We start from the raw sequence: 57,671 nt of genomic DNA, 5'->3' as shown, positions 1-57,671 counted from the left end.
AAGCTCGTTCATTTGCCGACTGATTTGCGGTTGGTTGGTGTTATGCAGCATGGCGACTTTGCTTAAGCTACCCAGCTCCACCGCGTCTAAAAATATTTTCCATAATTCATAATTCATCGATTCTTCCTAAATCGTAAATAGGCAGCATTTTGAGCCATACATTTTCAGTATAACTGAAATTCAAGAATTGGTAATTCCTACATAGCTCACCTATTTCTATACTCCAATCATGTTCTCTACAACACGATTTAAGTCAGATTAAGAACCAGAGAATATTTAATTACACTGTATAGGAAGTACGATTATGAGTTTAGATTTACGTGGATTAACCCCAGCACCTGTGACTCCTTTTACCCGTGACGGACAAGTAGACCATGATGCAATTCAACGTTTAGGTTCATGGTTAGGCAGTATTGATGGTGTGAAAGGCTTGGTTGTTCTTGGGCATGCAGGTGAAGGAACATTCTTGTCGCAAAAAGAACAAATGCAGGTCATCGAAAGCTTTGTTAAATCGGTAGATGACAAAATTCCGGTAATTGCAGGGATTACACTCGAAGGTACTTCGGTTGCAGCAGAAGAAGCAAAACGTGCAGTCAGCGCAGGTGCTTCGGCAGGTTTGATTTACCCTTCACATGGCTGGTTGCGTTTTGGCTATCAAAAAGGCGCACCACAAGACCGCTATAAAGCGATTTATGAAGAAAGTGGTTTGCCATCTATTTTATTCCAATATCCAGATGCAACGAAGGCCACTTACGACCTAGAAACCCTACTCGATATTTCTGCACAGCCAGGTGTATTTGCCATGAAAAATGGTGTGCGTAACATGCGCCGCTGGGATGTCGAAATTCCAATTATTCGCCGTGAACGCCCAGACTTACAGGTATTGACCTGCCACGATGAATATTTGCTTCACACCATGTTTGATGTAGACGGCGCTTTGGTTGGCTATGGCAACATTGCCCCTGAATTGTTAATTGAAATGATTAAAGCAGGTAAAGCCAAAGATTATGCTAAAGCTCGTGCTATTCACGACCAATTATTACCAGTAACTCGCAATGTCTATCACCGTGGTTCACACATGGAAGGTACGGTCGCGCTGAAACATGCACTGGTTGCTCGCGGAATTTTGGACCATGCCACTGTGCGTTCACCTCTGCTTCCACTGGCAGATGGTGCTGAGCAAGAAATTCATGATGCAATGCGTCAAGCCGGAATTGGCAAGGTCGATTTAACCCAAGCCGTTGCTTAAATTCCATTCGGGCTAGCATATACGCTAGCCTTTTTTTCCTGTACGCTGCCTGAGGCCAAACATCGGGCATGTCTCTTAAAAACAATAATAAAAAGCATGCAAACTGTGGTGAACAGGTAGTGCGAAATAGAACAACAAAACTACGAGGAATGTAGTGATAAGGAGATATAAGATGACAAATCTAGCGGATGTAGAACAAATTAGTCATCATCAAAAAAATGCGGAAATTATTGCAAGGCTCGAACGGCTACCCGTCACCGGACGATTGCAATTTATGCGAATTACCATCGGTATCGCGACCTTTTTTGACGCTTATACTGTTCTTGCGATTGCCTTTGCTTTACCACAACTCATTACCGAATGGCACCTGACGCCTGCCTACGTCGGTGCGATCATTGCCGCGGGCTATGTTGGGCAACTGGTCGGTGCAATCTTCTTTGGTTCTCTTGCCGAAAAAGTCGGTCGTTTAAAAGTGCTGTCTTTTACCATTTTACTGTTTGTGGCAATGGACATTTCTTGTCTGTTTGCGTGGAGCGGAATGTCGCTGTTAATTTTCCGTTTCTTACAAGGTGTTGGAACAGGTGGTGAAGTGCCTGTTGCGAGTGCCTATATTAACGAGTTTATTGGTGCAGAAAAGCGCGGTAAGTTTTTCTTGCTCTATGAAGTTTTATTCCCACTTGGTCTTATGTTTGCTGGCATGGCGGCATTTTTCCTGATGCCAATTTACGGCTGGAAAGTCATGTTTATTGTGGGCTTAATTCCATCTTTACTGGTCATTCCTTTACGGTTTTTCTTGCCTGAGTCACCACGTTGGCTTGCTTCAAAAGGCCGTTTTAAAGAAGCAGATCAAGTCGTTAAAAGCTTTGAAGATGGGGCGATTAAAAGCGGTAAAACTTTGGCTGAACCTGTGGTTAAAGAAATTAACCCGCAAGGCATGGCAAAAACCGACTGGCGCGAGCTGTTCCGTGGCATTTACCGTAAACGTACCTTTACCCTGTGGGGCATGTGGTTTTGCGTGTATATGGTGAACAATGCCATGGTGACTTGGCTGCCATCTCTTTACAAACAACACTTTGGCCTGTCGCTTCAAACCAGTTTAGGTTATGGCTGGATTACTTCGGGCGTGGGTGTGATTGCCTCTATTATCTGTGCGTTAATGATTGATAAAGTCGGCCGCCGTCCTTGGTACAGTGCAGCGTTTTTCTTGGCAATCATTCCACTCATGAGCCTCTCGGTTTTAGGTGCAAAATCGGCGATGCAAGTTGTAATTTTAGCAACGCTGAGCTATGCCATTTTGCAAACTATTTCATTCTCTTTATACCTTTACGCTGCTGAACTTTACCCAACTCGCCTACGTGCGATGGGCATTGGTTTTAGTACCGCTTGGTTACGTGCCGGCTCTGCAATTGGACCTGTTATGGTCGGCCTCGTGGTTGGTGGTTACGGCATTCAATATGTGTTTAGTGTGCTTGCGGTTGTGGCGCTCGTTGGTGGCCTAGTGACCTTCTTGTTTGCCATTGAAACCAAAGGCCAAGTACTCGAAAAACTCTCTCCTTAATTCATCCATTTCATAAAAGCTTGCCTAACCACAGCGTTAGGCAAAGGGCTTATTCATGCTTAAAAAAGGAATTTAAAATGAATAAATATTTGCTATGGGGCTGTATTGGTTTAGGCAGTGTGAGCAATGTATATGCAGAGCTTCCTCAAGAATTTGGCAAGTTAGAATTAAAACTTAACACCCGTTACTGGAACGATGAAGGCACTGCCCACCCCACGCTTGCTAACCCTTCACCTTCATCTAGTGAATATGAACAAAGTGCCTTAGGGCTTGAGTTAAATTATCAGTCACCTTACATGTGGGACTGGCTTGGGGTTGATGGTTCACTCTATGCAGTCACCAAGTTGTTTGACTCTGGCAAACCGAGCGCTCAGCTTTTAGAGGTCGAAAATAACGGCAAGCTCGATCAAAACTTTGCCACTTTAGGTCAGCTCTACTTCAAAGCAAAACTCGGCGACAAAGGCGAAATTAAGTTAGGCCGCCAGTTGCACGACTCACTGTTGCTTAAAAGCACCAATAACCGCGCAGTGCCCGATACTTTTTCAGGGGCAAGTGGTCAGTTTCAATTGAATGATCAGCTACAAACTTACATGGCTTACTATGACCGCTGGAAACCGCGCAGCATGGACTCATTTGAAAAACTGGTGACTGAAAATGACGAGCGTATTGATTATGTCGGTTTACTTGGAGCTAAGTATCAGTACAAAAACTGGAGCGTGAATGCCGAATATTTAAACAGCAAAGATTATTTAAAAAAGTACGGGGCGATTGCTCAATATAAATTGCCTTTGCATGGCCTTATATGGACATTTAACACAGGTGCTTTTTTCTCACGTGACGATGGCAAGCTGTTTAAATGCGGTGCCGAAACCGAGCTGGACTGTGTCAAAGGCCAAGACATTAACAACCGTGGCAATGGTTACTTTGTAGATGTAAATGTAGCCAAAAATAACCTCGAAGGCGGCATTGCCGTTTCAAAGTTTGATGGTTTTTGGATTGAAGATAACTTTGCCGCGCACTCCGCCCGCAACTCGGTTTTAACGCAAGACCATGGCACCAACCCGTTTCCGACCTCTGCGACCATTGGCCCCGACTTTACCAACAACGATGAAACCGCCGTTGCCCTTCGCTTGAAATATAACTGGAAAGACTATGTGAAAGGCTTAAAAACCGAGGCGAAGTATATTTATGGCTTTGGCGCTCACCAAAGTAACATCAGCAGTGATATTGAAGGTAAAGAGCGTTACTTTGACTTTACAGTGAGTTATGCCTTGCCGTGGGTGAAAAACTTAGATGTGCGTTATTCATTTTTGCATTATGAGTCAAAGTTTGAAAATGCAAACCTAGGTGAAAAAATAAATGGCATGTCTCGGAAAGATTGGGACCAGCACCGTGTATTTATTAATTATCGCTATACATTTTAAGCACAGGCTAAACGTTTAGTTTAGCTTTATTATTTTTATTAATTTATAGCTTTAAAGATATTAACTTTTGAGTTTAATTAAAATATAAATTTATATTTAAAATTTTTATAATATTTTATTTAAATTGAATTGACCTGTTAAAAACTTATGATTATTATGGTCCCGCTGGCCTACATTGCCAGTCGGTTTTAGCAGACCGTAGATCCATGGCGGGTTATAGTTCCACTATAAGTCGTTAGACCCTTGCGTCCCTTTTCTTTGCGGTAGGACGGGAGGGGGACGCGCTCGCGCGTGCTGGTTCCTTGGATCCCAGTCTGCTAACCCCCTTTCGTTCTACCACCATAATCAATTGACGGTGATTTTTGGTGGTAGAGCTCCATACATTTTAAGGAGTTGACCATGCCACTATATATACTTATCCCCTCTCCCTTATAAACTTTTTATTTATTTAAAATTTGGGTTTTCTATTATCTAAATTTTCAAATTTATAAATTATTTTTATTTTAAAATTTAAGTCATTTTATTTTATTGCTTTTATATGCGGGTTAACTATTGCCTTTAAAAATGATTTTAAAACTTAAAATATAGCGGTTTATTTTTTCTCATTGAGATATCCCCAAATCATCACGAGAATAATATGAAATTTTATAAAACTATTTTAGTTTTAGGCCTCGTTGTCGGCGATTACAGCGTTTCGGGTTGTGACCTCCGCACGCAGCAGGAATTTGAAAAAATTTGCCTGTCGGGTGGACACACCCAAGCTAGTTGCGACTGTATATACCAACGGCTTGAACAAGTGTATTCGCCTCAGCTTATGCAACGCCTAGAACATGTCAGTTTGCAAAGTCCTGCTCTCCCACAGGACTTTGCCCCTACTTTTTTTAGTGTGATGCGGCGGTGCGATAAAAACGACATGGGCTAAGCATTTGGCTTAGCTCCCTTATCTCTGTGTCGCAATGGTGGATGACTTTAAATCAGCGCAAAAAATTAAAGTTCTGTTGTGGCACGGGGGCCTTGGATAAAATGAATTTAATTATTCATCTATCAGTAATAATACAATTATATTTTTTAAATCTACTTATCAAACTTAATTTAAATCTTTGGGCTTCCATACCTTTAAATTTCTAGGCAATAAAATTAAAGTTAATATATGGTCAAATCTTTCTGATGTAATTTTATACTCTATAACCGAAGCATCTTTATGAGCATATGGAAACCAAATATTAGCTTGTACCTTTTCACCATTTTTTTCTTCTAAAACTAAATTATTACTAGCTAATGATTGCTCAGGTATCTCAATAATATTCTTTTTTGTTTTAAAAAAAGCTCCGTTATTTTTTGCTGACCGGCTCGAAACAGCCCAATTCATAAAACCATCTCTAGAATTAATTAGAATTACGCTTTCTTCTGTAAATTCTAACCACTTTAATATTGCAGCTGTTAAAGAAACCCCATATCTTAATGCACATAAAGATAAGGATTGGATTAACTGTGTTTGATCGATTTGTCTTCTAAAATCATCTATTGGCATAAGCAAATAAGATGAAAATTTATTAGCTTCTGTTTCAATAGAAGCAATATCATAAGTTTGCAAGTCTTCGGCACCACATAAGAACTCATCCTGTATTGTTCTGTGAAGTATGTAATGACCTAACTCATGAGCTTTTGTAAATAAAATTCTTCCTGATGATTCAACTGTTGGATTATATAAAATAGTCCATTGATGGATATTTTTTTTAAATAAGGCGCCATCAAATCTTTTTATTGGGACTTCTTTAATTTCAGTAATAGGATCATTCCACTTAAAAATATTAGCAGCTTCATATGCAAGCATATCAACATTAATCGGAAATTTATCTAAACTTTGCGCCTGAAAAAAAACATCTATAATCTTTAATAATCTATTAGCAGCTTTTGGTGGACTTAATTTGTCATCCATTCTTATTACCTGAAGATGATTTAATTACTGCCATTATATTCCTTATTTGTTCTTTTTCTTGAGAATTTAAATTTTTATATTCACGAAAAAAAGCATTATCAATATGTTTTTCCTCTGGAGTTCTTGAATCCATTTCTAAAAAAAATTCAACGTCAACTTTTAGAGCTTGAGCTATTGATAATAATTTTTCTGCTGAGGGTTTCTGAGATTCTCTATTTTCTAGTTCCCATAAGTAACTCTTACTTAATCCAGCATTATTAGCTAAGGCTTCTAAAGTAAGTTTTTTTTCTTTTCTAAGAAGTCTAATTTTATCACCAAGTGTATTTGCCATCTCATATGTCTCTTGATTGATACTGAGTATATTTTACAAGAAAAAAGTTCGGAGTAGCGTAAAAAAAAGCTTGACTATGTAAAATTTAGTATAAATAATGATCTTAGTTCGGTGCAGCGAACTTTTTATCATGTTTCAGCAACATTGGAGTTTAAACTTTGACTACATTTCTTGATTTTTTTAAGGTACCACCGCCCGAGTCTCTAGACTTTCTTAACTTGCAGTTGGAAAAAGATACAAAGGTATTTCTAGATCCCTACAGTGTTGCAATGACTAACAACGTTCATTGCAGGAATGCGCATAAATGTATTAAGGCATTTATGAAAACTTTATTAACCGCCTTAAAAGATAATAATCAGACTTTGGCAACGGAATTATGTAGTCACTTTCAGGAACCGAAAGGCACAGGGATTGGATGGACAAAGAAAAGTTATAAAGGCAGAGGAGCTGGAGAAATAAAAGCTGCTAAATTGCTGGAAGCATTAACTTCTTCTGAAGCAGTTATGTCTGGTGCAATTGAAGATTTAGAAGAACTAATATTGGTTGTTGAAGGATTAGGTTTAGATACTATCTCTGATATAACAATAAACCTAGGGATGAAACATTTTATAGAGTTTACGCAAGAAAAATGTAATGAGCTAAATATCCCATTAGAGAGAATAAATAAAAAAGTTAATTACTTTTGTCATTTAGATAATGAGTGGAAATCAGATTTTTTTGACTTACCTCATGCTCTTATCGGTGAAGAAAAAGAAAAGGGGCAAATTATTTTATTGCCTATAAACACTTTAGCTAAGCAATCAGCGTATGGAACTTCATATTTCTTTACAAATATCGCAACCCCCTATTTCGTTAATCAAGGTATAGCTGCTGGTGCATCTTTTATCAGAGCTACAAAATCAGGAGGCTATAAAGCGGATCTTAAAAAGATGAGGGAAAATGATCAATATAAAGGTGGAAAAAAAAGAATGGGGAAATTTATAACTGATCACCCAGAAGCTCTAAAGGAATATCGAGAGAAAGTTGCTTTCTATCGATATAAGAAAAATCACAAAAAGGACTAATCACCATAGGAGAATTTATTATGTCTAAAAATACGAAACAAACATCTAAAGCAGTTAGCTCATTAGCATCGGATGTATTACGTAACTCTTCCTCTTCTGCAATACAAAAACAGTTAGCTGCTTCTGCCTTGTCTCAAACACATTCAAGTAAACAAACAGGAAGTGAGATGGAGACAAAAGCATCAAAAGTATTACAAAGTGACAAATATAGTGATACTACAAAATCACTAGCGGCATCACTTCTTTCACAATCTAATAAGCAAAGATAATTACTATCTTTGCTTATTAAATATTTAGTTATCGGTCTTTTCAGTTCGCTCTACAGTAATATATTCATTAGGAATCACAATTTGCTTTTCAATCTCTTTGACCCTGTAAGAAACTAAAGTATTTTTACCAATTCCTTGAAAAGGGACTTCCATACCCCTAAAAATAAAAATTTGGTCTTGGCTTAGTTTTTTAGTGGTCAGTTTTGGTAATTCAATTAGATTGGCATAAGGTTCTTTGATGTATAAATTCGCTTTTTCTATTCTTACACCAGTTTTTTGCATTGTGTAATGTAAAAAAATTTTGCCAACATCTCCAATCAAGAACATGAAGATTAGTGGAGTTAGAATAAGAAATAGAGCTGATTGTATAGAGTTTTTAATCCATATTTCTAATTGCTTTAACTTTGTTTCTGCAAAATTTTTTAGATTTTCACTTGCTTTAGGATCATCAATAATATCTCTTAAATTTTCAAACTTTAAACGATATTCTTTGACTCTCTTCTGATTAACGTAAAAAGCATAATAAAATAAAGAAATTAGACTTACTGTAATACCCATATAGGCATTAATTTTCCAATCTAATAAAAATAAAACACGAATAATATATAGAAGGTAAATAGATACTCCCAATGTGATAATACTAATCTTTGGAAAAGGAAGTTTTTGTCCAATTCTTACGTGAGATGGCAAATACTTATCAACCAAACTTAAGATGAACCAAGTTACTGGCATTAAAGAGGTACCAAAGAAAAATAGCATCATGCAGAACGCAGTATAAACAATAGAAAATGCTGCAAAAATCAGTAAAAAAATAAGTGTATCGCCAAAGCTAATTTCTGAAGGGATATAGCTAATTGTTAAAAGATAAGCAACTAAACACAACACCCCTATTGCAATAATCGCTTTAGTCATTGTCAGCGCAACTTCATGCCACTGCCCCAGATTATTTAAATATCTCGTTATCAAGTCGTTCATTTGATCTAACCAAATTTTATAAATTATTTAGAAAGAGATAATTACCTTTTACATCAACCGCTCCCCAGCGGAGTAATCATCTTTTTAAAACTTCCCCAAATTTCAGAGTATATCCCTGCATACTATTTAGCTAATTGTCTCCTTTTGAATACCTATGTCCCTTGCATATCGCAATATGCTTGTATCATCTTAGTTCAATATAAAAGTAAAGTTCTGTTTGTTAAAAAGGACTGATAATTATAAAAAAATTAATTATTTTTTTCTTTTCTACTCTCTAAACTTATGCACTATCTACTTGTTTCTGTTGCCACTCTGAATAAGTTAAATTTGTGTTTACTTCTCTCCATGCCGTTCTTCCATTAGAAGCTCTCCCAAGTATAACTGCGGATGCAGCAGAAGGACTAGTAAACATATAATCTTGGGTAAAGACAAAATTTTCAGGATCAATAATACCTTTTTCAAATAATCTAGGACGTAAATTCTTCATATATGTATAGTTAGGTTGAGAAACATCTTTTCGAACTTGTGAGCCTTTTAAAACAAAAAACTCTCCATCTATTTCTTGTGCGTTAGCATCTACTTCACGGCTAGTTAAATAAAAGTTTGCTGTTTTATCAACCTCAGGTTCTATAAAACTATAGGTTTTTGATAAGTATTGTTGATAGCTAGGTCTTTTTAAATCCTTGAGAAAATCGTAGCCTAATACAGGCAAAACAATTTGTATTTGCTCTAAGAAAAACTCCATATCAGCAATATCTGATTCAGGTAAGCGACTATAATTATGTGCTGTACCATTTTCGAGCTGACATTGTCCATTTTGTTTAGCAATATCCATCAGACGACTTTCAAGATATTTGATATGAGATTTAGTTAAATTCTGGTCTTTACTTGTAACTAAACAAACCTTTTCCCAGAAATCTTTTCCACCACTTTCTTCTGTTCGGTTATGTTGTTTTAAACGATTAGCAACATCATCCGACTCCCCAATATATACTCTTGGATATAGTGGATTTTCTGGATCATGGCTAATGAGGAAATAGACACCTGTTTTTGTACATTCATCACGCTGAATCAACTCAGCCAATTTACTACGAGGGGCAGAAAGCACATGTCCTGTCCAGTTAATAATTTCAGCTGTTAAAATCCCATTAGGTGTTCCATCAGCCAAAAACAATTTAACACTTTTACCTTGTCCCACTGCTTTCCCCCTTTAAATTTTCCGAGCCTAAACCAATTAAAGCAAAGATATTCTTCTCAGTATTTCAAAAATGAAAAATTATCTTTTAAAATCTTAAAATATCAAGATAATACCTTAGTTCCTAAATTTTAATAATTTTCAGAACTACCATTATCTGATGTTGTATCTTCAGTAGTTAATTCCTCAACAGCTACCTCCTCTTTCTTAGGTTTACTAACTGATCTTGTTTCATTTTCTAAAGTTTCTCCCGCTGCCGCCTCAGCAGCCACACCGGATATTTGTTCTGTTGGAGATGCATCAATTGCTATCTCTTCACTTGTTTCCACTGGAAACTTTGCTAAATAATCTTTATGGCAATATAACTTTACCAAACTATCAAAATAGTAATTATCAGGTTCATCAAAGATTACTTGTTTATCTGATTTAACTATAAATCTGGAAAAACCTGCATAAGCACCCCATGAGTTTTTGGCATTTACCTCACCACAATTTTTAATAACATTTCTAAATTTCGCAGAATCACCATCTTTAAGATAATAACGAACAGCATCCTCAACTTTTTTAAGTTCAGCTTGTTCTTTTAATTTTCTCTCTTGTTCTTGTTTAATTTTAAGTGCCTGTTCTTGAGCCTGCTTTTCTTTTGCAATATCTTCTGCCGATTTACCACAACCAACTAATATCAAGGAAAATAAAAATATTCCTATTATTTTTTTCACAGTTTAACCCCTCTTTATTAGAAGCTAGACTATAACGAGATTACAAAACTTTACGCAAGTAAGAATTTATAAAGAATATATAAAATTCTACTTCTGCTGTGTTTGTTATCTATTAATTGCTTCTTCTTTCTGACTCATTCAAGCTTAATAAAATGAAAATTTAAATACTTCTTTACCAATTAAATTCAAGTTGGTTATATAGCTGAAATGATATTTAATTTCAGCCATATTAAAACTAAGCTTTTGAAAATATTATTTTTTATATTTAATACAATTTGGGTTTAGCTTGTTAATTTTGTTATAGTGAAATTTCAGCATTATCGTGTCACTAGCAGCTTCTTCTAAAACTAGTTGATTATCGGTGATACTTATAATTCTTAATGCTTGCTCGAACTCTCCCTGTTCATTATACAACTCAATTTGATTTTGCTTATTAATTTTAAAGTTCGATTTTTCAATACTATCTACAGTATAAAGACCCGTTTCAAAATCACATTGCACAGGATGTAAAGTAGCTGTATTTCCTGAAAACTCAACTAAGTTGGCAATTCCATTATTAAGCGGATGCATTGCCCATATACCTTGTAAATCTTTGGGAGTGTAGCCAAAGCTATTAGCACTAAACATTGACATGCTGATTAAAAGAAATGAAGTAAGGGATTTTTTTAATAAAGTTAATTTCATATTGATATACCTAATTTAATCATTTTTGCCTAGGAATTTTAGATATTACAAGATATTTATATAATCTTTATTTCGTTAGCTTTTTAAAGTACTGCACTATTCTAACTTCTATAGATCTTTTCTAAAAATAATAGTTTTTGATTTTGCTCTATTTTTTACACAAAACCTTTTCCTAGTTTTAGGAGAAGTTAAAAATTATCTTCTTATATTGCTTATAACTTGAATTATTTAAATCTTAAAAAGAAAAAACCCCAAAACTTTCGTTTCAGGGCTTTTCACGAATCTTGGTGGAGATGGCGGGAGTTGAACCCGCGTCCGCCAGCACTACGCTCGAGAATACTACATGCTTAGATATCGTCTATTGTTTTAACACCAAGTGACCCGACGAACAGGGTACAAGGTGCGATCCTCTAAGTTTGGTATAAAGCCCCGAGGCTTGACTCTATACGGACTTGTGTGCGTGCGCTTCAGTCGGGTTCCCAGACCACAAGTATTCTAGGAAGCGGACAAGCGGCCCTTAGGCAGCTAGAGCGTAAGTTTCGTCGTTTGCGACTATTTAAATGCAAATTTTATTTACGAGAGAAAATGCGCTCTCGGCATGCATCTATGAGTTTCATCACCGGCGTCGAAGCCAATAACATCCCCATGAATGTCTGCACATCATAGCATAACTAAAATAAAATGCTGTGCATTTTATCAACAGTCTGCCACTGATGAACATACTTACATAATTGAGTGCCTTTTGTTTTTTTCAAGGCCCCTCATAAAAAAAGCTGCCAAAAATGACAGCTTTTTTTTTAAAAGTTTGGCCTATAAAGCACCATTGCCTAACACGATCCCTTCACGGCGTGGGTCTACCCCACCTGCGTATTTACTTTGATTATTTATATTTACTTTCATAATCGTTGAAATACCACTGGTTTGCGCAGTGTTCGATATGCCATGCCCTTTTGCTTTTAAGCCTTCAATTAGGTCAACTAAGGAAAGCTGTACATTCGAGCTATCTACATTGGTGTTTTTGCTATTGGTTGCGCCAAAGTTTACAAGCGAAGTGGCCTGCTGTGCATTTAAGTTCCAGTCCAATGCACCCACCAAGGTTTTAACCACATATTGAATGATGGTACCGCCACCTGGTGAACCTGTTGCCATATAAAACTCATCGGGCGTGGTGCCCTTAAACACTAAGGTTGGCGCCATAGTACTACGTGGGCGTTTGCCGCCTTCTACACGGTTGGCAACTGGTGCCCCAGTGCTGTCATAAGGGTTTGCGCTAAAGTCAGTTAACTGATTTGACAGCAAGAAACCATCCACCATGTGGAATGAACCCATGCTCGATTCAACAGTCGATGTCATTGAAACCACATTGCCATAGGCATCTACTATCGTGAACTGAGTTGTGCCATGTTCAACAGTGGTATCTACACCTGCCGCTGTATTGAAATTACCTGCTGGTGCTACGCCCATACTTTGGTTCGGGTTAATCAGTGCTGCACGCTGCTTCAAGTAGTTTTTATCAATAAAACTTGGAATACCCTGTGCCGGCAAACGAACAAAGTCGGTATCTGCGACATATTTGTCACGGTCAGCATAGGCCAAACGCTCTGCTTCAGACACTAAATGCACGCCCATCACATCGGGCACACCACCTTCATTTTCAGAGTTTTTAGGTGGATAAAGCGACATATCAAAGTTTTCTAAAATACCCAACGTCTGTGCAACTGCGATCCCTCCCGAAGATGGAGGTGGCATGGTACATACATAGTAACGGTCACGGTACGTCGTACAAATCGGGTCGCGTTTTTTCACCTGATAGTTCGATAAATCCTGCAAGGTCATCAAACTTGGGGTAATTGGAGTCCGTGCTGGGTCATCACCCACGGTTTGCCCTGCTTTTGCCACAATGGCTTGCGCAATTGGACCAGTGTGCAGTGCGTTTGCCCCTTGTGAAGCGAGTGCTTCAAGTGTCCTGGCATAGGCTTTATTGGTCATAGTCTCGCCGACTTTACGTGGTGATCCATCTGGGTAGAAATAAGTCGCCATTGCATTTGCATCGAGTGCTAAATTGCTTGCATTACTTGCAATGGCATCTGCCAAACGCCCCGGAATGCGAAAACCGTTATCAGCCAAACCAATCGCTTCACCAAAAAGTTGGTTCCACTTAAGTTTGCCATGCTCTTTTTGTGCTTGTTCCAATAAACGCATCACACCCGGCACACCAATCGAACGACCGCTACGGCGGGCACTTGGTACAGGTGCAGGTGAATTTGGGTCATATATATTTTGGCGAATTAAATAAAATTCGTTGGCTGCAGCAGGTGCGGTTTCACGGCCATCATAAGCAGTGACTTGCTTGGTTTTGGCATCGTAATACATCATAAAACCACTACCGGCAATGGTACTCGACTGTGGCTCGACCAAACCAAGTACGGCTTGTACTGCTACGGCTGCATCAACTGCACTACCACCTGCTTTTAAAACATCACACCCTGCTTTTACTGCAAGTGGCGTGTTTGCCACCACCATATATTTATCTGCGTATTTAACCGTGTTACCGAGTCTATAACCCGATGCACCCTCTGGCGCGGCGGGGTCACCATTTTGGTTTGAACCGACCACCACGCTTGAACCGTCTTGTGCCAGTTTGCTACAACTGGTCGGGTCGTTATCTACAATTAAATTGGGCGGGGTTGTATTTGAATCATCCTTGGGCTGATCTGACGAGGAGTCATCTCCACATCCTTGTAATAAACCGACTGCTAATAAACTACTGAACAAAAATGAATATCTTTTATTCACGTGATAACTCCAATATATACGCCTGCCTATCCATGCAATTGCCATGCAAGCTTCTTTGTTTTCAGGTCTTCAGTTTTTTAATCTTTGATAAAAATAAAGTTTTAATAATATTAAATGATTAAGGGTGTTTATTTTATGCTCTGTGTGATGTCTCCTTGTTTGTTATCACACTCTTTTATAACTGATTTGCCCAATTCTGGCATGCTTTATTTCTTTAAATACAGGCAAAATCTGTTATTTATAAACTCGCTCATTTTGTAGTAGGCCTAAAAAAAAAGCACCTCCGAAGAGATGCCTTTTGATATTTAGTGAGAAGGCATGCCGCTGACCTGTTTGGGTTTTGGACACAGCCAAATCACCAGCCCTGCAAAGACAAACACAATCGCAAATAGCAGAAACACATGGTTTGCTGACATGGTAATGGCTTCTTTATCGACTAGATTTGAAATAATTCCGAGCGTTGAGTCAGCCGTAAAACCGTTTTGCAAAAGTGTGTTTTGTACTTCAGTGGTATGTAGGTTTGACACCATTTCACTACGGGCAACTTTGGCGTGGTCATCCCATACTGTGACTGCAATTGAAGCGCCAATCGCCCCTGCCATGGTTCTTAAGAAGTTCATGAGGCCCGCAGCAGATGCAATTTCTTGCTGCAACACCGAACCAAGTGCAATGTTAGACAGTGGAATAAAGAAGAACGGTACTGCAAAACCTTGCAGGATTTGTGGCCAAGCCAGTGCCATAAAGTCGGCATCTGTGGTCCAGAATGCCCGCATTAAAGTCACAATACCCAGCAAAATTAGACCAAAGCTCGCCAGTGCACGCGGGTCATGTTTGGTCGAAAGTTTTGCCACAATTGGTGACATGGTCAAACTACCAAAGCCCATGGTTGCGGTTAAATATCCGGCCCACGTCGCGGTATAAGAAAGGTTCATTTGCAGCCACTGCGGAATCAGTACAATACTGCCAAAGAATGCACCAAAGCCGAGCGACAAGGCCAGTACCGAAATGGCAAAGCCCCTATGCCTAAAGACTTTGACATCTACCACGGGGTGTTTGTCGGTCAGCTCCCATATCAGGAACACCACAAAACCAATGGCGGCAGTTAAAGCTAAAACCACAATGCTTGTGCTATTAAACCAATCGCGTTCATGCCCCAAGTCGAGCATAAGCTGTAACGCACCAATCCACAGAATTAACAGACCTAAACCAACAGTGTCGATTCTTAAAGAAATGGTTTCTGTTTCGGCTACTCTTAACAAGCGCATTGCTGCTAATACACAGACAATACCAACCGGTAAGTTAATAAAGAAAATCCAGTGCCAAGACAGGTTATCACTAATCAGACCACCCAAAATTGGTCCTAAAATTGGCCCGACGACTGTGGTCATTGCCCATAGGCCCATTGCCTGCGCATGCTTTTCTTGAGGGAAAATACGCATAAGCAAGGTTTGGCTGAGTGGCATAAGTGGACCACCACAAAGGCCCTGCCCAATACGGAAAAACACCAACATTTCTAACGATGTTGCCAAACCGCACAGGAAAGAAAAGACCGTAAAGCCAATTAAACCAAAGATAAAGACCCGCACCGTTCCAAAGCGGCCTGCCAACCAACCCGTTAAAGGTACACAAATCGCTTCTGCAACTGCATATGAAGTAACGACCCATGTCCCTTGTGTGCTTGAAACAGCAAGGTTACCGGTAATATGCGGTACAGAGACGTTGGCAATGGTCGTATCAAGTACGACCATAAAGTTCGACAAGGCAATAACAAACGCTGCCAGTAGTAAACGGCCACCGCTTAACTCGGCAAAAGGTGTTTGCGTTTTCATAAGCGTTTACTTCGCAGATAAGTCGACTTTTGCTTCCATCGACAAGCCAACACGTAATGGGTGTTCAGCAAGTTCTTTCGGGTCAAGTGCAATACGAACCGGTAAGCGTTGAACCACTTTAATCCAGTTACCTGTTGCGTTTTGAGCCGGAATTAAGGCAAAGGCAGAGCCTGTACCACCAGAGAAGCCCACCACTTTGCCGTGGTATTCAACATCATCACCATATAAATCTGAGGTTAAGGTGACTGGCTGACCTGGGCGGACTTTTTTCAACTGACTTTCTTTGAAGTTAGCATCTACATATAAATCGTTAAGCGGCACAATCATCATCATGCTTGTACCCGGTGCAACGCGTTGACCAACTTGAATATTACGGCGTGTAATCACACCATCAACTGGTGCACGAATCACGGTACGTTCCAAGTCAAGCTGAGCTTGTTCTACATGCGCTTGTGCAACTTGTACATCCGGAGTCGAGGTTTCGCTTACACCCTGAATTAACGCTTCGTTTGCAGCTAAGGTGCTTTCGGCTGCCTTACGACTAGAAGTCGCTTGTGCAAGGCCAGCTTTAGCAAGCTCTAGTCCGGCTTTAGCAGTTTCAACCGCACTTTGTGCTTTGGTGAGTTCTTCTTTAGACACAGCGCCAGAGGCAGCAAGCTGTGCACGACGGTTCAGTTCTAAAGCAGCTTTGTCATAGTCGGCCTGTGCTTGAGCAACCTGTGCTTTAGCACTGTTAATTTCGTCAGCACGAACCACCACTTGAGAGTTTAAAGAACTACTGTTTGCCGCAGTTTGTTTATATTGGCGTTTTGCTTTGGCAAGCTCTGCCTCGGCTTGTGCCAACGCGATTTTGGCATCACGGTCATCAATACGAACCAGCACATCACCGCGGTGTACTGTTTGAGTATCTTTTACCAAAACCTGAGCGACCTGTCCGCTAACCATTGAGGTAATTTGCGCGGTTTCTGCACCGACATAAGCATTATCCGTACTCACCGAGTGATTTAAAAATAATGCCCAGATTGCATATAAAATAGCGGCGATCAATAAAATCAGCGCAAAGAAACCAAGAAATTTTTTGCGCTTGTTTTGCATGTTGTCATCCGAGGCAGATGTTGTTGGCACTGTTTCTTGTACATTGCTTTGTGCATCAGTCATGGTATGTTCCTAAAGATGAGTTGGCTTTGCCATCAATCTCGCACTACACCTTGTTATAGAGTTTTTATTTTTCTATAAACAAGACATACCGCATTGTCAAAGGAGACAATTTTAACGCTAAAACCTCATAATATGAGAATAAAATTTTATAACTCATGCGTTCGTTCTAATTAAATTAATGTTTATCTCAAAGTTTTTATGAAAATTTTAGCTTTTCAAACACTAAAAAAGCGCACTTGGCGCTTTTAAATGATTTAATTCATTGCTTAATAGGCATATGAAGCAATGCCGGCAGCAATCGCTTTATCTTCATCATTGACCATGGTCATGCGCATGGTACAGCCCTTACGACCTAAACGTAGTACTTCGGCACGTGCAATAAAATATTTACCACGCCCCGGTGCTAAATAATCTACACGCATATCGACAGTTGCCAAACGTGACACTTGCTTAATGGTTTCAGTTAAAGTTTCGGGAGTTGAACGGCGATATAGGTGTTCCATTGCCACAATTCCACCAATACTATCGAGCAAAGTTGCAGCAACACCGCCATGCAAAATCTGAAATGCCAAATTGCCAATTAAATTGGGTTGCATCTCGATATAGCCTTCAATGTGCCCGTCCACCACACGCATAATCATTCCACTATGCTTAAAAAAAGGAGAGCTATTAAATGCCTTACATAATTGGTTGAGAACCACGGTTAAGTCAGTTTTTGCACCTAAATGGATGTTCCCAGTCCAATTTTTCTTTTCTTCACTCATACATTGCCTAAATTTAAAAGCATGATAAACACCCATAATTTTGTACAAATCCAGCATTATGGGGCTACAATACAGCAGTCGGTTGACAGTAATGGAATATCCGCCAACCTATCCTAGTGTAATACCGAACATCGAGATTGTTATGACTTATACGTTCAATCGTCCTGCATTTCCAGCCACTCGCATGCGCCGTATCCGTAAAAATGACCAGTTGCGTGCGATGGTCAGCGAAACACAGCTCACTACCAATCACTTGATTTATCCAGTATTTGTATTACCAGGACAAAATCAAACCCAAGATATTCCAAGTATGCCAAACATTCAGCGTTTGTCGGCAGATTTGTTACTGAAAAAAGCTGAAAGACTTCTGGAATTGGGCGTATCAAAACTGGCTCTTTTTCCAGTTACCCCGCAAGAAGATAAAAGCCTCACCGCAGAAGCTGCATGGCGTGAAGATGGTTTAGTTCAAACCACTTGTCGTTTGCTTAAAAAAGAATTACCAGAAATGGTGTTAATTACTGATGGTGCCCTCGACCCATACACCACGCATGGTCAAGACGGCATTATTGATGAAACTGGCTATGTGCTAAACGATGAGACTGTAGAATGCTTAATTAAACAAGCCTTAAGTCACGCAGAAGCAGGTGCCGAAGTGATTGCACCAAGTGACATGATGGATGGCCGTATTGGCGCGATTCGTCAAGCTTTAGAAGCTAATGGTCACATCTACACCAACATCATGGCCTACTCTGCGAAATATGCGTCTAGCTTCTATGGTCCGTTCCGTGATGCTGTTGGCTCTGCATCCAACCTCAAAGGTGGTAATAAATATAACTACCAGATGGACTTTGCCAACCGTGCCGAAGCGTTACATGAAATCGCGCTTGATATTCAAGAAGGCGCCGACATGGTGATTGTAAAACCGGGCATGCCATATCTGGATGTGGTACGTGAAGTGAAAGATACCTTTGGTATTCCGACATTCATTTACCAAGTGAGTGGCGAATACGCAATGTTGGCGGGTGCAATTCAAAATGGCTGGTTATCAGACTCAGTGATTTTAGAATCGCTCATGTGCTGCCGCCGCGCTGGTGCAGACGGAATCTGGACTTACTTTGCAGAAACCGCTGCTGAAAAACTCAAGGAAATGAACTAAGTTCGCAGAGAAAGGATAACACTGCATGCATATTGCAATCATTGGCGCGGGCATAAGTGGATTAATGTCTGCGCTGGAGTTGGTTGAACAAGGCTGTACCATCAGCATTTTTGATCAACAACAAGCGGGACAAGCAGCCTCTTGGGCTGGCGGAGGCATTCTTTCTCCGATGTACCCGTGGCGCTATGTGCATGCAGTGAACCAACTTGCCCAATTTGGTAAAGCCTCTTATCAAGCATGGAACCAAAAGCTCTACCCTATTACAGGGATTGATTTTGAAATTCATGACACAGGCATGCTGATTTTTGATGAAGAAGATTTTGACATTGGGCTTTCCTACGCTGAGCAACATCAAGAACCGATGCAACGCTGCGAATATTTACAGCGAGATGCGCTAGAACAAGTCAACCCGCATATTTCCGATCAGTTTCAAGAAGCCATTTATTTTCCTGAACTGTCTAATATTCGCAATCCACGCGTATTACAGTCCCTGATTCGCTATTTAAAGCAACATCCAAATGTTGAGTTTTTCGAACACACTCCTGTTAAAAAACTGATTCAACAAGGCGATGTGATACAAGCGCTCCAAACCGAAGATGGTCGCAAACATACAGCAGACCATTTTGTAATAACTTCGGGCGCTTGGAGCCATTACTGGAACTCACAATTACAACTCGAAATTCCAGTCGAACCTGTGCAAGGTCAGATGCTGTTATTTAAAACCCCTGCTCACTGGCTACCGACCATGTGTATGAATCGAGTTATGTACCTGATTCCACGTATGGACGGTCATATCGTGTGCGGGTCTAGTATGGCACATCGTGGTTTTGACACCTCTACCGATGAAACGACTCAGCACAATATTTTAGAAGCGTGTTTAGAAATGGTGCCTGAACTGGCCGATTTCCCGATTGTACATCGATGGGCAGGTCTCAGACCAAGTTCACCAAATGGCGTTCCGTACATTGGCAAAATGCCTGAAATGGATAACCTGTGGGCAAACTTTGGGCACTTTAGAAATGGTTTGTGTATGGGCGCAGGTTCTGCACAATTGCTTCGTCAGCTTATGCTAGGTCAACCAACATTAGTTGATGCCAAAGCATATTCCCCAGAGCGTTTGCAAAATAAAATCTTAGCCTGAGGCGAGTATATTTTTTAAAGCCATTATTAATTGAGGATAAGCAAACTCAAATCCTTCTGCTTGTAAGGCTGCGGGTTTGACGTATTGCCCATTTAAGATCAATTGCGACTGCTCTCCTAACAAACAGCGAAAAACTGTACTAGGCGCCGACAACAGTGGTTTTTTATTCAAAACCTTGGCAGCTTGTTCAACAAATACCTTTTGGGTCACATTTTCTGGCGCCACCACATTATGAATTTGAGCTGATTGAGGATGCTGAAATATAAACTCAATTGCGTTTAATACGTCTTCAATATGTACCCAAACCACAGGTTGACGGCCATGACCGATTTGACCGACTAAATTGAGTCGAATAGGAAGCAACATTTTAGGCAAAATGCCGCCACCCTGCCCAAACACCACACCTAAACGAATAATTTTAGTATTTTGCTGAGGATCTGCTAACGCTGCGCGTTCCCACTCTTGGCAAAGCTGAGACATGAAAATGGGCTGTGGCGAGCTTTGTTCTGTGCACACTTCTGTCCACTTTTCTTGATTATCTATACCGTAATAACCAATTGCAGAACCAGAGACAATCACTTCAGGAAAAATTTGAGATTGCTTGAGCCATGCATACAGTTTTTGGGTCGTATTTACACGGCTTTCAATGAGTTGTTTTTTACGTGACTCAGTCCAGCGTTTATCACCAATATTTGCACCGGCCAAATTCACCACATAATCAATTTGACGAGTCGAAATATCTTCGAACTTTTGTACCCACTGCAAGGCAGGATGGTCAGATTTCTTTCCAGCCTGCCGTGTCACAGCAATCACGTTATAATTTTTTTGTAGCAGGAACCCAATTAAATGCGTTCCAATAAAGCCACTGGCACCTGTGATTAATACATTCTTATTCATATTTCCTCCAAAACCGAGGACAGCAGTTTTTAATTAATATAGTTATAAAATTTAATAACGAACTAATCGTATCAGTTTTTTGTGATGAGTTATGACGCATTAAACATTTTGTTTGCCATACGCTGTGCCTGTTTTCCATAAAACCAGTAGGTAATTAAATAAAGCGGAATAGCTAACATTAAAAGCATAATCACCATAATGCTTAAGAACTGAGGCTGTTTGAGGTAAAGCATAAAGTTTTGCAAAATCTCAGGGTCTTTTCTTGAAAATAAAAACAGACCAAATAAAACACCACACAAGTTATAGCCCCAAAATATGAGGGTAAAACCTAAAGTAAATTTCTTTTTTTCTGGTACTGTCGGTGCACGGCGTTCTTTCTTTAAAAATCTAAATAAGACAAAAATCATTGCGCCTAAATATGGAACGGCTGTTAAAATAGCGCCTACACTCGCTGGTAATAGTGCTGCAATCACACCGACAATTAAAGTGAGCAAGATGCATAAAGCAAAAAACCAGAGAAAGTAAGAACGTAATTTGGTCATATTTTTGCCTAATTTATGGGTTCAAAAAATAATTATAAATTTTTTTCGATTTTTTTTCATTTTTCTGTCAACCAATCCTGATCTCTTGACGTTATATAGGGTAACAAGGTCGCAGCAACCGAATACTTCCTTTGCACGGCATCCGCAAAATTGTTTCGGTGACCTTTCATTACGACTCTTTCTTCCTTCGGATTAGGTTTTGTTAGCAGCCGAAACCCTTGATGAAGTTTTTGACCGACGATTCTCTCATCACTCGAATCGTCGGTTTTTATTTTCTAGTACTTTCATTTATTTTACGCTCACCATACACAATAATGCTTTCGTGGCTATAAAGGCTATGCGTATACTTTTTACACCATAAAAATATGATTTAAATAATATGAACAATATTGCCTATTTTGAAATCCAGTCTTCAAACCCTGCCCGCGATGCGCAGTTTTATCAAGCTGTGTTTGGTTGGCAATTTAAACTCGATGAAAGCTTACCTATTGAATATTACCGCATAGAAACACCTTCAATTATGGGTGGACTATTAAAACGCCCTGCTCAAACACCGCCAATGGAATATGGCACCAATGCATTTACTTGTTCGGTTCAGGTGGAAAACTTCGATGAAGTGGCTGCAAAAATTTTAGCGCAAGGTGGCATTGTGGCAATGGATAAATTCGCTATTCCGGGCCGCGCTTGGCATGGTTACTTTGTCGATTTAGACCACAACGTTTTTGGTATTTTTCAAGTCGATGAAAATGCAGCTTAAAGATTTTATTTAGCCTATTTATTTTAATTTATAGCCACCGCTTTTATCGGTGACTATTTCATATGAATTATTCAGCAAAGCTAAAGCTGGCTTCACATGTAATTGGAAAATTTACCGAATTGGCAATCATACATTCATGATGTGCTTCTTCATGCAGTTTTGCTGCAAGCTCTTGGTCAGCACCTTTTTCTAAAACAACCTCGGGCCTTAAAATAATTTGGGTAAAATGACCACGTTTGACCGGATCTGTATCTTCCATAAATCCCAGTGCATGATCGACATAACTCACAACGTGAATATGATTGACTGCACATAGGTGTAAATACCAAAGCTTATGACAAGCTGAAGCTGATGCAACCAATAAATCTTCGGGGTTCCATCTGGTCACATCGCCCAAATAGGCAGGGTCTGATGAACCTTGAATAGTCGTCTTTTGAGGATGTTGAATACTAAAATCACGTTTATAAGAACGATAAGATGAAGTGCCTGTACCCGTATTGCCTTCCCACTGTATTTTTACTTCGTATTCGTGAATGGTCATTTTTTTCTCAAAGTTCATGGTTTGCCTTGATAGTAACAAAGCAGCGTTTAAAGTGAACAATTTAATTCAAGTTTTACTATAGGCTTAAATAACGAGCACTTTAAAATGTCTTGATAAAATCTCCTGCCAATTTATGCTAACGTATCTGTGTTTATTTTGGCTTGATGTCTGTTTCTATGTCCGTACATTTTCTACATACTTCTGACTGGCATTTGGGGCAGTTTTTTTATAATCATTCACGTCACTACGAACACCAACAATTTTTAAGCTGGTTACTCATTCAAATTCAAGAAAAACAACCACATGCCCTGCTTATTGCTGGCGATATTTTTGATGTCATTAACCCGGGTTCACAAGCACAAAAACAACTCTACCAATTTTTAGCAGATGCACATCGCATTGCACCGCACATGCAAACACTCATGATTGCGGGTAATCATGACTCAGGCTATCGTATTGAACAGGTTGAACCGCTTTTAGAAAAATACAATGCAAAAACCGTAGGTGTAGTTCGCTGGAATGAAGATAAAACCCTAGATCTCGATCGACTACTTTTACCTATTTATAATCAAAATCAAGATATTGTGGCGTGGTGCCTTGCCCTGCCTTTTTTACGTTCGGCCGAAATTACCGGCTTTAACGAACATACCACCAATAGCAAAAATGCGATTGCCTATTTGCACCAGCAACTCATTGCCGAAGCCAAACGTCGCAAGACACCAGACCAAGCGCTTATTTTGATGTCGCATGCACATATGCAAGGTGGAGAAACATCCGACTCTGAACGCCCAATTATTATTGGTAATGAAGAGGCACTTTCGACGACTTTATTTGAAGATGCTGTCGACTATGTCGCTTTAGGACATCTACATAAACCACAAAAAGTAGGTCAGCCACACATTCGTTATAGCGGTTCACCCATTCCACTTTCTTTTAGTGAAATTAACTATAAGCACCAAGTGGTTGAAGTCAAAATTGACCCAGCTCAAGACACAGACAGCCGTTTGCAATTTGAAGCTGTCGAAATTCCGCGTTGCATACAATTGCACCGCATTCGTGGTGAGCTAAACGAAGTGCTGCAACAACTCAAAGCCTTGCCTCACGGTGTGATTGAAAATATTGACCACCGTGAATATGTCGATATTGAATATTATAGTTTAACGCCGCCACAGCCAAATTTACGTCAGCAGTTTGAAGCAGCTCTGCCACCTGACCGCTATCGTTTAGTGCGTATTTCACGTCAATATGTAAATAAAGACACGACTAATTCAAATACTACCCAGCACATTGCTCTTGAGCCACCAACACCAGAAAAACTCTTTCAAAATATTTGGGAAAAACAAGGTTACAGCGCCGATGATGCGGTCTTAAAAGATTTTCTGAGTCTGGTACAAGAAGCACAAAAACATCTTGAAAATGATGCAAGCCATTAAGGATATGCCATGAAAATTTTATCCATTCGAATAAAAAATCTGGCATCGCTTGCTGATGAACATTTTATTGACTTTGAAAGCGCACCTCTGGCCCATGCAGGTCTCATTGCAATTGTGGGGAAAACTGGCGCAGGTAAGTCGACTATTCTAGATGCGATGTGTCTGGCCTTATTTAATCGGGTTCCTCGCCTTAAAGACAGCGATGGTAAGTTAAAAGATGTTGATGGCTCTGAGTTGCTGACCAACTCTCCTTTAACTGTTTTACGTCGTGGTACAGGACATGGTTTTGCTGAGCTTTGTTTTATTGCGCAAGATCAAAAGCGCTATTTGGCTCGTTGGGAAATTAAACGTGCACGTGAAAACCCAAATGGTAAATTGCAAAGTGTACAGCGCCACTTAAAATGTTTAACCGATGGTGTGGTACTTGCCGACAAAGCCAAAGCAGTTGATGAAAAAGTTAAGCAAATTACCCAGCTTTCTTTTGAACAGTTTACTCGTGCGGTGCTACTTGCCCAGTCCGAAGTCACTGCATTTTTAAAAGCTCGAGACAGCGAACGCGGTGAATTACTTGAGTACCTAACTAACTCCAGCATTTTCGCCAAAATCGGTGAACTGGCTTTTCGTAAAACAGCCGATATTGCAAAGCAGCGTAAACAACTGGAAGAGTTTTTAGGTCACATTGAAATTTTGTCTGATGAAGAGATTGCTGCATTTACCGAGCAATACCAGCAAGCCCAACAAAACTATCAACAATTAGAACAACAAAAACATGTCTTAGACAAACAGCAACAATGGTTTGAACGTAAAGCAAAACTTGAGCAAGAAGTTCAAACGAAACAGCAACAGTTTCAAACCCAGCAAAATCACCATCAACAACTGGCTAGTGAACGTGAGCAATTAAAACGTCTTGAAGTTTTCTCTGAAATACGCCCACAAGTTTTTCAGCAAGCTCAAAATTTACAAACACTGCAACAACTTGAGCCGCAAATTCAGCAAGCTCAAACCAAGTTTAATGAGTTGGTGCAAATTTTTGAAACGGGACAAAAACAATATCAACTTGCAGAACAACAGCTCAAACAAACACTCGATTTTGAGCAACAGCATCAACATGCTTTAAATCAAGTTCGACAGTCCATTCAAGAACGCGCTTTTATTGCCGATGAATATAAAAAGTGCAAAGAAAAAAGACAGGTACTTGAGCAAAACCTAAGCCCACTACAACAGCAGCAAAACGCTGTACAACAGCAGGTTGCACAGCTTGAGCAAAACAAAATTCATTTACAACAGCAGCTGCTCCAGACTCAGCAATATGCTGTATTAGATAAGGGTCTTTCAGCGCATCTTCATCAACTTGGGCAATTTATTCAAAATTACCAAGCAATTGAAGAACAGCTCGGTAACCCTACCCTTGCTCGCCAAAAGCTATCGGAAGCTAAAAGTGAACTCGAACAACTCACAGCTTCACTAGGCACCGTTGAACAGATTGAGTTAAAGCTTGAACAGCAACGTAAAGACAAAGAACAAAAGCTTGCTCAAGTCACGCAGTTAGATCTGATTCAGCAAAAAATAAAAATTTATCATGAGCTATATGCTGAGCTTCAGCAATTCTCTGAAAAACAAACTCAAGTATCAGCCCAAGAGCAGCAACTTAAAACTGTTTGCCAGTTAGCTGAACAAGACTACCAAAAAGCAAAAGCTGAACGTGAAAAGTTACAGCACATCCTGCAACAGCAACGTTTACTACACACCGAAAATATTGAACAGTTACGTGCCAATCTTAAAGAAGGTGAAGCGTGTTTAGTCTGTGGAAGTACCCACCACCCTTACCGTATTGATGACAGTGCAGTCTCTAAAGCGTTGTTCGATTTGCAGCAACAGCAAGAGCAACAAGCTATTGCACTCGAGCAAACTAAGTTTAATGCATGGCAAACCCAGCAACATGCGCTTACCCAGTGTCATGCTGAGCTTGAGCAAGTTCAGAAATATCTAGCTCAACTGCAAGTAAAACAGACACACTTACAGCAAGAACTTGAGCAAGCGTTTAACCTCAATCAATTACACATTGAGCTTAATCAAGCTCCTGAACAAATCTTACAAACACTTAATGAGCTGAGACAAGCTGCGCAAACTGCCATAAGTTCATTTGACTCAGAAAACTTACGTTTAACCCAAGCCATTAAACAACACAATCAACTTGTTCAAACCATTCAGCGTAATGAAAGTTTGCTTAATACAGCACAGCAATGGCAACAACAAGTTCAACATATTGTCGAGTGTTTATCGGAAACCGAACAGCACGCATGGCAGCAAGCAAGTAGCCAAACAGCTAAGCAGACTTGGGCTATTCTGGATGCACGTGCTAAGCAACTTGAACAACAAGAACAGCTTTCACGGCGTTTTGAACAACAGCAACAAGAACTTAAAATGTTAGCTGCCAACCTTGAGCAAATGACCAAGCAAATTGATGAGATCGATCAAAATCTCCAAGAGATTACGCTTAAAGGCCAACAAAATAATGAAAAAGCGGTATCGCTCATTCAGCAAATGACGGGCCGTTCGGATATTAAGCCGCATGAATGGTTAATTGAGCATGACGCTAAACGTCAGCACCAACAAACGGCGTATCATGAGGCTAAACAACGTTTCGAACAAACCAGACAACACTTTGAGCAGCAAAAACAGGCGCTCGATCAACTTAAACATCAGTATCAACACACAGAACAACATCAACAGCAGCTTGATGGGCAAATTCAAAACTGGTTAAAAGCCCATACTGATTTTCAAGCATCTGATCTTACCGTACTCATACAGATTAATTCAGTTCAAGAGCAAGATATTCGTAACCGTCTTAATCATGCTGAGCGTTTATTAAGTGAAGCCTCTTCTGCCCTTAAAACGATGCAAGAGCAATTAAGCGAGCACTTACAAACTCAGCCAAATATTGAATACGAAAAGCTCGTTACCCTCATTCAAGACAATATTGCAAAGCTCAAAGCACAACTTGAAGTGCGTGACGGGCTAAAGCTGAAGCTTGAATTACATCAGCAAAACCTTGCAAAACAGCAAAAATACGCCGAGCAAATTCAAAATATTCAACAAGAAGAACATCGCTGGAGCAAAATTTCAGGCTTGATTGGTGATGCCAAAGGTAAAGAGTTCCGTGACTATGCTCAGCAATATCACCTAGATATTTTAGTTGAACATGCCAACCAACAACTGGCGATGCTTTCTCAGCGTTATACGCTAAAACGTCTTGATCAGTCATTAAGTCTTGCCATTATTGACCACGACATGGATGGAGAAACCCGCTCAGTTGCCTCTTTATCTGGGGGTGAGTCATTCTTAACTGCCCTTGCCTTGTCTTTAGCGATTGCCAATATGGCATCGGGTTCAATGAAAATTGAATCACTGTTTATTGATGAAGGTTTTGGTACATTAGATGCCTCATCTTTGCATATGGTCATGAATGCTTTGGACCAATTGCAAAATCAGGGACGTCAAGTCATTCTCATCTCACATATTCAAGAAATGCATGAACGCATTCCTGTACAAATTCAAGTGAAACCACTTGGCGCTGGTGCAAGTACCATTGAAATAGTGGGTTAAAAACTAAAAAGCCCCGACATCCTGTCGGGGCTTTTTTAGATTCTGCGTTGGTATGACTCCTGTCGTACCTGTCTGCATCCATTCATGACTTTTTATTGTTATTCTTAGAAACATCCTGTTTCCTAATGAGTTCATAGTACAAAAAAAGCATGGTCTGCCATAGCCGCAAAAGGCCGCAATTTCTGTAAGAAATCGCTTACATCAGCCTTTTTGCGAATAGTCTCTAGCCCCAAATAAAGCTGTGCCTACACGTACCATTGTTGAACCAGCGGCAATTGCGGCTTCTAAATCACTCGACATTCCCATACTCAATGTATCCCAGTCTTCTGGGTGAGCATGTTGGTCTTTTACCGCGTCAAATAATTTTTTGGCATCTGCAAAAGCAGCTGTATTGTCAGGAGCCGGAATCACCATTAAACCACGTAACTTGATTTTCGGTAGTTGACTCATTTGAGCAACCAACTCGGCAACGTCTTCCGGTGCACAACCATCCTTACTCTCTTGCCCATCAATATTGACTTGCAAACAAATATTAAGTGCAGCTTGGTCATCACCACGTTGGTTAGATAGGCGTTCTGCAATAATTAAACGATCTACCCCATGAACCCAATCAAACTTCTCTGCCAAATGCTTAGTTTTATTCCGCTGAACATGACCAATGAAATGCCATTCAATATCCAAATCCTGTAAAGCATCAATTTTATCTAAAGCTTCTTGCAAATAATTTTCGCCGAATGCCCTTTGCCCTGCTGCATACATTTCACGCAATCTTTCACTCGGATGAGTTTTCGATACGGCTAAAAGTTGCACAGTTTCAGGCGCACGCTGAGCAAGTTCACAAGCTGTTCTGATTTGCTGTAATACGTGCTGTCGCGCATCTTGCAGGTAATTCATTGACAAGGTTCTCATTTTCAAAAAACTTTTTTGCTTTTCACCTAAAGCGAGGTGTTGGTAAGCCTCGGTGAAAGCCGTATATTATTCTACAAAATAATGACATATTTTGATTTACTTGGGGAAATTATGGATATTACAGAGCTACTCGCCTTCTCTGTGAAAAATGGCGCGTCCGATTTACATCTTTCTGCTGGCATGCCACCAATGATTCGTGTTGACGGTGAAGTTCGTCGTATTAACTTACCAGCTCTAGAACATAAAGATGTCCACCGTTTGGTCTACGACATCATGAATGATAAACAGCGCCGTGACTATGAAGAAAAACTCGAAACTGACTTTTCTTTTGAAGTACCTAATGTTGCTCGTTTTCGTGTTAACGCATTTAACCAAAACCGTGGTGCTGGTGCAGTATTTCGTACCATTCCGTCTAAAGTCCTCACCATGGAAGATCTAGGTCTAGGACAAATCTTTAAAGATATTTGCGACTATCCTCGCGGCATTGTACTGGTGACGGGGCCAACAGGTTCGGGTAAATCAACTACGCTTGCAGCGATGCTCGATTATATTAACGAAAACCGCTATGACCATATTTTAACGGTCGAAGACCCAATCGAATTTGTACACCAGTCTAAGAAATGTCTCATTAACCAGCGTGAAGTGCATCGTGACACACACGGCTTTAATGAAGCACTTCGCTCAGCACTGCGTGAAGACCCAGATATTATTTTAGTCGGTGAGATGCGTGACCTTGAAACTATTCGCTTGGCATTAACCGCTGCCGAAACAGGTCACTTGGTGTTTGGTACACTCCACACCACGTCGGCAGCAAAAACCATTGACCGTGTGATTGACGTATTCCCTGCCGAAGAAAAAGACATGGTTCGTGCCATGCTGTCAGAATCTTTACAAGCGGTTATTTCACAAACCCTGCTTAAAAAGAATGGTGGTGGCCGTGTCGCGGCACATGAAATTATGATTGGTATTCCGGCTATTCGTAACTTAATTCGTGAAAACAAAGTCGCGCAAATGTACTCAGCCATTCAAACTGGTGCCAATCATGGCATGACCACACTCGACCAAAGCTTAAAAGGCTTAGTCGCTCGCGGTGTGATTAGTCCACAAACGGCTCGTACTGCTGCTAAACAGCCTGAATCATTTTTATAAAAATAATTAGAGAATAAATATGGATTTTAATGACCTGCTCAACCTCATGGTTGAAAAAAAATCATCCGACCTCTTTATTACAGATGGCGTTGCACCATCAATGAAGATTAACGGACAAATTGTTCCCATTTCAAAAAATAGCCTTTCAGGCGAAATTATTGGGCAACTATTACACTCCATCATGAGTGAAAAACAACGCAAAGAATTTGCAGAGACTCGTGAATGTAACTTTGCGATTATGAACCGTGATAAAAGTGCGCGTTTTCGTGTCAGTGCTTTTCAGCAACGCGACATGCCAGGCATGGTACTACGTCGAATTGAAACCAAAATTCCTTCAATTGATGACTTGCAGTTACCACCTGTGCTTAAAGATTTATCTATGACCAAACGCGGCATTATTATTTTCGTAGGCGCGACAGGTACAGGTAAATCCACTTCATTGGCTTCAATGATCAGCCATCGTAACCATAACTCTAAGGGCCATATCATTACCATTGAAGACCCGATTGAGTTTATTCACGAACATGCAGGTTGCATCATTACTCAGCGTGAGGTCGGGATCGATACCGACTCATTTGAAATTGCCTTGAAAAATACATTACGACAAGCGCCGGATGTCATCTTAATTGGTGAGATTCGTTCTCGTGAAGTCATGGACTACGCGATTGGCTTTGCTGAAACAGGCCATCTTGTATTAGCTACCATGCACGCCAACAACGCCAACCAAGCACTCGACCGTATTATTCACTTTTTTGAAAGTGACCGTCATAGCCAGCTTTATATGGACTTGTCACTTAACTTAAAGGCTATGATTGCGCAGCAGCTCATTCCAACACCAGATGGTAATTCACGCCGTGCAGCAATTGAGATTTTAATTAACTCACCATTAATTTCAGACTACATCCGTAAAGGTGAAATTCATGAAATTAAAGATTTGATGAAACGCTCACGTGAACTTGGTATGCAGACCTTTGACCAAGCTTTATTTGATTTATATAAAGCTGGTCAAATTACCTACAAAGATGCACTTAAACATGCTGACTCACCGAACGATTTACGTTTAACCATTAAACTTGCAGATGAAGGTCCTGATCAATTATCAGACGGAAAACAGCATTTAACTTTTGACCGCCAGTAATTTCTTCATAAAAAAAAGGAAGGTTAAACGTAACCTTCCTTTTTTATTTGTTTTCTTTATGTGAAAACGATTATTTCTTGCGCAATGCTTCCTGACATTCAGGTTCATTACAGTAACCATAGAGATTTAATGAGTGACCCGTTAAGGTAAACCCATGTTGTTCTGCTACAGAATGCTGTTCTTTCTCGATAACATCATTAGTAAATTCAATGACTTTGTTACAGTTTTGGCATACTAAGTGATCGTGATGATCTTCTTGCATGATTTCGAAAACAGAATGGTTATTTTCAAAATGATGACGTTGAATAATACCCGCAGCTTCAAATTGTGTTAACACACGGTAAACTGTCGCAAGTCCGACATCTTCCCCTTGCTCTAACAAAGTCTTGTAAATATCTTCGGCGCTAAGATGATGTTGTTTTGAATTTTCTAATAATTCCAAAATCTTAATTCGTGGAAGGGTAACTTTAAGTCCAGCTTTGCGCAAATCTTGATTGGAAATAGGCATGAAAAAAGGTCTCTCAACAAATCTCAAGTTGGAATAGGCAATAGAATTTAGATGAAGTATGATCTATCCTTTGATCAAATGCATCATAATTTATTGGGATAGTGTAGCAAAATGCAAAAACTCGTGCTGACGTTATTCGTCACTTCACTCCTAGCTGGTTGTTCAATCTTTGGTGTATATAAGGTTGATATTCCTCAAGGGACTCCATTGACTAAAGCTCAAGCCTCTCAAGTACAGGTCGGCATGAATTTCCAGCAAGTGCGCTTTTTGCTTGGTAGCCCAACAGTGACTGATCCCCTCAATCCACAACGTTGGGACTATATCTACAACTATATCCCGGGAACATATGCTAAAAAAGCGAAAATCCCCGCAGCACATGGTCAGCATTTAAAAATTTACTTTGATGGAACTGGAACCGTAACTAAAATTGAAGGTTTAGAGACTATTCCAGAATCGCAACCAGGTTTACCTGCTTCCAAAGAAGCAATTTTAACTGCCCCACCACTATAATCGTTTTTTCTAATAAAAAGAAACCCCTCTAGTGAAATACTTGAGGGGTTTTGCTTATTGAGCTGATTGCTTAAAGCGATTGCCTTTAATGTATCTGCCTACAGGGTTTTTCGCAGCACGTTTCCGGCGAATATCTTTTGGATTAATCGTTAATGGTCGATAAACCTCAACTCGATCACCCGCGTGTAATACCGCATCAGTTTCTACTTTTACTCCAAAAATGCCGAGCTGAAGTGGTTCAGGCAAATCAACTTGATTTGATAAACCACTTGCTTGAACTGCCTGTGCAGCAGTCATTCCCTCTTCAAATGGAACAGAAATTAAAAACTGTTGTTCCGGTACCGCAAAAGCGACCCAAACTTGTTGTGTACGTTCCATTAGATACTTTGTCCAATTACAGCAATCATTGCCACAATAATTGAAAGCGGCAATACGATACGTACAGCAATACGCCATAAGTTATAAAAAAGCTCATTGCTGAAATTCATCGATTTACGCAAGTGGCTAATTTTCATAATCCAACCTGCAAAAACTGCATAGATTAGGCAAATAAGTAAGCCCCACAGCATAAGAATAAGCGTGAATAAATTATGAACTTCCGGCACCGCCCAAACTGCAATTGCTACAACAATAATCACCCATTGTAAAACAGGCATAAGCTGTCGCTGAGCAAGTTGTTCTCTAGCCAACTGCACAAATAACGCGGATGTCATTACTCCGGTAAATATCCACGTTAAAACGGGTAATTGAGCCTGAAGCGAGAAAAAGCCAAAAGCAACTACAGCAATGAGCTGAGCTAACCAAATTGGAAGAACAGTTTTCGTTGCGCCTTCTTGCGCCTGAACAGCACCTACACTATTTTGCCAGTAAAGCCCTAAACCTAACCCGCTCGCGACAAGTGCAAGTACAGTTGCATTACCCCACTCCTTAAACTCAACACTGGTCCAATGCCAAGGTTGTAAAGTCGAGCCCATCATATTTGCCAACACAATAGAAGCGATTACTCCTAAGGTCATTAATAGAATAAGTATTTGGCGTGGAATAAAAGATAATACCAAGGCAGCAACTGCAAGGCCTGCAAAAATAATTTGACCGGAAATGCTTGGGGCAAACTGTGCAACTAATATATTGCTCGCAGTACTTAGAACGTTACCCGCTAAGAAAGGAATAAAAACAACAGCAAGCCAGCCAACCACACGCCATTTAGGGGAACTATCAGCTTCACGAGTTAAACTCGATAACGCATTTAAAGCGGTTGTTTTTGATCGTTTTGCTAAAGCAATTTCCAAATAACAAACTGGTAATGCCAATAACAACATAGTGCCAAACCACAATAACCAGAAATCGATTTGACGATCTATCTGGATTCCCATGGTGGGTGCCAAAGTGGCCATGATGACAAAAGATAAGCAAAACGCCATAAGAGGCGATAACCATCGTGACATAGGTATGTCCTGCATTATGCATTCCTTGAAAAAGTCTATAGATATTTTGCCCGTCTCATGCATGAAAATCAAAGTTTGCACAATAAAAAAAGCAAACCACCGAAACGATAGTTTGCCGCGCTAACTGTATATTAGAGTTTTTTTAGTTAAGGTTATGAGAAAAAACGGGCGAACCAGTTCTTTCCTTTCTTCTTTTCTTTTTCTCTAATAATCCCCATCATATTTTCTTTTACTGCCCCCACATAATCGGCATCATCATGTTGAATATGGTTAATTAACCATTTAGCCAAGATCTCTTGTAATTCTGCTTCAATCGTATGGCCCATTTCAAAACGTTCACGATATAACTCTATTTTTTTAATAAACAAGTCATGTACACGTTTATGAGGCACTCTATATTTATAATCCGCTTCCTCTTGTAAACTTTCTTCAAAGGTAAAATGTGATTGCGTATAATCAATAATATTGTCTAAAACATCTTTAATACGACGTCTATCCTCATCATCTTTTACATCATCAATCTCATTAATATAATCCAGTATTCATTTATGCTGCTCATCAATAACGTCAATACCAGTATTATATTCTGAAGCCCATTTCATTTTCATACATCACCCCCAATGATGTTCAATGACTGTTGCATAAACTGCATCTTATCTTTAAAGGGTATAAATAAAAACAAAGCTATTTTGTCGGCTTTAAATAAATAAAAATGAATAAATAAATAAGTTTTTGATTTTTAAAAAATTAATTAATATTAACCAACTAAAAAGATAAAGTATTTTTTAAACAAAATACTTTATTATTAAATAAACAAAAATATATATTTCTTAAGAAATTACATTTCTTTCAATAAAAAATTAATATTGGTCAGCACGAGTAATACGCTTAAGTTCAGGATTTTTCTCTTCACGTATTAATCTTTCAACTTGAGTAATCGCTTTCTTTATAGGTTTACCATGTTGAAATAAAATCATTTCACCAGGTTGATAAGCAATCCATGTTTCATTATGAGTTAAAGGCTCAGTGGTAATTACTGCAACTCGATCTTCAGGAGTGGTTACCTGACTAAAATCAACCTCAACATCTAAATCAATTAAATGTGCATTATTGAATGGATATTCTCGAACTAACCAATGTAATTTAGTAATCGCATAACTAAATAAAGCTTGCCCATTCGATAAACAGAAATTAAATGTCCCATATTCTGCAATTTGAGGGGAAATCTTTTCTAATACTTCAAATATCTGCTCAAGCGTTGGTTCTTCATAACCAAATACTTCTACCAGTTGATCTAATAAATAACAAAATGCTCTTTCGCTATCGGTATTCCCTACCGGCGTAAAACGTCCGCTCAAGGGTGGATTAAAATCATGTAAATCGCCATTATGGGCAAAAGTCCAGTGACGTCCCCATAACTCCCGAATAAAAGGATGTGAGTTCTCAAGCGTAATTTTGCCTTGAGTCGCCTTACGAATATGTGCGATTACATTACGTGATTTAATGGGATAATTACGAATAAGATCAGCAATTGGTGATTCAACTGCAGACTGGTTATCTACAAATAAACGGCATGCCTTATCTTCAAAAAAGGCAATACCAAAACCATCACTATGGTCAGAGGTAATTCCTGCGCGCTGTGAAAAACCACGGAAAGAAAAAGTGATATCCGTTGGTGTTGCACAATTCATTCCTAATAGCTGGCACATATTGTTTTTAAACTTTCACTTCATTACCCCATACGCACTATTGTGCATGAGAGTAAATTGGCTTGTAAATCCCAATATGCGCTCGCTATTACAAAATATAAGATAACTTTATCGCTGAGCCATTTTATTCATTACAAACGAAGTGGCAATTTTATTCACTTCTAAAAATACAAAGTAATCGAGACAGTTAAATTCAGCATCAAAGAAGGCATCTTTAGATAATTTAGACTGCATACTCAAATACATTTGGAATAGTTTCGGCATCCGCTCGTCTTGAGGGAAACTAAACTCCGGATATTCAGGTTCATAGATTTTTTTAGAACGAATATCGATGGTTTTAGTGTCCGGTAATTGCTGAATTTGACGGTGTGTATAGTACGCTCTAGCCAAATTATCTTGCAGATGAATACTGACACATCCCATCAAATATTTAGCGCGCATTGACCACAATACTTTTGGTGCAAGATTCAGCCATAACGTTGAAAGTGCCTTACCATTACGAAAACGTGGATGTACACAAGTACGCCCTATCTCTAATACATTTGGCAAATGTGACAAGTGTGGGACAATATCAAACTCATTAGCACTGTAACTTTGCCCTATTTCATGGCCTTGGAAGAGCTTAAGTCGTGTATAAGCAACAATCTCTCCTGTCCATTTTTCTCTTAATACAGCATGCTCACAGCCAAAATCGTAAATATCTTGATCTAAATTATCTTCAAACTGAATGCCGAATTGTTTACTAAATTGTTGTGCACGAAACCGTTGTACATCTTGTAATTCTTTTAAATTATCAACCCATTCAAAGCGGAATTGTGTTTGATTGTTAGCCTTATGGCGATTTAAAGGTAAAGTCCAGGTTTGGCGATATTGATTAAATTTTTCCAGCATAATGAACGCTCCTAGTGACACCCACTACACTAGTCAAAGCTCATGACAAAAAAATGACCAAAATTAAATGGCATAAAAAAAGACCACTTAGCGTGATCTTTTAATAAAAAATAATAAGGTTTAGTGAGTTGTTTGTGTACGGTTAGAAATAAGCGTACCAACCCCGTGATCTGTAAAGATTTCAAGTAATGTTGCGTGCGGTACACGACCGTCAACAATATGTGCGCTCACAACACCACCTTTTACAGCGTCAAGGGCACAGCCTACTTTAGGAATCATTCCACCGTAAATTACGCCTGTTTCGATTAAACGGTCAACTTCTTGTGTCGTTAAACCGGTTAAAAGGTTTTTGTTTTCATCTAATACGCCACTAATATTAGTCAGCAGAATTAATTTTTCTGCGCCTAATGCTTCTGCGACCTTCCCAGCCACCAAGTCAGCATTAATATTGTAAGTATTACCTTTTTCATCAACACCTAATGGAGCAATAACAGGAATAAAGTCGCTTTGAGTAAACATCTCTAATACGTCAGTTTTAACCCCAGTCACCTCACCAACCATACCTAAATCGATATGTTTGATAGAACCGTCCTCTTCTTGTTTTTCCATTAATAATTTACGGGCACGTAATAAGTTACCATCTTGACCAGTCAAGCCAATTGCACGGCCGCCGTGTTTATTAATCAAATTAACAATAGATTTATTTACGCTACCGCCTAGGACCATTTCAACCACTTCCATCGTAGCTTCATCGGTCACACGCATACCATCAATACGGTCAGACTCACGTCCTAATTGCTTTAAGAAAGAGTCAACTTGTGGGCCACCGCCATGCACAACAATCGGGTTTAAACCCACAGTTTTAAGTAAAACGATATCGCGGGCAAATGAACTTTCCAATTCAGGATCAGTCATCGCATTACCACCGTATTTCACCACCAGCGTCTTACCAGAAAAACGTTGAATATATGGCAAAGCTTCAATCAAGATTTTTGCTTTGTCGACGCCGAGATGCTGATCTTGTGGCATTGCGCCTCTCCTTATTAGGCCTCAGAAAGTTCTTGTGCAATTTGCGGATAACGCTCTTGCAACATATCAATAAATTTTTGCTGGATTTCCTTTAAACGTAAAGGATTATCAGCGTCAAATCTTACGGTAAAATACTCACCTGTATTTGATGCTCGAATAATGCCAAAACCATCATCAAAATCAAGACGTACGCCATCAATTTTACTAATTCGAGCACCCAAACGATGGCTTAAAATTTCAATATCTTGTAGTACATGTTTAGGGTCGGACTGATGGGTGCCAATATAAGTATCTTCGGTACAGCATCTTTCAGGATAATTAGAAAATAAATCAGAAATTGTTGTCGCACTCGACTCGGTGAAATATTCCATTACACGTAATGCAGCGTACAAACCATCGTCATACCCAAAACCACGCCCATCATTAAATACATAATGACCCGCGTATTCGCCCCCAAAAATGGCGTTACCATTTGATTGAGATAAATACGCGCGGAGGAAGCTACTTCCCGTGCGAATCATTTTGGGTTTACCACCAAGTCGTTCTACGGTTCTTTGAACCATGAGTGAGCATTTCACATCAAATACAATTTCTTTGTCTGGTTGCTGCTCCAGACACATTTGTGCAAATAGTGACAATAAACGGTCAGCGGTAAGTATATTGGCTTTTTCATCAAGCAATACGACACGGTCGCCATCGCCATCAAGGGCAATACCAATATCTGCCCCCTGTTCAATAATCGTTTTACGTAGTTCTTTTAAATGCGCAGCATGTGAAGGGTCTGGTGCATGATCAGGGAACTCACCATTTGGAGTTGTACGTAAAGCAATGACTTCACAACCCATTTTTTCAAGTACGAGTTTTGAGCAGTGCCCTGCCGATCCATGCAGGCCATCTAATACAACTTTTAAAGGACGCTTAAGTTGAATATCGTTAAAGATTGCTTGTTGGTATTTTTTACAAAATTCTGAATTAAATTGAGGAGTTGATAATTCTAATAATGAAATTGTATGAGTAGGTACATATGTTTGCGCAAATTCACCTACTTGCTGGATCATTTCAGGAGATGGAGGTTCACCTCTTAAAATCCATTTAATACCATTATCTGATTTAGGGTTATGGCTAGCTGTTACCATTATGCCATTACCACCAAACTCCCGTGCAATGTAGTACATCATCGGGGTTGAGCAACAACCAATATTTGTAACATTTAAACCCTGCTCTACTAATATCTCTTCGATTAAATGCGCATAAGCCGGACTCGTTAGGCGCGCATCATAACCAATAATCAGTTGAGTTTGTTCTGCTTGTTTATATTGTTGTGCCAATCCATAGGCAATTGAACGGACGACGTCCGTAGTTAAATAAGAAAGTTTGCCTCTAATATCGTAAGCACGGAAAATATTTTTTGGAAATGAGTGTCTTACATTCATAGCGTATCTTCTATTTAAAGATCAATTTGATCTATCGCAAAAACATAGAGTATTCAAAATCTGAAAAATGGGTATTTGCTAAAAAAAGTTAAAAGAATATGAGTAAAGCGTTTTGTAATATAATTCATTGTAACATTCAAGGTGTAAAAAGAAACACTTGTAAAACAAGCGTTTCTTTTCATTATTTTTTATAAATTAATTATTGTTTACCAGTGTGACCAAAGCCGCCTGCGCCACGTAAAGTTTCTTCAAACTCCTCTACTTGCTCAAATTCAGCCTGAACTACTGGAACTAAAACATACTGTGCTAAACGCTCACCCGGTTCTAAACGGAAGGTGGTTTGACCACGGTTCCACACTGAAACCATCAACTCACCTTGATAGTCCGAATCAATCAAACCAACTAAGTTGCCAAGCACGATACCGTGTTTATGGCCTAAACCTGAACGCGGTAGAATTAAACCAGCAAAATTCACATCATGAATATAAATTGCCATACCTGTTTTAACCAAAACAGTTTGGCCTGGTTCAATCTCAATTGCTTCATCTAAACAGGCACGTAAATCTAAACCTGCTGACCCTGCTGTTGCATATGAAGGTAAAGGCCACTCTTTACCTAAACGCGGATCGAGCAATTTAACTTGAACTTTCATGGGATTTCCTAAAAATTAAAAAAATTAACGCTTTAATAAAGCTTTTAAATTTGCCAAATATTGTTGAGCCTGTTCTTTAGGATCAACATTTGCTGCAATTTTCTTTTTACGCCCTAACCATTCGAGCTCATCTTGCGGAAGCTCATCGAGGAAACGGCTTGGGGTCATCTGTTTCATTTGACCACCATTTTTACGCTGCTCTGCCAAAGTCAAAGTTAAGCCTTGACGTGCACGGGTAATTCCCACGTACATAAGACGGCGTTCTTCTTCAATAGTTTCAGCAGCAATCGAGTTCTTATGCGGCAACAGCTCTTCTTCAAGACCCATAATATAGACATATGGGAATTCCAAACCTTTAGCGGCATGTAGAGTAAGTAAGTTCACTTTATCAGTGTCCTCTTCCTCTTGCTGCTGCTCTAACATATCAAGCAAGACTAGTTTTCGAATCACACTTTCAATGTTCTTTTCATCAACATCTTCAGCACGATTAATTAAGTTTTGAATACTACTAAACAAGTTCTCGATATTATCGAGTTTACTTTTCTCTTGCGCAGGCGTTGCGGACTGCTCACGAATATAGTCGATATAACCCGCTTCATTCATCATTTGACGAACTTTAGGCACAGGTTCATCATCTTCCAGCAGCTCACGTGTAAACGTCGAGATAAAATCAGCAAACTCATGCAATTGAGTTTCTGCCTTTTTAGGAAGCACCATACTTAAGCGTTGGTCAGAAGAAGCACCAAGTAAAGACAAATTATTTTCTTGTGCAAATAAGCCTAACTTCTCAAGAGTAACTGGGCCAATCGCACGTTTAGGCGTATTAATAATACGTAAGAAAGCACTGTCATCTTCTGGGTTAATAATAAGACGTAAATAACTCATTACATCTTTAATTTCTGCACGAGCGAAGAACGATGTACCACCAGAGAGTTTGTACGGAATCTGCATTTGGCGAAGTTGTGTTTCCAATACACGCGCCTGGAAGTTACCACGGTACAATACAGCGTAATCTTTCCAGTTCTTACCATTCATAAGTTTGTGAGTCAGTAAGTCTTTGACTACACGTTCTGCTTCATCATCATCATTACGACAGGTAATAATTCTGATGACCTCACCATGCCCTTTATCACTCCACAATTTTTTATCAAAAATATGCGGGTTATTTTGAATTACACAGTTCGCAGCTTTCAAAATACGGCTGGTCGAGCGGTAATTTTGCTCAAGTTTAATAATATGTAGATTTGGGAAATCCTGTTTAAGCAAAGCCATGTTTTCAGGTTTAGCCCCACGCCATGCATAAATCGACTGGTCATCATCACCTACGGCTGTAAACTGCCCCATTACGCCAACTAGTAGTTTCACCAAAATATATTGCGCGGTGTTGGTATCTTGATACTCATCCACTAGCAAGTAACGAACACGGTTTTGCCATTTGTCACGTACTTCTGCATTTTCTTGCAATAAGCGGGTAGGCATAACAATGAGGTCATCAAAGTCAACTGCATTGTAAGCACGTAAATTACGTTCATAAAGTTGATAAAGATGGGCAAACTGGACATCTTCAGGAGTTTCACACGTCGAATGTGCTTGTTCAGGCAAAATCAGATCGTTTTTCCAATCTGAAATTTTCTTCATTGCCTTGGCAATTAGTTCTTTACTCTCTGCACCCGATAAATTATCGCGATGCATCAAGTCCATCAAAATACGTTTACAGTCATCTGCATCCAAAATCGAAAAATTAGCTTTTAAAGGTAAATTTTTAAGTTCTAAACGTAAAAGATTTAAACCAAAAGTATGGAAGGTCGAAACGGACAAACCTTTTGCTTCTTCACGTGATAAAAGCTTAGTGACACGCTCTTTCATTTCACGTGCAGCTTTATTGGTAAAGGTCATCGCTGTAATACGATGCGCAGGAATACGGCAATGTTGCACCAAATAGGCAATTTTACGCGTAATTACCGATGTTTTACCTGAACCAGCGCCAGCAAGCACCAATAAAGGGCCTTGAGTATATTTCATGGCTTCTTCTTGCTTGTTGTTCAGTTGACTGGCAGATGACATCGTGTATTACCTCTTAATTTTTCGAGCATGATTATAGTCATCTCTTTTTTAGAATCCCAATAGTAAATCTACGGATATGTATAAATGATGTCTAATAATGCGATTTATGCGCCGCAGAATGTCGTGATTATTTTTTATACTTCACCCATAAAAAAACCACCCGAAGGTGGTTTTTGAAACAATAAACTAGATCTTATTGTTTAGCATAAATGCTGATTTCTACACGGCGGTTTTGTTCACGACCAGAAGCAGTTGAGTTGTCTGCGATTGGGTTAGAAGAACCATAACCTTGTGCATCGATACGGCTAGATGGAACACCTTTACCAGCTAAATAGTTTTTAACTGACTGAGCACGCGCTTGAGATAATGGGATGTTAATAGAGTCATTACCAGTGTTATCTGTATAACCAGTAACTAAAATCGCGCTCTTGTTATCTTCAGCCAATGTTTGAGCTACTTTGTCCAAAGTTGCATAGAAGTTTGGCTTGATGTTTGATTTGTTAGTATCAAAAGTAATGCTACCAGGCATGATCAATTGAACAGAACCATCTGGGTTACGGCCTACTTCTACACCAGTACCAGCCATTTGTTCGCGTAATTTTTTCTCTTTTTGGTCAAGATATAAACCGCCAGCTGCACCAAGAACTGCACCAATTGCCGCAGCACGGTTGTTTTGACGACTAGAGTTTGCATTTGATTTAGAAATACCGTAGCCAGCTGCTGCGCCGATCAAAGTACCTAATGCGGCTTTATCGTATTCAACGCCACCAAGGTTATTACCTGTTGTTTGACAACCAGAAAGTACTACTGCTGCCCCTACCACTGTTGAAATAACTAATGCACGCATTGCATGCCTCCTCACTTTGAGTGTTTTGTTGTTGAATGAATAATGAAACAAAAAGGAAGTATAAAACATTGATATTTTGTTAATAATAAACAGTTTAGTTATTTTTTTGTAATATTTTGATGCACTTTAAGGTGTGCACTCATCACAATTTCTTCATTGTTGTCTAAGATACCGTTGTATTTCATTTCACGATAGTTATAGTTGAACAACTTTCTATGGATTTTGGATATTCGGGGCCATTTATATGTCAACTGCACCCAATAAGCAATCTGCGCTAAAAAAAATTACACGTGGACTCACTGTAGGTACAGTCATCACAGGTAGCACTTTTTTTCATGGACCACCTGTCTTAGCTTTAGGTTTAACAAAGCTATTTAAAAAGTCTTCAAAAATTGATGAAACCAATATTCAAATTACTAATAGCTGGCTTGGTGTCAATAATTGGCTCATTGATCATGTTTTACCTAATTTAAAATGGGACATTAGCATTGACGAAGACCTTGATCTGAATATGCAAGGCCGTTATTTAATGACTTGTAACCATCAAAGTTGGGTTGATACCACAGTAAACCAGTATTTCGGGTTAACCCGTATGCCGCTTACCCGCTTTTTTACCAAGTGGGAACTCATCTTTATTCCTTTCGTGGGTCAAGCTTTTAAAATCTTAGGCTTCCCAATGATGAAGCGTCATACAAAAGAGCAAATCGCGAAAAACCCTGAACTCAAAGACCGCGATATGATGGAAGCACGTAAAGCGTGTGAACAGCTCTTAAGTCAACCTTTTACATTATTAAATTATTTGGAAGGGACTCGTTTTACTCAGGAAAAACACGATAAACAAAAATCACCATATAAACATTTATTAAAACCTAAAGCAGGTGGTTTAGCTCTGGCGTTAAATATTTTGGGCGACAAAATTGATGCTTTAGTTGATATGACCATTGTCTACCCTGATGGCGTACCAGGTTATGGCGATTTCTGGCTAGGTGACGTTTCAAAAATTGCGGTCAATCTTCGTAAAATTGAAATACCAGACTGGGTTCTCGGGGGTAATTATGAAGATGACCAAGTTTACCGTGAACGTTTTCAACAATGGGTACATGAACTCTGGACTGAAAAAGATCAGCTCATCGAGAAAATGAAAGCTCAATACGAGACTACGAATCTTTAAAAAGAATCCACTTTTATGCAAAACAGTTCCGGAAAGCAAACGAAATATCACCGTGTAGATTCAAGCAGCCTTTCATTTAAGCTGTTTTTAGTCTACGACATCTTTATGGTGTTTATTATCATTTTCAATCTGTTCTGTCTTGCAGCCAATTTCTTTTTAATGAGCAGTATTGGGGCATGGTTCTTTGAACATATCCATTTACCCCAAGTATTGTCTTTCTACCGTACCCATTTACACCCGTGGGTTATTACCTCTGAAGCCTGGTTTATTGGTTTTCTAATTATTGAACTACTGGTCCGTTGGGGAATTGCTATCGTTTATAAACATCATAAGCGTTGGTTCTTCTTCCCTTTCATTCACTGGTATGAAATTTTAGCTATTATTCCTCAGCTACGTTTTCTACGTTTATTCCGTGCCGGGATTATTGCATACCGTTTACACGAACTTGGTTACCCGGTTATTCCTGAAAGCTGGAGAAAGACAGGTCTCTTTTATTACCGTGTGGTTATGGAAGAGTTGTCGGACCGCGTGGTGATTACCGTAATTGACGGTATTCGATACGAACTTGAAACGAGTTCTAGCCATAAACAAATTATTCATGATTTGGTTAATCATCATCGTGAACAATTTACCGTAACCCTAACTGCCCTATTACAAGAATCTTTAGCAACTGCTTTAAAAGAACAAAAGCCTGTAATCACCCGAGCTGTCGGAAAAATTGTAGATCAGGCAATAGAAGATACGCCTGAATTAACACAATTATTAAGGCTTATTCCACTTGTAGGGGGACGTATTGAGCAACAAATTCAAAGTATTGGTCAACGTCTTGGTGAAAATATCAGTGCTGGTTTAATAGAGCCGTTAATTGAAGGTTCAGCCGCACACCCTAATTCAACTTATCAATTAATTTCTCAAAAAATTAGCCATATAAATATTGATAACCATGAACTTGAGCAGCTGGTTGAGTCTGTCGTTTTTGAAACGCTAAAAGCTGTCCGTAAACAAGTTAAAGTTAAACAGTGGCAACAAACACTCGCGGAGTATGATCGAATCAAAGAATAAGCATTTATTTATTTTTTTATAAATCACGCTAGAGAATTGGTACGATTTGTTCTAGCATTTGCTCTATTTACAATAAACTTAACGATATTACAGCTCGTTTTAACGCCTTGAAGGAAGACTTATGGCTGATATCCGGATTACCGGCAGAATGGTTAACTTTAGCAGGATAACCTTCGATACGAATGATCATGATGTGATCCGCCAGCAATTATCAAATATATTAAATGAAGGTTCCTATCAGGGAACTGTCGTTATTATAGATAGTACTGTTGAACAAGAGCTTATTGCTTTAATTCAGCTGTTAGTCAGCTTAGGCTTACAGCCTATGGCTGTCATTGACGGTATTTTAGGCGACGAAGCACGCGCCATTCAGTTCCCTGTATTACCGGCAGATCAACCATTACAACGTATTAAACCAACTGCAGAGCAAGTTGCAATTGTAGAGAAGCCTAGCTCTGCACAAGCTTCAGTAGAAACAAAAAAACCACTAAATAATAATGCAGTTGCCCATATTACCTCTTATCATGATGAAATTTTGCGTACAGGCCAATCTCTTGTACAAGACCAAGGCGATATTATTTTAAAAGCTGGCATGAATAGTGGTTCCGAAGTGATTGCTTCAGGAAATATACATATTTATGGCACGGTTCGTGGTAGAGTCATTGCTGGTGCGGGTGGGCACGCTGCTGCACGCATTTTTTGCCAATCTTTAGAGGCTGAACTCGTTTCCATTGCCGGAACATATTGTGTCGCAGATGATATCCCTAAACATGTGGTAAAAAAGCCAGTACATATTTATTTAAATGAAAAGCAAGAGCTTGAATTTGAAGCTCTAGAACTTTAGTTTATTAAGCAAATCACCAAAAAACAGCCCTTTTAAGGGTGTATGTATGACCATAATAGGAGTGGATTCGGTGGCCAAAATTGTTGTCGTAACATCAGGCAAAGGTGGTGTAGGTAAAACTACAACGAGTGCATCTTTTGCAACAGGTTTAGCCCTTCGTGGTCATAAAACTGTTGTGATTGACTTTGATGTAGGCTTACGTAACCTTGATTTAATTATGGGTTGTGAGCGTCGTGTTGTTTATGATTTCGTCAATGTAATTAATAATGAAGCACGTCTGCAACAAGCCCTTATTCGCGATAAAGATATCGAAAACCTTTACATTTTGCCGGCTTCCCAAACCCGTGATAAAGATGCTTTGAGCGACGAAGGTGTTGCTCGTGTAATTGATGAGCTTTCTCAAGAATTTGATTACATTATTTGTGACTCACCTGCGGGGATCGAGCGTGGTGCAATTTTAGCAATGTACCATGCAGATGAAGCAATCATTGTGACAAACCCTGAAATTTCTTCAGTACGTGACTCTGACCGCATCATCGGAATGTTAGATAGCAAAACTAAAAAAGTTGAACACAACGAAGGACGTATACGTAAACATTTATGTATTACACGTTTTAACCCTGAACGTGCTGACCGTCAGGAAATGCTGACGATTGATGATATTTCTAAAGATATTTTACGCGTACCGACATTAGGTGTTATTCCTGAATGTCCAAGTGTATTACAAGCATCAAACGAAGGTAAGCCAGTTATTCTGTATTCAGAAACTAAAGCTGGACAAGCGTATGATGACTTGGTTGCTCGCTTTCTTGGCGAAGACCGCCCTTATCGACACATCACAGCTCAACCTAAAGGCTGGTTAGCACGACTATTTGGAGCGTAGATATGGCAGGATTCTGGAGTAAATTATTTAGCAGTGAAGAAAAACCATCAAGTGCTCAAACTGCCAAAGATCGTTTAAAAGTCATTGTTGCATCAGAACAAGGTTTAGGCCGTCGTTTAAGCCAAGACAAGATTGACCAAATGAAGAAAGAAATTATGCAGGTGGTCAGTCGTTATGTTAGCGGTGTAGGCGAACAGCATATCCAAATGCAAGTTCGTTCTGAAGCAAACATCGAAATGTTAGAAATGAATATCAATTTACCTGAAGAACGATAATTCTATTTCTGACTATTCAATAAAACAGAATCAAGGCAAAATAACGCAAGTTATTTTGCCTTTTTTAAAATGAGGAGATTGTCATGGCATTATCACAGCCAGCAACTTTCAATGAAGAATGGTCCGATGAGCGTGTTTTTGCCTACCTCAACCAACTTCCTCCAAATGGTGTGAACGCAGACTTCCATGTGCTCTACCATGCTTTCAAACATATGCGTCCAAATGACTATGAACGTCTTTTAACTAAATTTGTTGCAGATGGACGAGATATTAATGCGACTAATCCAGAAGGCGAACGCATCCATGACGTGATTGCTAAATTCCCACGTCAATCAGCGCCGTTTTTAGAGGTTTTAGCAAAGTTTGCTTAAAAATAAAAAAGCCTCATAAAGAGGCTTTTTTCTTATTTAAAATTATCGATTCCCAATCAGGAAAATACCGAAAACGGTAAAAATTCCCCCAGAAATACCATCAATCCATTTTGAAAAATTACGGTAAGCAGCTCTAAAGCTCGGTAATGAAAAAATAAAAGTCACAAAGCAGAACCATAAAATTGTTTCAACCGACACAATAATAAAAAGCAGCCAATGGACTTGATCAAGCTGAGGGTTTGCTAAAAATAAAGAGAATACACTACCAAAATAGATCACAGCTTTAGGGTTCGATAAATTGGTGAGTAATCCCTTCATAAAAAATAAATACGGCGCTTTCGGTAATTCAACAGTTGTCACTTCTTCCTGCTGATTTTTTGAAAATGCCGAACGCAACATTTGGTATCCTAACCAGCATAGGTATAAACCGCCGGCAATAAGTAAACCTTGCTTTAACCAAGCCATTTTCTCAAAAATAATATTTAAGCCCATCAGTGCTAAAGAAGCCCAAAACATAACACCCACTGTTATTCCTGCAACAACCAGCATTGCTTCTTTACGAGATCGGCTCACTGCGGTCTGTGATACCAGAAAAAAATCAGGCCCTGGAGTAATAAGCGCACAAAAATGAATAAAAGCTAACGTAATTAACGCGACTAACATGTTGTCCTCCTGATTTGTTTCATTGTTATTTATTGAGAAGCACACATTAGCATTTTTTACTATTTGATAAAATCTCAAACTACCCGTAGTAATTATTATTTTTAACCATAAAAAAGCCTCCGAAGAGGCTTAATTTTAACTGTAGATCTTAAACTAAAATATCGCGCTTACCGTTGGCACCCATAGCACTCACAATGCCATTCTCTTCCATTTGGTCAATGATACGAGCGGCACGGTTATAACCAAGGCTAAACTTACGCTGTAATGAAGACGTAGAAGCTTTTCGAGTTTCTAAAACAAACGATACACATTGATCATAAAGTGCATCACGGTCTGAACCACCATCACCTTCTTCAAAGCCACGCGAAGCAGGCTCTTCATCAAATGGAGTTAAGATCTCATCTACGTAGTCTGGTTCGCCACGTTCACGCCATGCATCACAAATACGGTTAACTTCATCATCACTAATAAATGCACCATGCACACGTTCTGGCTCAATCTTACCTGGCCCTAAGAACAGCATATCACCATGGCCTAACAAGTCTTCTGCACCACCTGCATCCAAAATAGTACGTGAGTCAATTTTACTGTTTACACGTAAAGCTACACGCGTTGGAATATTGGCTTTAATAAGGCCTGTAATGACATCTACCGATGGACGTTGAGTTGCAAGCAATAAGTGAATACCAGCAGCACGAGATTTTTGCGCCAAACGCGTAATCATTTCTTCTGCTTTCTTACCAACTTGCATGATCATGTCAGCGAACTCATCCGCCACAATCACAATTGATGGTAATGGCGTTAAACGAGGCGCACGCTCTTGTGTCGCCGAGTCACTTGGTTTCCACGTCGGGTCAATCAAGTCTTCTCCATTTGCAAGCGCTTCTTCAACTTTTCGGTTGTAGTCACTTAACTTACGAATTTTTAAGAACGACATAAGCTTATAACGGCGTTCCATTTCATTTACACACCAGTTCAAAGCACTCACTGCATCTTTCATGTCAGTGACTACAGGCGTTAATAAATGCGGAATATCGTTGTAGTTTGCTAATTCAAGCTGTTTCGGGTCAATTAAAATCAGACGCAATTGGTCAGGGGTATATTTGAGTAACATCGATAAAATCATCGAGTTAACGGCAACAGATTTACCCGAACCTGTAGTACCCGCAACCAACATATGCGGTGCTTTTGCCAAGTCTGTTAGTACCGGATTACCTGAAATATCTTTACCCATTGCCATACTAATGAGAGCACTTGGGTCACGATATGCGGGTGTTTCCAATAGTTCAATCAAACGTACCATTTCACGAGCACTATTTGGAACTTCAATACCAATATATGGTTTACCCGGAATAACCTCTACCACACGTACAGAAGCCATAGACATTGAACGTGCCAAGTCACGGGAAATATTAGTCACTTTAGATGCTTTCACACCCGGTGCCAAATCTAATTCAAAACGTGTAACCACTGGACCCGGCTGAGCTTCAACCACCTGAGCCTTCACGTTAAACTCTTGTAACTTGATCTCAAGCAATTCAGATAAACGAGAAAGCTGTTCCTCGGTAAAGTTAACTTTCTTATTTGGGTCAACCTTATCAAGCAATTCAAAGCCCGGTAATGTTGGTAAATCTAAACGCTTTTTAGCCACTTGCATGGCACGAGACATTGGTCGACCTGATGCATCTGTTAGAGGCGCATCAAAATCAAACTCATCCTCAAGGTCATCCTGAGGCTTTCCAGCAGTTTCCTGCCAAGCTTCAATAAATTCTTCTTTTGACAGCTTCTCAGCACCAATCGTAGTTTGAATAGGCGCTTTTACAAAAGCCGAAGATTGCGCATAACTACTTGCCTTGATCGGTTGAGTTGCTGGCGGGATATCCTCATCAATCAATAAGTCATCAAAATCATCAAAAACTTCTTCATTCGATAAATTTTTAGGTGACTGATTTAAATTCGATATAGGTACAGATGATTCAACTAATGTTTGAGGAGCTTGCGGCGTAACTTCTGGTTCAACATGATGATCTTGAACAAATGGCGTATGCACGTCAGTTGCCGTTTTACTATTTGGAACTGCAGCAAGTAGTTCATCAAAAATCTCATCATCATTCCAATCTAAATCTTGATGAGTATTCGATGGTTGATTTTGTTTAGCCTGATAAACTGTTTGCTGAAATTGCTCATGAGTCGAAGGCTGTTCACTTGAATCATCAGCAGCTCTTAACAGCGCATCAATTTCTTGTTTATGGCTTACATCATCACGCTGTAACGCACGCCAAACCTCCCCCGTAGCCACTAAACGCTCACTGTCTTTTTTAAGTTGTTGGGCTTGCTCAAGTGTACGCTCAAAGTTTTCTGGCTGAGGAGTTGGTTTTTCTTCAATTGTTTCAGGTTGACTTTGTTCTTTAGCTAAAACGTCGGCAAATAAACGCTCTGCTATTTCATCATGTCGTGTAGAGCTCGCTTTGCTTTGAGTTTTTTCTGGTTGGGCATTTAGCTCTACTTCATCCGTAACTTCTTCTGCTTTAGGCATCTCTGCAACTTTTACCGTTGCTGCTTTATTCGCAGGCTGTGTGGTTAAGTCATAAGCAGATTCGTTAGGAGATACATTTTTATAGAATAAATCTTGTAAATAACCAGGCATTGCTTTGAGCGTAACCCATGTTTTGCTCCACTGCACCCCAAATGCCAAAGTGAACAATACCACTCCAAAAACAAGTAGAAATAATGTCGCACCATAAATTGTTAACAGTTGAGATAAGCTTTGCCCCAACTCATAACCAATAATCCCACCTGCGGCATTATCTAAAGTATCTGCAGGTACATTCCAGTGAAGGTAAAGCAGACTCGAAACAACAAGAATTAAGAAGAACTGCGCAGCATAACGGAATGGGCGGTTTAGAAAACTATGTGGCCACCAGACTTGAATCGCTTCAACAAATAGGAAGATTGGAATAAGTAAACTTGCCCAACCTAAAAAGCCAAACAGCAAATCTGCAATCCATGCACCGGCAATACCACTTGCATTGGATACTTGCTGAGTATCACTTGAAATATGCATCCAGCCCGGATCAAATGGTGTATATGTTACTGTCGCCAGAAACATATAAATCCCAAAAGAGACCAAGAATAATGTCATCAATAAGCGCTGTGCATAAACACTTGACACCGCAGTCATATACTGTCCTGTAACCCATTTAATTATTGGTTTAGAGATGTGAAGACCTACATTTCAGATCTTCAACGATTGAACTTTATATTATGCACCTGTTCTTACAAAAAAGGTGCATGATTCTTTACAGTTGTTGTTAATATAAGGCTCTTCTATATTGTTATATAACTTAATTCGATTGACCTGATCAATATTATCCACATTGATTTAACGCTATTGGTCGGCAATTTCACGTATAATTTTCAAAATTCTCGAAATAAATAAGGATACCCTCAATGAGTGCTCGTCATTCTCGGTTAATTATTCTCGGTTCTGGCCCTGCGGGTTATAGTGCAGCTGTTTATGCAGCACGTGCAAATCTTAAACCAACACTTATTGCAGGTTTACAACTTGGCGGCCAACTTACAACAACAACCGAAGTTGACAACTGGCCGGGCGATCCTGAAGGTTTGACTGGTCCTGTCCTAATGGACCGTATGCAAGCACATGCTGAACGCTTTGGTACCGAACTTGTCTATGATCATATTAATGAAGTGGACTTAAATGTACGTCCTTTTGTTCTTAAAGGTGATATGGATGAGTACACTTGTGATGCTTTAATTATTGCAACCGGTGCGACAGCTCAATATCTTGGCTTAGAGTCTGAACAAAAATTTATGGGTCAAGGCGTGAGCGCATGTGCAACATGTGATGGCTTCTTCTACAAGAATCAAAATGTGATGGTTGTTGGTGGTGGTAATACTGCTGTTGAAGAAGCACTTTATTTATCAAATATTGCTGAACATGTGACACTTGTACACCGCCGTGATTCTTTACGCTCTGAGAAGATTTTACAAGATCACTTATTTGCTAAAGAAAAAGAAGGCAAAATCAGTATTGTTTGGAACCATGAGGTTGAAGAAGTTCTTGGTGACAATACTGGCGTAACAGGTGTTCGCTTAAAATCTACGAAAGATGACAGCAAACAAGAAGTACAAGTTCAAGGCTTATTCATTGCAATTGGCCATAAACCAAATACCTCTATGTTTGAAGGTCAGCTAAATTTACGTGATGGCTATATCCAAGTACAAAGTGGTACTTCAGGTAACGCAACAGCGACTTCTGTAGCAGGCGTTTTTGCTGCTGGTGATGTTGCTGATAGTATTTATCGTCAAGCGATTACTTCGGCGGGTTCAGGCTGTATGGCTGCACTAGATGCCGAAAAATATCTAGACAACCTTTAAGTTTAGATATTTCAAAACAGCCGTTTTATAACGGCTGTTTTTTTGGAATTTATAATAATTACTGGCTGCCCTGTATTAATTTTTATAGCATAGCCCTAAAGCACATATTATTTTAGTTTTATGAAAACACTGCCTCTATCTCAATATATTTTCCCAGATCCAGAGGAATCAGATCCAGATGGTCATGGTTTAATTTGTATAGGCGCTGACCTCTCCCCTTCCACACTCTATGAAGCATATACACATGGGCTTTTCCCATGGTTTAATGAAGATGAACCTATTTGTTGGTGGAGCCCTGAACCACGCTGTATCATCTATCCTCAAAACTATAAACCGAGTAAATCGCTTATTCGTAACATGAAAAAATATGATTACACCATTACGGTAAATCGTGCTTTTGAGCAAGTCATTCGCTCATGTTCACTACCTCGAAGCTATGCTAATGAAACATGGATTAGTGAAGATATTATTGAAGGCTATTGTGGAATGTTTGATGCCGGTTATGGCTATAGCGTAGAAGTCTGGCAAGAAGAGCAGCTGGTAGGTGGTTTATATGGGGTAACGATAGGTAAAGGTTGTTTTGGCGAGTCTATGTTTAGTACCCAAACTGATGTTTCTAAAATGGCTTTTTATACTTTAATGTTAATCGGTCAAGAAAACCAGCTTCCTTGGGTTGACTGTCAACTTGTAAATAGTCACTTAATTAGTCTTGGGGCTTGTACACTTTCTCGGCAAGAATATCTTAAATCGTTACAAGATGTAATTATTCACCCCTCTATCAATTGGAAAAAGTATCAAGAACGTGTATTTTCAAGTAAAACAATAGCATTAAATGCAAAATTAATGGAATGATAACAGGAGGGACCAATCATGAAATCATATCACCCGAAGTCCCTTTTAAATGATCTGCAATATTATATTACCCCACCTCATGATTGCAGCTATTTAGAAAATAAATCAGCACGCATGGTCTTTTTAGATCCGATTCATCGGATTGATGTAGTGACGCTTTCTGAATTATCGCGATTAGGTTTTCGTCGTAGTGGCGACTTTGTATACCGTCCTGAATGTCATTTATGCAGGCAGTGTTTATCTTGTCGTGTACCTGTTGCCGATTTCCAAATGAACAGCATGCAAAAAAAAGCATGGAAGCGAAATCAAGATCTCACCATGACTGTTCTACCAACACGGCAAGCCTCACAAATTCATTATGATCTATATGAACGTTACATTAACGAGCGCCATGCCGATGGTGATATGTTTCCACCAAGTTTAGATCAATTTGAAAAATTCTTGGTCCATAGCTGTACAGATAGTTTCTTCTTAGAACTATGGAAAGACAATCGTCTTATTAGCGTTTCGACTTGTGATTTAATGGATGATGGGTTATCTGCCGTCTATACATTCTTTGACCCAGATGAACACCGTAGATCTTTAGGCGTTTATTCAATTCTGAATCAAATCGAATATGTAAAAACACTCGGTTTAGAATATGTCTACTTAGGTTATTGGGTTCCCCACTCAGCTAAAATGAATTATAAATCTCAATATACGCCGCTAGAACTTTTACTAGATGGGCAATGGCGCCGCTTAAATAGGTCATTATCACCAGAAGAGATCAATCAATTGGGTAATTCCCTCATGACCACATTACCTTCTGAATGGAATAATTTAATTATTAAATAATCTGCTTCTGTCTTGTTGTTCAAACAGCAACAAGACAGGCATTCTTAGAATAAAGAAGCAAAATCATCAGTACAGCTTTTTACCATAATAACAGCATTTTCACGTCCACCCTCTTGGGTTGGATAATAGTTACGACGCACATCAATTTGGTGAAACCCTGTTTTTTCGTATAAACCAATAGCAGCTTTATTACTTTCACGTACCTCTAGAAAAATTTGTACGGGGTGATTTTCTAAACGCTCAATCGACGCATCTAACAATTGATATCCTAATCCTTTACCTTGCATTTGAGGATCAATTGCCATGAGCAATAAATTCGCTTCATCTAATACAGGTTGTAAAATACAAAAACCAACCACCTTATTGTTTAATTCTATTACCGTACATTGGTAAGAATTTAAAGATTCTACAAATTGCTGCCTAGACCATGGGTGTGTTTGAACAAGCTTCTCAATTTGAGCAACACTATCAATATCTGAGGCTTGCATAGTACGAATCATGAGTTTCAACACATTTTTAGATTTCAAAGTAAACGTATTATAGAAACTTAAATAGAAAAAACGAGTAAAAAAAAGAGCAATTAAATTGCTCTTTTCCAGTCAGTTTTTTAAAGACCTAATTTTTCACGCCAAGTGGCCAATAAAGCTGTCGTATCCGAATCATTTGGATGGAATTTTGGTCTTAAGAAATCTAATAATTCTGGAATTTGACGAGTCATAAAACCTTTACGGCCATACATGAACTTAAGCATGTATTTGGTATCTTTCCATGTTAATTTATCATCAGTCTTAAGTAACTTAGCAGTAAAATAAGACTGAGTAGCAAAGATTAAGGCCATTGCAATGATTAAAGCAGTTGAACGCATAAAATAAGCTTTTGGCCCCTGCCCATACATATTGGTATAGACATCAAACGCCACAGCTTTGTGTTCATTTTCTTCTACCGCATGCCACATCCATAAGTGATACATAGTGTCATCTTGGAACATGGCTTGAATTTCAGGGTTTTGTAAAAGCTCCGCCGCAATAGTTGAGGTAAAATGTTCTAAAGCACAGGTACCTGTTAAATCAATCATTTCTTTTGTATAACCAAAAGGTTTCATTAGCTTGGTTACAACCGCAGTACCTACTTTAATAACTTTACCTGTCTGTTTTTCCATTTTACGAACATCATATCCATACGCCTGCGCAGAAGCATTAAATGCTAGATGCTCTTTAGAATGCATAGCTTCTTGGCCAATAAAAGCACTTATTTCTTTTTGAAGTGCTGGATCAGCCAGTTTAGGATCGTTTCGCACAGCACGAGTACTGTTTACAAAGAACTGCTCTCCTTCCGGAAAAAGAGCCGATAATGCTGTCATAAAATGAGTTAATCCTGCATCGTAATTTGCCCAATAGCGTGGAACTTGAGCAAACTCAAAGTCCATACGACGCACAGGGAAACTTGCTCCGGCACGATTAGAAATATTTACTTTAGCATTCATGTCAGACTCCTTTAAGCGAATCAAAAATTCACTTATATCCTTATTTATTTTCTTAATATTTATAATAATACGCCTTTAAAGGCGCTATTTAAGTGCAGATGAGGCCAGCAAATTATCAGATGAGGTCATCAATAGCCTCATACTAGGGCAAAATTAACAAGTATCTTTTAAAAGTGGATCATAATTTATAGACACTAAAAAAGAGCTGCTAACAGCCCTTTTCACTTACTTTCAGCTTACAGTCCAAGTTTAGATTTCCAAGTTTTTAACAAACTAACCGTATCTAAATCATTCGGGTGGAAGCCTGGTTTAAAATAAGCCAACATCTCTTTAGCCATACCCGTAATAATGCCTTTCGACGGGCTATAACCATATTTATAAATTACTAATAACTCATCTAAGTTTAATTTATGGTCTTGCTTTAAAAGACGAACCACAAACGAAGATTGAATTACGAAAATAAGAGCCATTGCAAAAACAAGTGAACTTGTGCGTAAAGCATAAGCTTTTACACCTTTACCAAAGACACCTTCATACACATCAAATGCAACTGCTTTATGTTCATTTTCTTCTATTGCATGCCAATACCACATGGTTGACATCGTTTTATCTGTCATCAACTCTTGAATATGGGTATTAACTAAAAGCTGAGATGCAATGGTTGCAGTAAAATGTTCAAGGGCTGTAGTAGCAGTCAGGTCCACCATTTCTTGCGTCATACCAAATGGTTTTACGAGCTTTGCAAAAGTTTTACGAGCAGTTTGAATAGCCGTATCGGTGAACTTTTCTAAAGTTTCAACATCATGACCAAATTTTTGGGCAGAAGCATTAAAGTTTACATGCTCTTGAGTATGCATCGCCTCTTGACCAATAAAAGCACTGATTTCTTTTTGTAGCTCTTCATTGTCTTTAATTGCTGGGTGATAACGCACAGCACGCACACTATCAATAAAGAACTTTTCACCAGCTGGAAATAGCGCTGATAACGCTGTCATAAAATGTGTAAGTCCAGCGGAACCATTCATCCAGTATTCTGGCACATCATTAAAATCAAAGTTCATACGACGTACAGGAAAGCTTGCTCCTGCACGATTTGTGATATTCACTTTAGCATTCATATTGAAAGCTCCTTACCAGTAACCTAAGTTACTTAAACTTTATTGTTCGTTTTCTTGATTCTTATCATACAAACTTAATAAAAAGGCTTAAGTGCAAATAGGGACATTGAAGTATCAGTTAAGGCCAGCTTTCAACTGAATTGTCTAACAATTGGATATAAAAAAAGCGCCCCAAAAGGAGCGCTTTTTTCACTGAAAAGTGATTATGCAGTTACTTTAGCAACAACACCAGCACCTACAGTACGACCACCTTCACGGATCGCAAAACGTAGACCTGGGTCCATTGCGATTGGGTGGATTAATTCTACTGACATTTCAACGTTGTCACCTGGCATTACCATTTCAACGCCTTCTTTCAACTGGATCGCACCAGTTACGTCAGTTGTACGGAAGTAGAACTGTGGACGGTAACCATTTAAGAATGGAGTGTGACGACCACCTTCTTCTTTAGAAAGTACGTATACTTCTGCGTCGAATTTAGTGTGCGGCTTGATTGTACCTGGTTTAGCAAGTACTTGACCACGTTGTACTTCTTCACGCTTAGTACCACGAAGTAAGATACCACAGTTCTCACCTGCACGGCCTTCGTCAAGAAGTTTACGGAACATTTCTACGCCAGTTACAGTTGTTTTAACTGTATCTTTAATACCAACGATCTCTACTTCTTCACCAACTTTGATGATACCAGCTTCAACACGGCCTGTTACTACTGTACCACGACCAGAAATTGAGAATACGTCTTCGATTGGCATCAAGAATGCTTTGTCGATTGCACGCTCTGGCTCTGGGATGTAAGAGTCAAGTGCTGCTACAAGAGCAAGAACTGATTCTTCACCGTAAGGACCAGCTTCACCGTTAAGCGCTGCAAGAGCTGAACCACGGATTACTGGAGTGTCATCACCTGGGAAGTCATAAGTAGAAAGAAGTTCACGTACTTCCATTTCTACTAATTCAAGTAATTCTTCGTCATCAACAAGGTCGCATTTGTTTAAGAATACGATGATGTAAGGTACACCTACCTGACGAGAAAGAAGGATGTGCTCACGAGTTTGTGGCATTGGACCGTCAGTTGCAGCACATACAAGGATCGCGCCGTCCATCTGAGCAGCACCAGTGATCATGTTTTTAACGTAGTCGGCGTGGCCTGGGCAGTCAACGTGTGCGTAGTGACGAGTTGGAGAATCGTATTCTACGTGTGATGTATTAATTGTAATACCACGTGCTTTTTCTTCAGGTGCTGAGTCGATTTGTGAGTAATCTTTCGCTTCACCGCCGTAAGTTTTTGCACAAATTGTTGCAATCGCAGCAGTTAAAGTTGTTTTACCATGGTCAACGTGACCGATTGTACCCACGTTTACGTGTGGTTTATTACGTTCAAACTTGGCTTTAGCCATGATGATCTTCCT

Annotated in this window: 55 protein-coding genes and 1 other RNA gene (1 of these 56 running past the window's edge); 23 read left to right on the top strand and 33 right to left on the bottom strand. The window is 39.4% G+C overall.

Annotated elements, in window-relative coordinates:
• Positions 1–117, bottom strand: the beginning of a protein-coding gene (locus MKL62_RS06665) for a LysR family transcriptional regulator (protein WP_001105546.1). It extends 774 nt beyond the left edge of the window; the window shows 117 of its 891 coding nt (coding positions 1–117); it begins with the start codon at positions 115–117; its stop codon lies off the left edge, out of view.
• A gap of 187 nt (positions 118–304) precedes the next feature.
• Between MKL62_RS06665 and MKL62_RS06660 the strand changes: the two genes are divergently transcribed.
• The 4 genes from MKL62_RS06660 (at position 305) to MKL62_RS06645 (ending at position 5,153) form a co-directional block, all read left to right on the top strand.
• The gene (locus MKL62_RS06660) at positions 305–1,249 is read left to right on the top strand and encodes a dihydrodipicolinate synthase family protein (RefSeq protein ID WP_000050874.1); all 945 of its coding nucleotides are present in this window, start codon (positions 305–307) and stop codon (positions 1,247–1,249) included.
• A gap of 172 nt (positions 1,250–1,421) precedes the next feature.
• A complete protein-coding gene (locus tag MKL62_RS06655; RefSeq protein WP_002058307.1) occupies positions 1,422–2,807 on the top strand; it encodes an MFS transporter in 1,386 nt (461 codons plus the stop codon).
• Between the two features lie 77 nt (positions 2,808–2,884).
• Positions 2,885–4,231 (top strand): OprD family outer membrane porin, encoded by a 1,347-nt coding sequence (locus MKL62_RS06650; RefSeq protein WP_030423639.1) that lies wholly within the window; start codon positions 2,885–2,887, stop codon positions 4,229–4,231.
• Positions 4,232–4,868: 637 nt separating this feature from the next.
• A complete protein-coding gene (locus tag MKL62_RS06645; RefSeq protein WP_000675273.1) occupies positions 4,869–5,153 on the top strand; it encodes a hypothetical protein in 285 nt (94 codons plus the stop codon).
• Positions 5,154–5,318: 165 nt separating this feature from the next.
• On the opposite strand, the gene MKL62_RS06640 is transcribed toward MKL62_RS06645, so the two are convergent.
• Entirely contained in the window at positions 5,319–6,170 is an 852-nt protein-coding gene (locus MKL62_RS06640) for an ImmA/IrrE family metallo-endopeptidase (protein ID WP_005129403.1), read from the bottom strand.
• Positions 6,163–6,501 (bottom strand): helix-turn-helix domain-containing protein, encoded by a 339-nt coding sequence (locus MKL62_RS06635; protein WP_005129404.1) that lies wholly within the window; start codon positions 6,499–6,501, stop codon positions 6,163–6,165. The genes MKL62_RS06640 and MKL62_RS06635 overlap by 8 nt, the downstream gene beginning before the upstream one ends.
• 320 nt (positions 6,502–6,821) lie before the next feature.
• On the opposite strand from MKL62_RS06635, the gene MKL62_RS06630 reads away from it, so the two are divergent.
• Together MKL62_RS06630 and MKL62_RS06625 are read left to right on the top strand one after the other, a co-directional pair.
• A complete protein-coding gene (locus MKL62_RS06630) occupies positions 6,822–7,565 on the top strand; it encodes a DUF8370 family protein (RefSeq protein ID WP_223236536.1) in 744 nt (247 codons plus the stop codon).
• Positions 7,566–7,585: 20 nt separating this feature from the next.
• Entirely contained in the window at positions 7,586–7,834 is a 249-nt protein-coding gene (locus MKL62_RS06625) for a hypothetical protein (RefSeq protein ID WP_005129407.1), read from the top strand.
• Positions 7,835–7,858: 24 nt separating this feature from the next.
• Here the strand turns inward: MKL62_RS06625 and MKL62_RS06620 are convergent, their stop codons facing one another.
• From MKL62_RS06620 to MKL62_RS06580, 9 genes are all read right to left on the bottom strand, one after another.
• Positions 7,859–8,809, bottom strand: a complete 951-nt coding sequence (locus MKL62_RS06620; protein ID WP_005129409.1) for a hypothetical protein — start codon at positions 8,807–8,809, stop codon at positions 7,859–7,861.
• 280 nt (positions 8,810–9,089) lie between these two features.
• Positions 9,090–10,007, bottom strand: a complete 918-nt coding sequence (locus MKL62_RS06615) for a GIY-YIG nuclease family protein (protein WP_000529713.1) — start codon at positions 10,005–10,007, stop codon at positions 9,090–9,092.
• Positions 10,008–10,135: 128 nt separating this feature from the next.
• Positions 10,136–10,723 carry a hypothetical protein gene (locus MKL62_RS06610; RefSeq protein ID WP_005129412.1) on the bottom strand — a complete coding sequence of 196 codons (588 nt, stop codon included), beginning with the start codon at positions 10,721–10,723 and terminating at the stop codon, positions 10,136–10,138.
• Positions 10,724–10,975: 252 nt separating this feature from the next.
• Positions 10,976–11,407 (bottom strand): hypothetical protein, encoded by a 432-nt coding sequence (locus MKL62_RS06605; RefSeq protein ID WP_005129415.1) that lies wholly within the window; start codon positions 11,405–11,407, stop codon positions 10,976–10,978.
• 285 nt (positions 11,408–11,692) lie between these two features.
• Positions 11,693–12,052, bottom strand: a transfer-messenger RNA (tmRNA) gene (gene ssrA / locus MKL62_RS06600).
• Positions 12,053–12,217: 165 nt separating this feature from the next.
• Positions 12,218–14,203 carry a gamma-glutamyltransferase gene (gene ggt / locus MKL62_RS06595; RefSeq protein ID WP_005129416.1) on the bottom strand — a complete coding sequence of 662 codons (1,986 nt, stop codon included), beginning with the start codon at positions 14,201–14,203 and terminating at the stop codon, positions 12,218–12,220.
• A gap of 305 nt (positions 14,204–14,508) precedes the next feature.
• Positions 14,509–16,032 (bottom strand): DHA2 family efflux MFS transporter permease subunit, encoded by a 1,524-nt coding sequence (locus MKL62_RS06590; protein WP_000857095.1) that lies wholly within the window; start codon positions 16,030–16,032, stop codon positions 14,509–14,511.
• Positions 16,033–16,038: 6 nt separating this feature from the next.
• Positions 16,039–17,190, bottom strand: a complete 1,152-nt coding sequence (locus MKL62_RS06585; protein WP_000128703.1) for an EmrA/EmrK family multidrug efflux transporter periplasmic adaptor subunit — start codon at positions 17,188–17,190, stop codon at positions 16,039–16,041.
• Between the two features lie 266 nt (positions 17,191–17,456).
• Complete coding sequence (locus tag MKL62_RS06580) at positions 17,457–17,954, bottom strand: thioesterase family protein (protein ID WP_002121786.1); 498 nt, start codon at positions 17,952–17,954, stop codon at positions 17,457–17,459.
• 142 nt (positions 17,955–18,096) lie between these two features.
• Between MKL62_RS06580 and hemB the strand changes: the two genes are divergently transcribed.
• Positions 18,097–19,110 carry a porphobilinogen synthase gene (gene hemB / locus MKL62_RS06575; protein ID WP_000222569.1) on the top strand — a complete coding sequence of 338 codons (1,014 nt, stop codon included), beginning with the start codon at positions 18,097–18,099 and terminating at the stop codon, positions 19,108–19,110.
• Between the two features lie 25 nt (positions 19,111–19,135).
• Positions 19,136–20,251 carry an NAD(P)/FAD-dependent oxidoreductase gene (locus MKL62_RS06570; protein ID WP_005129422.1) on the top strand — a complete coding sequence of 372 codons (1,116 nt, stop codon included), beginning with the start codon at positions 19,136–19,138 and terminating at the stop codon, positions 20,249–20,251.
• On the opposite strand, the gene MKL62_RS06565 is transcribed toward MKL62_RS06570, so the two are convergent.
• Both MKL62_RS06565 and MKL62_RS06560 read right to left on the bottom strand, forming a co-directional pair.
• Positions 20,243–21,148 carry a TIGR01777 family oxidoreductase gene (locus MKL62_RS06565; protein WP_005129425.1) on the bottom strand — a complete coding sequence of 302 codons (906 nt, stop codon included), beginning with the start codon at positions 21,146–21,148 and terminating at the stop codon, positions 20,243–20,245. The two genes, MKL62_RS06570 and MKL62_RS06565, sit on opposite strands and share 9 nt — an antisense overlap.
• Before the next feature lie 89 nt (positions 21,149–21,237).
• Positions 21,238–21,690 carry an ABZJ_00895 family protein gene (locus MKL62_RS06560; protein ID WP_005129426.1) on the bottom strand — a complete coding sequence of 151 codons (453 nt, stop codon included), beginning with the start codon at positions 21,688–21,690 and terminating at the stop codon, positions 21,238–21,240.
• Positions 21,691–22,069: 379 nt separating this feature from the next.
• Here MKL62_RS06560 and MKL62_RS06555 point away from each other — a divergent pair, with 379 nt between their 5' ends.
• Positions 22,070–22,447, top strand: coding sequence for a VOC family protein (locus tag MKL62_RS06555; protein WP_001059437.1), 378 nt, complete (start codon positions 22,070–22,072; stop codon positions 22,445–22,447).
• Between the two features lie 67 nt (positions 22,448–22,514).
• On the opposite strand, the gene MKL62_RS06550 is transcribed toward MKL62_RS06555, so the two are convergent.
• Positions 22,515–22,988 carry an OsmC family protein gene (locus tag MKL62_RS06550; protein ID WP_025470085.1) on the bottom strand — a complete coding sequence of 158 codons (474 nt, stop codon included), beginning with the start codon at positions 22,986–22,988 and terminating at the stop codon, positions 22,515–22,517.
• 164 nt (positions 22,989–23,152) lie between these two features.
• On the opposite strand from MKL62_RS06550, the gene MKL62_RS06545 reads away from it, so the two are divergent.
• Together MKL62_RS06545 and MKL62_RS06540 are read left to right on the top strand one after the other, a co-directional pair.
• Positions 23,153–24,421 carry an exonuclease SbcCD subunit D gene (locus MKL62_RS06545; protein WP_005129432.1) on the top strand — a complete coding sequence of 423 codons (1,269 nt, stop codon included), beginning with the start codon at positions 23,153–23,155 and terminating at the stop codon, positions 24,419–24,421.
• A gap of 9 nt (positions 24,422–24,430) precedes the next feature.
• A complete protein-coding gene (locus MKL62_RS06540) occupies positions 24,431–28,027 on the top strand; it encodes an AAA family ATPase (protein ID WP_005129435.1) in 3,597 nt (1,198 codons plus the stop codon).
• 201 nt (positions 28,028–28,228) lie between these two features.
• Here MKL62_RS06540 and MKL62_RS06535 read toward each other — a convergent pair whose 3' ends face one another.
• Positions 28,229–28,921: a YggS family pyridoxal phosphate-dependent enzyme gene (locus tag MKL62_RS06535; protein ID WP_005129437.1), complete on the bottom strand. Its 693-nt coding sequence runs from the start codon at positions 28,919–28,921 to the stop codon at positions 28,229–28,231.
• 126 nt (positions 28,922–29,047) lie between these two features.
• Here MKL62_RS06535 and MKL62_RS06530 point away from each other — a divergent pair, with 126 nt between their 5' ends.
• Positions 29,048–30,085 carry a type IV pilus twitching motility protein PilT gene (locus MKL62_RS06530; RefSeq protein ID WP_000355489.1) on the top strand — a complete coding sequence of 346 codons (1,038 nt, stop codon included), beginning with the start codon at positions 29,048–29,050 and terminating at the stop codon, positions 30,083–30,085.
• A gap of 19 nt (positions 30,086–30,104) precedes the next feature.
• The gene (locus tag MKL62_RS06525; RefSeq protein ID WP_005129441.1) at positions 30,105–31,223 is read left to right on the top strand and encodes a PilT/PilU family type 4a pilus ATPase; all 1,119 of its coding nucleotides are present in this window, start codon (positions 30,105–30,107) and stop codon (positions 31,221–31,223) included.
• A gap of 70 nt (positions 31,224–31,293) precedes the next feature.
• On the opposite strand, the gene fur is transcribed toward MKL62_RS06525, so the two are convergent.
• Positions 31,294–31,731 carry a ferric iron uptake transcriptional regulator gene (gene fur / locus MKL62_RS06520; protein WP_001122847.1) on the bottom strand — a complete coding sequence of 146 codons (438 nt, stop codon included), beginning with the start codon at positions 31,729–31,731 and terminating at the stop codon, positions 31,294–31,296.
• Positions 31,732–31,842: 111 nt separating this feature from the next.
• Between fur and MKL62_RS06515 the strand changes: the two genes are divergently transcribed.
• On the top strand, positions 31,843–32,241 hold the full coding sequence (locus tag MKL62_RS06515) for an outer membrane protein assembly factor BamE (RefSeq protein ID WP_001170994.1): 399 nt from the start codon (positions 31,843–31,845) through the stop codon (positions 32,239–32,241).
• A 54-nt stretch (positions 32,242–32,295) separates the two neighbouring features.
• Here the strand turns inward: MKL62_RS06515 and MKL62_RS06510 are convergent, their stop codons facing one another.
• From MKL62_RS06510 to MKL62_RS06465, 10 genes are all read right to left on the bottom strand, one after another.
• Positions 32,296–32,619 carry an RnfH family protein gene (locus MKL62_RS06510; protein ID WP_000442585.1) on the bottom strand — a complete coding sequence of 108 codons (324 nt, stop codon included), beginning with the start codon at positions 32,617–32,619 and terminating at the stop codon, positions 32,296–32,298.
• Positions 32,619–33,686 carry an SLC5/6 family protein gene (locus MKL62_RS06505; protein ID WP_000092403.1) on the bottom strand — a complete coding sequence of 356 codons (1,068 nt, stop codon included), beginning with the start codon at positions 33,684–33,686 and terminating at the stop codon, positions 32,619–32,621. Before MKL62_RS06505 ends, MKL62_RS06510 begins: the two co-directional genes overlap by 1 nt.
• Positions 33,687–33,838: 152 nt before the next feature.
• On the bottom strand, positions 33,839–34,228 hold the full coding sequence (locus MKL62_RS06500) for a bacteriohemerythrin (protein ID WP_079269084.1): 390 nt from the start codon (positions 34,226–34,228) through the stop codon (positions 33,839–33,841).
• A gap of 318 nt (positions 34,229–34,546) precedes the next feature.
• Positions 34,547–35,395, bottom strand: a complete 849-nt coding sequence (locus MKL62_RS06495; RefSeq protein WP_270899754.1) for a class II glutamine amidotransferase — start codon at positions 35,393–35,395, stop codon at positions 34,547–34,549.
• A 108-nt stretch (positions 35,396–35,503) separates the two neighbouring features.
• Complete coding sequence (locus tag MKL62_RS06490; protein WP_000890283.1) at positions 35,504–36,286, bottom strand: GNAT family N-acetyltransferase; 783 nt, start codon at positions 36,284–36,286, stop codon at positions 35,504–35,506.
• A 120-nt stretch (positions 36,287–36,406) separates the two neighbouring features.
• Entirely contained in the window at positions 36,407–37,315 is a 909-nt protein-coding gene (gene argB / locus MKL62_RS06485; RefSeq protein ID WP_001135419.1) for an acetylglutamate kinase, read from the bottom strand.
• A 14-nt stretch (positions 37,316–37,329) separates the two neighbouring features.
• Entirely contained in the window at positions 37,330–38,748 is a 1,419-nt protein-coding gene (locus MKL62_RS06480) for a phosphomannomutase/phosphoglucomutase (protein ID WP_001102848.1), read from the bottom strand.
• Positions 38,749–38,947: 199 nt separating this feature from the next.
• Positions 38,948–39,400 (bottom strand): dUTP diphosphatase, encoded by a 453-nt coding sequence (gene dut / locus MKL62_RS06475; RefSeq protein ID WP_000868152.1) that lies wholly within the window; start codon positions 39,398–39,400, stop codon positions 38,948–38,950.
• Positions 39,401–39,424: 24 nt separating this feature from the next.
• Positions 39,425–41,464: a DNA helicase Rep gene (rep, locus tag MKL62_RS06470; protein ID WP_000093035.1), complete on the bottom strand. Its 2,040-nt coding sequence runs from the start codon at positions 41,462–41,464 to the stop codon at positions 39,425–39,427.
• A gap of 193 nt (positions 41,465–41,657) precedes the next feature.
• Positions 41,658–42,311 carry a YiaD family glycine zipper/OmpA-like lipoprotein gene (locus MKL62_RS06465; RefSeq protein ID WP_001202415.1) on the bottom strand — a complete coding sequence of 218 codons (654 nt, stop codon included), beginning with the start codon at positions 42,309–42,311 and terminating at the stop codon, positions 41,658–41,660.
• 244 nt (positions 42,312–42,555) lie between these two features.
• On the opposite strand from MKL62_RS06465, the gene MKL62_RS06460 reads away from it, so the two are divergent.
• The 6 genes from MKL62_RS06460 to MKL62_RS06435 all read left to right on the top strand — a co-directional run bounded on the left by MKL62_RS06460 (position 42,556) and on the right by MKL62_RS06435 (position 46,917).
• Entirely contained in the window at positions 42,556–43,482 is a 927-nt protein-coding gene (locus MKL62_RS06460; protein WP_005129443.1) for a 1-acylglycerol-3-phosphate O-acyltransferase, YihG family, read from the top strand.
• Between the two features lie 15 nt (positions 43,483–43,497).
• Complete coding sequence (locus MKL62_RS06455; protein WP_005129445.1) at positions 43,498–44,544, top strand: hypothetical protein; 1,047 nt, start codon at positions 43,498–43,500, stop codon at positions 44,542–44,544.
• A 121-nt stretch (positions 44,545–44,665) separates the two neighbouring features.
• Complete coding sequence (gene minC, locus MKL62_RS06450) at positions 44,666–45,388, top strand: septum site-determining protein MinC (protein ID WP_000763674.1); 723 nt, start codon at positions 44,666–44,668, stop codon at positions 45,386–45,388.
• 70 nt (positions 45,389–45,458) lie between these two features.
• Positions 45,459–46,271 carry a septum site-determining protein MinD gene (gene minD, locus MKL62_RS06445; RefSeq protein ID WP_001074362.1) on the top strand — a complete coding sequence of 271 codons (813 nt, stop codon included), beginning with the start codon at positions 45,459–45,461 and terminating at the stop codon, positions 46,269–46,271.
• 2 nt (positions 46,272–46,273) lie between these two features.
• Positions 46,274–46,546, top strand: a complete 273-nt coding sequence (gene minE / locus MKL62_RS06440) for a cell division topological specificity factor MinE (RefSeq protein WP_000896934.1) — start codon at positions 46,274–46,276, stop codon at positions 46,544–46,546.
• Between the two features lie 83 nt (positions 46,547–46,629).
• The gene (locus MKL62_RS06435; protein ID WP_001218560.1) at positions 46,630–46,917 is read left to right on the top strand and encodes a PA4642 family protein; all 288 of its coding nucleotides are present in this window, start codon (positions 46,630–46,632) and stop codon (positions 46,915–46,917) included.
• Positions 46,918–46,959: 42 nt separating this feature from the next.
• Here the strand turns inward: MKL62_RS06435 and rhtC are convergent, their stop codons facing one another.
• The gene (gene rhtC / locus MKL62_RS06430; RefSeq protein WP_000959263.1) at positions 46,960–47,580 is read right to left on the bottom strand and encodes a threonine export protein RhtC; all 621 of its coding nucleotides are present in this window, start codon (positions 47,578–47,580) and stop codon (positions 46,960–46,962) included.
• Between the two features lie 148 nt (positions 47,581–47,728).
• Positions 47,729–50,761 carry a DNA translocase FtsK gene (locus MKL62_RS06425; RefSeq protein WP_005129448.1) on the bottom strand — a complete coding sequence of 1,011 codons (3,033 nt, stop codon included), beginning with the start codon at positions 50,759–50,761 and terminating at the stop codon, positions 47,729–47,731.
• Positions 50,762–51,030: 269 nt separating this feature from the next.
• Between MKL62_RS06425 and trxB the strand changes: the two genes are divergently transcribed.
• The 3 genes from trxB to MKL62_RS06410 all read left to right on the top strand — a co-directional run bounded on the left by trxB (position 51,031) and on the right by MKL62_RS06410 (position 53,664).
• A complete protein-coding gene (gene trxB / locus MKL62_RS06420) occupies positions 51,031–51,978 on the top strand; it encodes a thioredoxin-disulfide reductase (protein ID WP_001276144.1) in 948 nt (315 codons plus the stop codon).
• Positions 51,979–52,098: 120 nt separating this feature from the next.
• A complete protein-coding gene (gene aat, locus MKL62_RS06415) occupies positions 52,099–52,830 on the top strand; it encodes a leucyl/phenylalanyl-tRNA--protein transferase (protein WP_000854785.1) in 732 nt (243 codons plus the stop codon).
• An 18-nt stretch (positions 52,831–52,848) separates the two neighbouring features.
• Entirely contained in the window at positions 52,849–53,664 is an 816-nt protein-coding gene (locus MKL62_RS06410) for an arginyltransferase (RefSeq protein WP_000844343.1), read from the top strand.
• Between the two features lie 44 nt (positions 53,665–53,708).
• Here the strand turns inward: MKL62_RS06410 and rimI are convergent, their stop codons facing one another.
• The 4 genes from rimI to tuf all read right to left on the bottom strand — a co-directional run bounded on the left by rimI (position 53,709) and on the right by tuf (position 57,659).
• Entirely contained in the window at positions 53,709–54,164 is a 456-nt protein-coding gene (gene rimI / locus MKL62_RS06405) for a ribosomal protein S18-alanine N-acetyltransferase (protein WP_000621543.1), read from the bottom strand.
• A gap of 107 nt (positions 54,165–54,271) precedes the next feature.
• Complete coding sequence (locus MKL62_RS06400) at positions 54,272–55,147, bottom strand: metal-dependent hydrolase (RefSeq protein WP_000992291.1); 876 nt, start codon at positions 55,145–55,147, stop codon at positions 54,272–54,274.
• 236 nt (positions 55,148–55,383) lie between these two features.
• Complete coding sequence (locus MKL62_RS06395; RefSeq protein WP_005129451.1) at positions 55,384–56,265, bottom strand: metal-dependent hydrolase; 882 nt, start codon at positions 56,263–56,265, stop codon at positions 55,384–55,386.
• 203 nt (positions 56,266–56,468) lie between these two features.
• Positions 56,469–57,659, bottom strand: coding sequence for an elongation factor Tu (gene tuf, locus MKL62_RS06390; RefSeq protein WP_001029610.1), 1,191 nt, complete (start codon positions 57,657–57,659; stop codon positions 56,469–56,471).
• Positions 57,660–57,671: the final 12 nt, after the last annotated feature.

It is taken from the genome of Acinetobacter sp. AOR01_HL, assembly GCF_027855455.1.
In the GTDB taxonomy this organism is placed as follows: domain Bacteria; phylum Pseudomonadota; class Gammaproteobacteria; order Pseudomonadales; family Moraxellaceae; genus Acinetobacter; species Acinetobacter baumannii.
Note: the sequence above shows the minus strand (reverse complement) of the source record. Positions and strands in the feature narration are given on the sequence as shown.

Coding starts and splice junctions, on each gene's coding strand:
- rep (WP_000093035.1), bottom strand. CDS start 41,464: ATGTCATCTGCCAGTCAACTGAACAACAAGCAAGAAGAAGCCATGAAA.
- MKL62_RS06545 (WP_005129432.1), top strand. CDS start 23,153: ATGTCTGTTTCTATGTCCGTACATTTTCTACATACTTCTGACTGGCAT.
- MKL62_RS06625 (WP_005129407.1), top strand. CDS start 7,586: ATGTCTAAAAATACGAAACAAACATCTAAAGCAGTTAGCTCATTAGCA.
- MKL62_RS06395 (WP_005129451.1), bottom strand. CDS start 56,265: ATGAATGCTAAAGTGAATATCACAAATCGTGCAGGAGCAAGCTTTCCT.
- MKL62_RS06530 (WP_000355489.1), top strand. CDS start 29,048: ATGGATATTACAGAGCTACTCGCCTTCTCTGTGAAAAATGGCGCGTCC.
- MKL62_RS06650 (WP_030423639.1), top strand. CDS start 2,885: ATGAATAAATATTTGCTATGGGGCTGTATTGGTTTAGGCAGTGTGAGC.
- MKL62_RS06560 (WP_005129426.1), bottom strand. CDS start 21,690: ATGACCAAATTACGTTCTTACTTTCTCTGGTTTTTTGCTTTATGCATC.
- MKL62_RS06660 (WP_000050874.1), top strand. CDS start 305: ATGAGTTTAGATTTACGTGGATTAACCCCAGCACCTGTGACTCCTTTT.
- tuf (WP_001029610.1), bottom strand. CDS start 57,659: ATGGCTAAAGCCAAGTTTGAACGTAATAAACCACACGTAAACGTGGGT.
- MKL62_RS06585 (WP_000128703.1), bottom strand. CDS start 17,190: ATGACTGATGCACAAAGCAATGTACAAGAAACAGTGCCAACAACATCT.
- MKL62_RS06490 (WP_000890283.1), bottom strand. CDS start 36,286: ATGCTGGAAAAATTTAATCAATATCGCCAAACCTGGACTTTACCTTTA.
- MKL62_RS06540 (WP_005129435.1), top strand. CDS start 24,431: ATGAAAATTTTATCCATTCGAATAAAAAATCTGGCATCGCTTGCTGAT.
- MKL62_RS06400 (WP_000992291.1), bottom strand. CDS start 55,147: ATGAATGCTAAAGTAAATATTTCTAATCGTGCCGGAGCAAGTTTCCCT.
- dut (WP_000868152.1), bottom strand. CDS start 39,400: ATGAAAGTTCAAGTTAAATTGCTCGATCCGCGTTTAGGTAAAGAGTGG.
- MKL62_RS06435 (WP_001218560.1), top strand. CDS start 46,630: ATGGCATTATCACAGCCAGCAACTTTCAATGAAGAATGGTCCGATGAG.
- MKL62_RS06565 (WP_005129425.1), bottom strand. CDS start 21,148: ATGAATAAGAATGTATTAATCACAGGTGCCAGTGGCTTTATTGGAACG.
- MKL62_RS06640 (WP_005129403.1), bottom strand. CDS start 6,170: ATGGATGACAAATTAAGTCCACCAAAAGCTGCTAATAGATTATTAAAG.
- hemB (WP_000222569.1), top strand. CDS start 18,097: ATGACTTATACGTTCAATCGTCCTGCATTTCCAGCCACTCGCATGCGC.
- MKL62_RS06425 (WP_005129448.1), bottom strand. CDS start 50,761: ATGACTGCGGTGTCAAGTGTTTATGCACAGCGCTTATTGATGACATTA.
- trxB (WP_001276144.1), top strand. CDS start 51,031: ATGAGTGCTCGTCATTCTCGGTTAATTATTCTCGGTTCTGGCCCTGCG.
- MKL62_RS06645 (WP_000675273.1), top strand. CDS start 4,869: ATGAAATTTTATAAAACTATTTTAGTTTTAGGCCTCGTTGTCGGCGAT.
- MKL62_RS06535 (WP_005129437.1), bottom strand. CDS start 28,921: ATGAATTACCTGCAAGATGCGCGACAGCACGTATTACAGCAAATCAGA.
- fur (WP_001122847.1), bottom strand. CDS start 31,731: ATGCCTATTTCCAATCAAGATTTGCGCAAAGCTGGACTTAAAGTTACC.
- MKL62_RS06480 (WP_001102848.1), bottom strand. CDS start 38,748: ATGAATGTAAGACACTCATTTCCAAAAAATATTTTCCGTGCTTACGAT.
- MKL62_RS06655 (WP_002058307.1), top strand. CDS start 1,422: ATGACAAATCTAGCGGATGTAGAACAAATTAGTCATCATCAAAAAAAT.
- MKL62_RS06525 (WP_005129441.1), top strand. CDS start 30,105: ATGGATTTTAATGACCTGCTCAACCTCATGGTTGAAAAAAAATCATCC.
- MKL62_RS06570 (WP_005129422.1), top strand. CDS start 19,136: ATGCATATTGCAATCATTGGCGCGGGCATAAGTGGATTAATGTCTGCG.
- argB (WP_001135419.1), bottom strand. CDS start 37,315: ATGCCACAAGATCAGCATCTCGGCGTCGACAAAGCAAAAATCTTGATT.
- minC (WP_000763674.1), top strand. CDS start 44,666: ATGGCTGATATCCGGATTACCGGCAGAATGGTTAACTTTAGCAGGATA.
- MKL62_RS06635 (WP_005129404.1), bottom strand. CDS start 6,501: ATGGCAAATACACTTGGTGATAAAATTAGACTTCTTAGAAAAGAAAAA.
- MKL62_RS06455 (WP_005129445.1), top strand. CDS start 43,498: ATGCAAAACAGTTCCGGAAAGCAAACGAAATATCACCGTGTAGATTCA.
- MKL62_RS06515 (WP_001170994.1), top strand. CDS start 31,843: ATGCAAAAACTCGTGCTGACGTTATTCGTCACTTCACTCCTAGCTGGT.
- MKL62_RS06550 (WP_025470085.1), bottom strand. CDS start 22,988: ATGACCATTCACGAATACGAAGTAAAAATACAGTGGGAAGGCAATACG.
- minE (WP_000896934.1), top strand. CDS start 46,274: ATGGCAGGATTCTGGAGTAAATTATTTAGCAGTGAAGAAAAACCATCA.
- MKL62_RS06460 (WP_005129443.1), top strand. CDS start 42,556: ATGTCAACTGCACCCAATAAGCAATCTGCGCTAAAAAAAATTACACGT.
- MKL62_RS06555 (WP_001059437.1), top strand. CDS start 22,070: ATGAACAATATTGCCTATTTTGAAATCCAGTCTTCAAACCCTGCCCGC.
- rhtC (WP_000959263.1), bottom strand. CDS start 47,580: ATGTTAGTCGCGTTAATTACGTTAGCTTTTATTCATTTTTGTGCGCTT.
- MKL62_RS06510 (WP_000442585.1), bottom strand. CDS start 32,619: ATGGAACGTACACAACAAGTTTGGGTCGCTTTTGCGGTACCGGAACAA.
- MKL62_RS06590 (WP_000857095.1), bottom strand. CDS start 16,032: ATGAAAACGCAAACACCTTTTGCCGAGTTAAGCGGTGGCCGTTTACTA.
- MKL62_RS06620 (WP_005129409.1), bottom strand. CDS start 8,809: ATGAACGACTTGATAACGAGATATTTAAATAATCTGGGGCAGTGGCAT.
- MKL62_RS06410 (WP_000844343.1), top strand. CDS start 52,849: ATGAAATCATATCACCCGAAGTCCCTTTTAAATGATCTGCAATATTAT.
- aat (WP_000854785.1), top strand. CDS start 52,099: ATGAAAACACTGCCTCTATCTCAATATATTTTCCCAGATCCAGAGGAA.
- MKL62_RS06630 (WP_223236536.1), top strand. CDS start 6,822: ATGAAAACTTTATTAACCGCCTTAAAAGATAATAATCAGACTTTGGCA.
- MKL62_RS06605 (WP_005129415.1), bottom strand. CDS start 11,407: ATGAAATTAACTTTATTAAAAAAATCCCTTACTTCATTTCTTTTAATC.
- MKL62_RS06505 (WP_000092403.1), bottom strand. CDS start 33,686: ATGTCACGATGGTTATCGCCTCTTATGGCGTTTTGCTTATCTTTTGTC.
- MKL62_RS06495 (WP_270899754.1), bottom strand. CDS start 35,395: ATGTGCCAGCTATTAGGAATGAATTGTGCAACACCAACGGATATCACT.
- rimI (WP_000621543.1), bottom strand. CDS start 54,164: ATGATTCGTACTATGCAAGCCTCAGATATTGATAGTGTTGCTCAAATT.
- MKL62_RS06465 (WP_001202415.1), bottom strand. CDS start 42,311: ATGCGTGCATTAGTTATTTCAACAGTGGTAGGGGCAGCAGTAGTACTT.
- MKL62_RS06580 (WP_002121786.1), bottom strand. CDS start 17,954: ATGAGTGAAGAAAAGAAAAATTGGACTGGGAACATCCATTTAGGTGCA.